The sequence below is a fragment of the Nocardioides sp. genome, from assembly GCF_047606145.1.
In the GTDB taxonomy this organism is placed as follows: Bacteria; Actinomycetota; Actinomycetes; order Propionibacteriales; family Nocardioidaceae; genus Nocardioides.
Genome location: NZ_JASGET010000118.1, coordinates 56,970 through 113,029, shown reverse-complemented (window position 1 = coordinate 113,029; position 56,060 = coordinate 56,970). Strand labels below are relative to the sequence as shown.

The window sequence follows — 56,060 nt, the reverse complement described above, 5'->3', positions numbered from 1 at the left end:
CGATGGTCAGGTCGGCGGTGGAGCGGCGCAGGAACTCGCGCGCGTCCGCCAGGTTCCGGGCGCGCTCGGCCAGCTGGTCGCGCTCCAGGATCTGCAGGATCGCCGCGCGGGCCTGCTCCGCGAAGCGGTCCAGGATGCGCAGCTGGGCCGCGTCCGGCCGCCGGCCGCTGACCGGTTGGTCGATGGAGAGCAGGCCGACGATGGTGCCCTGCTCGTCGTGGATGAGGGCGTTCAGCGAGTCGAACGGACCCCAGCCGTCGGGGCCGACGGGCTCCACCTCGGGGTTCCACCACAGCCCGACCTCCTCGGGCGGCTCCGAGGGCGAGGTGAGCACGAACGAGCCGTAGGCGGTCTGGCCCTCCACCAGGTCGGCCAGCAGGGCGCTCGACCAGCGGGTGCCGACGATCTGCTCGGCGGTCTGCATCTGCCCGGTGACGCTCATCATCGGCTCGGTGGCGACCGCCACCACCTCGTAGTCGTCGCCGCGGCGGATGTTGATCGCCACCGACCGGAAGCCGACCAGGCTGGTGATCCCCTCGGCGATGAACTGCAGATCCGGATCGCCGGCGCTGACCGGGCCGAGCGGATCGGCGGAAGGCGGGCCGTCGCTCACGACACCCCCGCTTCCGGCTGCCCGACCCGCGGCAGCCGTACGACGAACGTGGTGCCCCGGCCGAGTGCGGAGTCGACCTCGACCGTGCCGCCCCGGCTGGTGACGATGCGCTCGACGATGGTGAGTCCCAGCCCGGTGCCGGGCTGGGCGAGCGCCTCGGGATTGGTGGTGCGGAAGAACTCGGTGAAGAGTCGTCGCTGATCGGACTCGGAGATCCCGATGCCGTGGTCGATCACCCGGAGCTCGACCAGGTCGGTGCCGTCCGCCTCCGTCGCCGCCACCCGGACGAGGATCGGCGCCCGGTCGTCGCCGGCGTACTTGACCGCGTTGGTGAGCAGGTTGAGGACCACCCGCTCGAGCTCGCCCGGCGCGGCCGCCACCCACAGCGGCGGTACCGGCAGCTCGAGCACGATCGACGGAGCATCGGGGATCGCCGCCAGCTCGTAGGCGCTGCGGACCGCCGCGCCCACGTCCACCGGCCGTGATGCCGGCAGCTGGTCGGGATCCGAGACCGCGGAGAGCATCGCCAGGTCGTCGACGATCCGCTCGGTCCGGTCGCGGTTGCGCATCATCACCAGCAGGGTGTCGGCGTACTCCTGCGGCGTCCGGGTCGTGGGGAGCACCTCGGCGTTCCACCCCAGCGCGGTCAGCGGGTTCTTCAGCTCGTGGGCGACGGTGGCGATCAGGTTGCTCTTGTGGCCGTTCAGCTCGCGCAGCCGGCGGGCCGCCGCCTGCTGACGCTGATAGGTCCGGGAGCGGTGCAGCAGTCGGCCGAGGTCGCTGCCCAGCTCGAAGGCCGCGGTCAGCTCGATCTCACTCCACGGCACCCCGCTCGCCCCGGCCAGCACCAGCGCGCCGTGACAGTCGTCCCCGGCACCGAGCGGCGCACAGACCAGTGAGGTCAGCGCGTGCGACCGGCTGAGCTCGCGCAGCTCGGCGATCCGCCCCGTCCGATTCAGGCTGCCGACCCTGGTGGTGCCGGTCTCGCGGTGCAGGTCCACGTGGCCGACCCGTTGCTCGGCCCACAGCCGGGCGGCGTCGGCGGCGCTCGGCACCAGGATGTGGCCGATCTCGCCGAGGTCGGCTCGGTCATCGGCCAGGCACCTGCGGATCCTGGTGCTGCCGTCCAGCTCGACGGTGAAGAACCACAGGCCGACGACGTGGAACACCTCGAGCAGCTGGGGCCCGATCCGGGTGATCATCTCGTCCGGGCCGAGATGGCGAGAGGCGTCGCGGACGATGTCGCGGGCGTGCTCGGCGAGTCGCAGCTGGCGGGCCAGGCCGCGCCGGGCGAGGGCGCGGAGGATCGCCTGCTCCGCCTGGGCGGCGTACCTGGCGAGGGTGGCGCGTCGCTCGGCGTCCGGCCGCCGGCCGTCGCGCGGCACGTCGACGGTGAGCGTCGCCCGCAGCCGACCCTCGGCATCGCGCAACGGGGCCACCAGGAGGTCGAGCGGGTGCCAGGCGCCGGGATCGTCGGTGGGCTCCAGGTCCGGCACCCAGCCCCACGGCTGACTCTCGCCGAGACGCTCGGCCGGCACGAACTTGAAGAGGCCCCAGTCGTCCGCCCTGGCCAGGTCCTCCGCCAGCACGCTGATCGGTGTCGGATGACGGAAGAGCGTCTCCCGAGCCGCCGCGCTGCCCGAGACGGCCACCGCCTGCAGGCTGTCGTCGCGCACGATGCTGACGCTCGCCACGCCGAAGCCGGCCAGAGCGGTGAGGCTGTCGATGATCAGTTGTACGTCGGCCAGGTTCTGCTCACCGGAGAGCTCCTGCGTCGGGACGAGCGACCGCTCCGTGGAGAGCTCCACGCCGGCGAGCTCGGAGACGAACGGCGTACCGGTCCCCGGGTAGGCCGGCGGCGCCGATGCCCCGCTGAGGGGCCCGGCGACAGGACCTGAGGTGGGGTCGAGGCTGCTGTCCGGCATCGGAGATTCAACGAATCGCTAGTGGGTTGTCATGAGGATGACGCTTGATCGCACCTCATCATGACGCCGAACCGTTGACCTGGCGTTTCGGAAAGAACGGGTGCTGAGGTTTCGGCGAGCGCCGGACGACCGCCTAGACTGGCCGTGTGGTCAACCACTCCAGGTCGCGCCGGCACGGCGGCGACGGACGGCTCACCGCGGCGCTCGACCCACATGACCTGGGGCCTCAGGACCAGTGCGGCGTGTTCGGCGTCTGGGCTCCCGGCGAGGACGTCGCGAAGCTCACCTACTTCGGCCTCTATGCCCTGCAGCACCGCGGGCAGGAGTCGGCCGGGATCGCGGTCAGCAACGGCCGCCAGATCCTGGTCTACAAGGACATGGGCCTGGTCTCCCAGGTCTTCGACGAGACGATCCTGGACACCCTGCAGGGTCACCTGGCCATCGGCCACGCCCGCTACTCCACCACCGGGGCGAGCATCTGGGAGAACGCCCAGCCGATCTTCACCCCGACCCCCGACGGGTCGGTCGCGCTCGGCCACAACGGGAACCTGATCAACGTCTCCGACCTGCGCTCCTGGGCGGAGCGGCTGCCGGCGCACGCGGAGGGTCGGCACGCGCCGGTCTCCACCAACGACACCTCGCTGCTCACCGAGCTGCTGGCCCACCACCCGGACAGCTCGCTGGAGGACCGGGCGCTGGAGATCCTGCCGAAGATCCGTGGCGCCTTCTCGTTGGTGTGGATGAACGAGGACACCCTGTTCGCGGCGCGCGATCCGCAGGGGATCCGCCCGCTGGTGCTCGGCCGGCTCGAGCGCGGCTGGGTGATCGCGTCGGAGGACGCCGCCCTGGCCACCGTCGGCGCGAGTGTGGTGCGGGAGATCGAGCCCGGCGAGATGGTCGTCATCAACGAGTCCGGGCTGCGCACCGTCCGGTTCGCCGAGACGGAGCGGCGCGGCTGCGTGTTCGAGTACGTCTACCTGGCCCGCCCGGACGCCACCATCTCCGGTCGCAACGTGCACGAGGCCCGGGTGGAGATGGGCAGGGTGCTGGCCCGGGAGTTCCCGGTGACGGCGGACCTGGTGATCCCGGTCCCCGAGTCCGGCACGCCGGCCGCCACCGGATACGCCGAGGAGAGCGGCATCCCGTTCGGCCAGGGGTTCGTGAAGAACTCCTACGTGGGACGCACCTTCATCCAGCCCTCGCAGACACTGCGCCAGCTCGGCATCCGGCTCAAGCTCAACGCGTTGGAGCACATGATCCGGGGCAAGCGAGTGGTGGTCGTGGACGACTCGATCGTGCGCGGCAACACCCAGCGTGCCCAGATCCGGATGCTGCGCGAGGCCGGCGCCGCCGAGGTGCACGTGCGGATCTCCTCGCCGCCGGTGAAGTGGCCCTGCTTCTACGGCATCGACTTCGCCACCCGTGCCGAGCTGATCGCCAACGGCCTGGACGTCGAGGAGATCGCGGCCTCGATCGGTGCGGACTCGCTGGGCTACATCTCCCTGGACGGCATGATCGGCGCCACCGGCCAGCGGCGCGACATCCTGTGCACCGCCTGCTTCACCGGCGAGTACCCGGTCGAGCTCCCCGACGAGAGCCTGCTCGGCAAGCATCTGCTCGAGGTGAGCCTGCGGTCCCCGTCGGCGGGCAAGGCGCTGCCTGTCCTCAACAACCCCTGACCCACCCGAGCCGTCCCCCGAGCCGCCCGCAGCGAGGAGCCGTCGTGACCGATCCCCAGACCAACGCCTATGCCGCGGCCGGCGTCGACATCGAGGCGGGAGACCGCGCGGTCGAGCTGATGAAGGAGTGGATCGAGAAGTCCCGGCGCCCCGAGATGGTCGGCGGCATCGGCGGCTTCGCCGGACTCTTCGACGTCTCCGCGCTCAAGGCCTATGAGCGCCCGCTGCTGGCCACCTCGGCCGACGGAGTCGGCACCAAGGTGGCGATCGCGCAGGCTCTCGACAAGCACGACACCATCGGCTACGACCTGGTCGGGATGCTGGTCGACGACCTGGTGGTGTGCGGTGCGGAGCCGCTCTTCGTCACCGACTACATCGCCACCGGCCGGGTGATCCCGGAGCGGGTGGCCGCGATCGTGAAGGGCATCGCCGAGGCGTGCGTGGAGGCCGGCTGCAGTCTGATCGGCGGCGAGACCGCCGAGCACCCCGGCCTGCTCGGCCCGGACGAGTACGACGTGGCGGGCTCGACCACCGGCGTGGTGGAGGCGGCCGACCTGCTCGGCTCCGATCGGGTCCGACCGGGGGACGTCGTGATCGCGATGGCCTCCTCCGGGCTGCACTCCAACGGCTACTCCCTGGTCCGTCGGGTGTTGCTCGCCGACGCCGGGCTGAGCCTGGCCCAGCACGTCGACGACCTCGGTCGCACCCTGGGGGAGGAGCTGCTCACCCCCACCCGGGTCTACGCCAAGGCCTGCCTGGCCCTGGCCCGCACGGCCGGCACCCATGCGATGTCGCACGTCACCGGCGGTGGCCTGGCGGCGAACCTGGAGCGGGTGCTGCCCGAGACCGTCTCGGTCCGCATCGACCGCGCGACCTGGACGCCGGCCCCGATCTTCGACCTGGTGCGACGCACCGGCGACCTCGGCGAGGCGGACCTGGAGGCCACCCTCAACTGTGGCGTCGGGATGGTCGCGCTGGTCGACCCCGAGTGCGCCGACGCGGCCTGTCGGCTGCTGGACGGCTTCGGCGTCGCCGCGTGGGTTGCCGGCGAGGTCACGGCCGCGCCGGGGGGATCGGTGGAGCTGGTCGGCGTACATCCGGGGTGGTAGTCCCGCCCGCCTCCCGGGTCGCCGGCCGGGCGTACCCGGCCGCAACGTGACGTTCGCGACGCGCGAACGTATTTTCGACACCCGAGTGTGCGATATCGAGGGTCGAGCAGGTAGCGTTGGCCCCACGAGAAATCTTTGAGTCAGCCCGGGATTCTTCCCGGCCAAGTGTGCGAGGGGGCTGGACCCTATGGGGCGCGGCCGAGCTAAAGCCAAGCAGACCAAGGTCGCGCGCGACCTGAAGTACCGGACTCACGAGACCGACTTCGGGGCGTTGGCGCGAGAGCTGCACGGCGAGCAGGACAACTCCGACCAGAGCGACGACTACGACGAGTGGTCGGATTACGAGGCTCCCTCCCGCGATTGACCCGGCCGGAGGTTCCGGCCGCCGGCGGTCCGTGGCTCAGCAGCGCCGCGACACCGCGACACGACGACGGCGCCATGCGTGCCGTACCCGGACAGCTCGCCACCGGTGGCGGTGCCGTCGAACGCGATGTGCCACCACTCCTCCCCGACCGGGACGAGGGTGGGCCACGGCAGGTTCGACGGGTACGCCGAGCGGAGCGTGCCGACCTGGCCGAAGTCGAGGTCGAAGCAGGGATACTGCGCGCGCCTGTCTGGTGGGTTGTCCCGGCCGTCGCTGGCCAGGATCCGCCAGCCCTCGGCGAAGCGTTGCAGGGTGGTGCCCTCGGTGGCGCGGCGGTCGGTCGCGGCCGCGCGCAGTCGGAGCTCGTCGAGGCTGGGTCCGGTCGCCAGCGCGGGATGGAAGTCGAAGTACCTGCGTGCGCTGACGAACCCGACCAGCCACTCCTCGGTCTCCTCGTCGCGCACCAGGTGCGGATCCCACACCCCGACCGAGTCCAGGCCCTCGGTGGGCAGCGCCAGCGGCCGGGCGTCGAGCACGTGCCGGCCGGCGAGCAGGTCCGCGGAGGTGGTCGCCAGGGTGACCGAGACCCGATCCCGCCGGCGGTCGGTGAACCCGCCCCAGGTGCTGGCCGCGACCAGCCAGCCGGCGGCGGGGTCGTGCACCAGGTGCAGCGCATGGTCGCCGTACACCCGGCCGTCACGGCGGAAGGTGATCTCGCTGAGCTGGTCGAGGCGTCCGGCGACCGGGTCGAGTGCCCACACCGAGGCGTGGGCGGTGGCGAAGAAGCCCGGACCGGCGCTGGTGGCGCTGAGCAGGATCCGCCCGTCCGGCCGGTACGGCGACCCGTCCGGCTCGGTCACCGCGCGCAGGTCGCGTAGGCCGAGCGCGCCGAAGGCGCCGGCGCGCAGGTGATGGGCGGCGCCGGTGTGGCTGACCCGGAGGCCGGCCAGCCAGTCCGGGTCACGGGTCGGGACCCCCAGGTGGGACAGGTCGACCCGACCGCGGGCGATCCAGCCGCCGCCGTCGTCGCCGAACGCGGTCAGCTGGGTGCCGGTCAGGGTGACCGCGAGCCGCCGCACGCGGGCCCCGGCGCGGCCGAACCGGCGCGAGCGATGCACGCTGCGGCCGCGCGGTGAGACGACGCTCAGCCGCAGCGACCGTCCGTCGCAGTCGGCGGCGAGCTCCATCTCGCCCGAGCGCCAGCCGAGCCGGACCGGGCCGTCGCAGTCGGCCACCGCTGCCGCGCTCGGCGCCGGCTGCGGGCAGGGGGTCGACGAGTGCCGGCCGGGGTCGTCCAGCTCGACCTGGGGGAAGGCGACCAGGTCGACGGGCCGCAGCCGCGCCGACTCCTCGAACCGGCCGGTGGGGAACGGGAGCGGTGGCACGTGCCCAGTCTCACCGAGCCGCGTCGGCCGGCGGTGGGCGGCCCCCGTCCGGCTGGGTCAGATGTGTGCAATTCGCAAAGATGAGGGAGGTCTCCGCTCGACCCGCATCGCTTCCCGATGCAAGGGTGCCGGGAGTCGGGCCCGTCGGGAGGTCCGTCTGACCGCAGAGGAGCAACAGTGCAACGGAATCGTCTCACCAGCGCCGCCGTGGCCGGTGTCGGCCTGGCCGCCATCGTCGGATCGATGTTCACCAGCGGGGCGGCCGATGCCGCCGTACCGCGGGAGAAGGCGGTCTGCGCCACCCCCAAGGCGGGGCACGCCGCCTGTCACGCCGAGATCCTGGTCAACTCCCAGGGTCAGGCGGTCGACGCGACCGGTGCCAAGCCGCGGGCCTCGACGCCGCCGTCGACGGCGATGACCCCGAGCCAGATCCAGTCGGCCTACAACCTGGACGGGCTGAGCTCGGGGGGCAAGACGGTGGCGATCGTCGACGCGTACGGCTACCCCAACCTCGAGAGCGACCTGGCCACCTTCCGGTCCTACTACGGACTCTCGGACTGTACCGTCGCCGATGGCTGCCTGCGGATCATCAACCAGACCGGCGGGACGACGCTGCCCAAGACCGACGTGGGCTGGGCGGAGGAGCAGGCGCTGGACGTCGATGCCGTCTCGGCGGCCTGCCCGGACTGCAACATCGTGGTGGTGCAGGCGAACAGCGCCTCCTACGCCAACCTCGGCACCGCCGTCGACACGGCGGCCGAGCAGAGTGGCGTGGTGGCGATCTCCAACTCCTACGGCGGCTCGGACGCGGCCGACTCGACCTATGGCTCCTACTACCAGCACCCGGGCATCGCGGTCACCGCCTCGACCGGCGACGACGGATACGAGGGCGGCTCCTACCCGGCGTCGTCCTCCTACGTGACGGCGGTCGGCGGGACCTCGCTGACCGCCTCGAGCAACGACCGGGGCTGGAGCGAGACGGTCTGGGACGGTGCGGGGTCCGGCTGCTCGTCGTACAACACCGCGTTGAGCGCGGCGTCCTCCTTCGACACCGGGTGCAGCAAGCGTGCGATGGCCGACGTCGCCGCGGCGGCGGACCCGGAGGCGGGCGGGCTGGCCGTCTACTACCCGACCTCGGCGAGCGCCTCGACCTGGGGACAGATCGGTGGCACCTCGGAGTCCGCACCGCTGATCGCCGCGGTCTATGCGCTGGGCTCCCAGTCGCTGTCGGGCTACCCGAACGCGCTGCCGTACGAGAACAGCGACAGCCTCTACGACGTCACCAGCGGCAGCAACGGCTCCTGCACGACGTCGCAGTGGTGCACCGCGCGCTCCGGTTGGGACGGCCCGACGGGAGTCGGTACGCCGAACGGGGCCGACGCCTTCTGAGCCGGGCTGCACGCCGAGCCGGGTTGAGACCGGTGCTGCCCCACGGAGGTCAGCCCTGGCGGGCCTTGAGGCGCGGGTTCTGCTTGTTGATGACGTAGATCCGGCCGCGTCGGCGGACGATCTGCGAGCCCGGCTGGTTCTTGAGCGAACGCAGCGAGTTGCGGACCTTCATGGTTCACCTCCTCGTCGGTGCGGTTGTGATGGTCTGGCCCCGAGACCGGTCGTCAGCGTTGGACGCGACCGGTCTCGGGGTCCACCAGGCCGCGCCTGACGGCACGGACGAGTCGTCGAGGGACGTGATGCGTGCGGCCCGCGACGAAGACCGGCACGAGGTCGGGTGCCGTGGTCGCGGCGCTCCAGGCGGAGCGGCGGTGACGGGTGTTGCTGCGGGAGAGTCTGCGTTTCGGGACGGCCATGGGTCCTCCGTAAGTTGTGCCTCGAGGCCGAGGCGGTCGCGGGGTCAGGCGATGTCGCGGATCGGGCCGAGCCAGGGCTCGAACCCGTCCTCGGGCACCGCCCAGTTCGGGGTCTCGACGAGCGCCTCGACCGGGCCGAGCAGCATCGCCTCGAAGGCATCGTGCAGATGGTCCGGTGCGGTGCCGGCGCCGGTGAAGAGGATCCGAGTGCGTGGCGTGACCTCGCTCCAGGGCGCACCGGCCCCGATGCTGAGCTGGCCGCCGGCACCGTCCCAGACCTGGACCACGTCGGGACGCGTCGGCAGCCAGAACGCGCCGCGGGAGCGGTGGCGGCCGCCACCGAGCCTCTCGATGTCGTCGAGCAGCCGGTCGGGGTGGAACGGGCGCGGCGAGTCGAGGACCAGCTGCCACACGCCTCGCTCGCGCCGCTGGGGGAGCCCGTCCATCAGGACCGGAGCGATCCATCGGGCGGTGCGCTCGTGGTCGTGCAGCATGCTGGTCAGGAGGCTCGCGTCGACCTCCTCGCTGCGTGGGACCACGCAGGCGTCCGGGCGCGCGAGCGTGCGGACCAGCTCGGTGCCGACCGGGGACGGCTGGGTCTCGGTCTCGGAGGAGAGGACGACGACATCGGCGTACTCGACCATGGCGCAGGCGACCTCGCCATGGCCGCGGGCGTCGTCGGGGCCGCTGTGACGGCCGCGTTCGCGCAGCAGGTCGTCGCCGAGGAGGTCGTCGACGATGTTCGCGCCGTCGAGGGCGGTGACCACCGCGGCGATGCGCAGGTGACGCTGAAGCCGGCTGTCGCCGGCGACGACGTGGTCGACCTGTACGGCCTCGGCGCCGAGCGGCAGGCAGGCGATGACGGTGTTCCACCGGCCGTCGCGAGCGAGCCGCTCGATGGTGGGCACGATGTCCTCGCGCAGGGCGCAGCCGGTGCAGGCGTGCTCGAGCGGGATCACCTCCTTGTCGAGTACGCCGTCCGCATCGCTCACCACCCGGGTCAGGGTCTGCTCGTCGGGATCGATGACGTGACGCACCGACACCGCGCGGGGCAGGTCCCAGGCCAGCCCGACGAGAACCGAGGCCATGGCATCCGGGTCGACACCGGTGACCAGGACGATCGGGGTCCTCACGCGTTCGCTCCCCTCGTGTCCGAGCTTCGTCCGTAGCGCCGGTGGAAGGCCTCGACCCGACCCTCGACGTCGACCAGGCGCTTGCGCCCGGTCCAGAACGGGTGACTGTCGCTGGTCACCTCCACGTCGATGACCGGGTAGGTCACACCGTCAAGGTCGACGGTCCTCTCGCTGGTCGCCGTCGAGCGGGTCAGGAACAGCCGCCCGGTCGAACTGTCGCGGAAGACCACCGGTCCGTACCCCGGGTGGATGCCCTTCTTCATGCGCGCACTCCTCTGTCATAATGAGACTAGTTACCATTATCTACGAAGGAGACGATGATGTCACGTGTGTGTCAGGTGACGGGACGGGGGCCGGGCTTCGGCAACAACGTGTCGCACTCGCACCGGCGGACGAGGCGCCGGTTCGATGTCAACATCCAGCGCAAGCGGTACTGGGTGCCGAGCGAGGGACGCCATGTCACGCTGCGGGTGAGCGCACGAGGGATCAAGGTGATCGATGCCCGTGGCATCGATGCGGTGGTCGCGGAGCTGCGCGCCAATGGGGTGAGGCTCTGATGGCCGGGCGCGGCAGCGAGCTGCGACCGGTGGTCAAGCTGCGGTCCACGGCGGGGACGGGCTACACCTACGTCACCCGCAAGAACCGTCGCAACGATCCCGACCGGCTCATGCTGAGCAAGTACGACCCCGTCGTACGCCGGCACGTGCCGTTCCGCGAAGAGCGCTGAGGGGAGGGCCGATGGCGAAGAAGAGCAAGATCGCGGCCGAGAGGCGGCGCCGGGCCGTCGTGGAGCGGTACGCCGAGCGTCGGGCCGAGATCAAGGAGCGGATCCGCACCGCGGCGCCGGGGTCCGCCGAGCAGGAGGCAGCGGTACGTGCGCTCTCCCGGCTCCCGCGCGACTCGAGCCCGGTGCGATGGCGCAACCGTGACCAGGTCGACGGCCGCCCGCGCGGCTACCTGCGCAAGGTGGGCGTCTCCCGGATCAGGTTCCGCGAGATGGCGCACCGCGGTGAACTGCCGGGGATCTCGAAGAGCAGTTGGTGAGACGCGGCCGAGACGTGAGACGGGCGCTGAGGCGGCGCTGAGATGACGAGGGCCGGACCCGTGCGGGTCCGGCCCTCGCCGTCGGTCCGGATTGGTCCGGGTTGGTCCGGTCAGCCCTTGGCGACGCGCTCCTTGAAGCTCGTGCCGGGCTTGAACGCCGGGCCGCGCGAGGCGGCGATCGCGATCTCCGCACCGGTCTGCGGGTTGCGGCCCGTGCGGGCGGCGCGATCGCGTGCCTCGAAGGTGCCGAAGCCGGGCAGGGTGACCTTGTCGCCGCCGGCGACCGCGGTGGTGATCGCCTCCAGGGTGGCGCTCACGGCCTCCTGGGCCTGCGCGGCGGTGAGGCCGGTCTGCTGAGCCACGGCACTGGCGAGGTCGGTTCGGTTCATCTGGGTCTCCTCTGTTCGGGTTGGTCGGGCGTGGTTGGACGCCGGCGTACCAGTCATACCAGCCATGGCGGTCACGAACGTCATTCTCCCCCAGATGAGACCGGTTGCCGTTATCGGTGTATCGTCAACCCGACTGAGAGTCGTTATCATTATCGTGAGAGGTGGAAGAGCGTGACGCGTAGTCAAGGGAGCCGGGGGTGGGCCCGACGAGGTCGGGTGGCGGTGGGTGTCGCCGGTGTCGCGGCCGGGGCGCTGGTGCTGGCCGCCTGTGGGTCCAGCGACGACGGCTCGTCGGCAAGCGATGCGAGCAGCGGATCCTCCGGCTCGAGCGCCTCGAGCTCGTCGGTGACGGTGGTGGCCTCGACCGATGTGTGGGGTGACGTGGTGGAACAGGTCGCCGGCGATCTGGCCGGCGGTACGGTGAAGGTCACCTCGATCATCACCGACCCCGACGCCGACCCGCACTCCTACGAGGCCAACACGCAGAACCAGCTCGCGCTGTCGAAGGCCGATCTGGTGGTCGAGAACGGCGGCGGGTACGACGACTTCGTCGACACCATGCTCAAGACCGCCGACAACGACGATGCCACCGTGCTGGACGCGGTGGACATCTCGGGCCACAAGGCTCCCGCGGGCGGCGAGCTCAACGAGCACGTCTGGTACGACTTCCCGACCGTGGAGAAGGTCGCCGACCAGGTGGTCGACGCGCTGTCGAAGGCCGACCCGGCCGATGCCGACACCTTCCAGAGCAACGCGGACACCTTCACCGCGTCGTTGCACAAGCTCGAGCAGACCGAGGCCAAGATCAAGAAGGCCCACCACGGCGAGGGCGCCGCGATCACCGAGCCGGTGCCGCTCTACATGCTCGAGGCCTGCGGCCTGGTCGACAAGACTCCCGGAGACTTCAGCGAGGCCATCGAGGAGGGCACCGACGTCTCGGTCGGCGTGCTCAAGCAGACCCTCGACCTCTTCTCCGAGCACAAGGTGAAGCTGCTGGCCTACAACGAGCAGACCTCGGGCGCCGAGACCGAGCAGGTGCTCAAGGCCGCGAAGGCGGCGGACATTCCGGTGGTGCCGGTGACCGAGACGCTGCCGGACGGCGAGGACTACCTGACCTGGATGCAGGACAACGTGTCGGCGATCCAGTCGGCGCTGGGCTGACCGCGAGTCCAGTGGCAGCAGCACAGAGGCAGCACAGAGGCAGCACGGAAGAGGAGAGCGAGCAGGAATGACGAACGAGGGTGGGGCCGTGCCGGTGCTCCGGCTACGCGAGGCAGCCGTCGCCCACGGTGAGCGGACGCTCTGGTCCGGCCTCGACCTCGATGTCGGTCCCGGCGAGTTCCTCGCCGTGCTCGGCGCGAACGGCTCCGGCAAGACCACCCTGTTACGCGCGGTCCTGGGTCTCCAGCCGCTGCGCCGTGGCACGGTCACCATCGCCGGCCGTCCCGCGCGGCGAGGCAGCAGCCGGATCGGCTACGTCCAGCAGCAACGACGACTCGACCCGCTGATGCCGGTGCGGGCCAAGGACATCGTCCGGATGGGGCTCGACGGCCACCGGTGGGGGATCGGACTGCCCTGGCGGATCCCGTGGGCGCCGGTCGACGCGGCGCTTGCCGAGGTCGGCGCGACCGAGTACGCCGAGATGCCCCTCGGCATCCTCTCCGGCGGCGAGCAGCAACGCGTCCGGGTCGCGCAGGCTCTGGTGACCGACCCGGCGCTGCTGCTGTGCGACGAGCCGCTGCTCTCCCTCGACCTGCACAGCCAGCGCACCATCACCGGCCTGGTCGATCGTCGCCGCCGGGAGCACGGGACCGCTGTCGTCTTCGTGACCCACGAGATCAACCCGGTCCTTCCCTACGTCGACCGGGTCCTCTACCTGGCCGGCAGCCGGTTCCGGGTGGGCACCGTCGAGGAGGTGCTCACCTCCGAGACCCTCAGCGATCTCTACGACGCTCCGATCGAGGTGGTCCGCAGCGGGGGCAGGATCCTGGTGGCCGGCATCCCCGAGTCGCCGGAGAACACCCACCACGCCGGCGCTGCGGTCACCGAGGAACTGGCCTCATGATCCACGCGCTGATCTCCGGCCTCACCTCGAACGTCGGTCCCGACGTCTGGCACCAGATCTTCGACTTCGCCGACTACGGCGAGCTGCTCGGTCTGGTCCGCAACTCGCTCATCGCCGGCGCCGTGCTCGGCCTGGTCGGCGGCCTGGTCAGCACCTTCGTGATGATGCGCGACCTGCCCTTCGCCGTGCACGGGGTCAGCGAGCTCTCCTTCGCCGGCGCCGCGGCCGCCCTGCTCCTCGGGATCGGGGTGGTCGGCGGAGCGATGGTGGGCTCGATCCTGGCGGCGCTGATCATCGGCACGCTGGGCAGCCGGGCCCGGGACCGCAACTCCATCATCGGCGTACTGATGCCCTTCGGACTCGGTCTGGGCGTCCTCTTCCTGGCGCTCTACCAGGGCAGGTCGGCCAACAAGTTCGGCCTGCTCACCGGCCAGATCGTCGCCATCGACACCCCGCAGCTGCGGTGGCTGATCATCACCGCGGTCGTCGTGGTCGCCGGCCTGCTGGTGCTGTGGCGACCGCTGGCCTTCGCCAGCACCGACCCCGAGCTCGCGGCCGCGCGCGGCGTACCCGTCGGGCTGCTCTCGCCGATCTTCATGCTGCTGCTCGGCCTCGCGGTCGCGATCTCGATCCAGATCATCGGGGCACTGCTCGTCCTCAGCGTCATCTGTACCCCGGCGGCCGCCGCCATGCGGGTCACGGCCTCACCACGCAAGGTGCCGCTGCTGAGCATGGCGTTCGGCTTCGTCTCGGTGGTCGGGGGGATCCTGCTCGCCCTGGGCAGCAGCGTTCCGATCAGTCCGTACGTCACCACCATCTCCTTCCTCATCTACCTGGTCTGCCGGACCATCGGCGCCTGGCGGAGCAGCCACGGCTGGTCGCGCGCCCGCGTCCGGGCGATCCCGGCCGCGGTCGGCGTCGGGGAGGCGTGAGAGCGCCGGCGTTCTCAGGCCACGAGGCTAGGTTGACCGGGTGCTCGCCTTCTGGCCCTCCGACGCGGTGTTGGTGGCGACCCAGGCGAGCCTGGTGTGCGGTCCCCGACCGCGTCTGCCGGCCGCGCTGGCCCGGCTGCGTTCCTCGGCGTGGGCGTGGCTGCTGCTGCCGGTCTCGCTCGGCGGCACGATCGCGGTCCTGGCGGTGGCCCCGGGGTTGGGGCTGGGCTATGCCTGGCTCGCGGCCGTCGGCGTACCGCTGATGGCGGCCGTGGCCGCCGGTGCGGCGCTGCCGGACCGCCTGCCCGCCGGGCTGAGGATCACCGTGGCGATCCTCGGGACCGCGGTCCTCCTCGGGCTCGGTTGGGGACTGCGCGGCGAGCTCGTCGGTCAGGCGGCGGCGAGCGCGCTGACGGCGCTGAGTGCCTGCGCCGTCGCCTCCTACCTCGCAGCTCTCGCGCCCGCCCCGCTGCTGAAGGTCGGGCTGGTCGTGATGGCGGCGCTCGACGCCGTCCTGGTCTTCTCCCAGGCGCTGGCCGGCCCCAACGACACGCTCAACGCCGCCTCGCCGGGGGCGGGTCTGCCACACCTGCAGGTGGCCGTCTTCGGATCCGCACTGATCGGGTACGGCGACCTGTTCGTCGCCGCCGTCCTGGGCTGTCTGGTCGCGCCGAGGCGACGGTGGCCGGTCGCCCTGCTGGTGCTGGCCCTCTCGGCCGTCTTCGATCTGCTCTTCCTGGTCGTGGACGAGTTGCCCGCGACCGTGCCGGTCGCGGTCGCGCTACTCCTGGTCGAGGTGTGCCGCCGTCGGTGGGGTCAGCCCGGTCCGCGTGATCCGGGTGCTGTTGGCCACCACGGCCAGCGAGGAGGCGTTGTGCAGGATCGCGGCCAGCACGGGTGAGAGTCCCCCCGCGGCGCTGACCAGGAGTCCGGCGGCGTTGACCGCTATCGACATGGAGTAGTTCTGCCGGATCACCCCGACCGCGGTGCCGCCGAGGTCGCGGAGGTCGAGCAACCGGGTGAGGTCATCGCCGGCCAGCGCCGCGTCCGCGGTCTCGACGGCGACGTCGGTCCCGGAGATCCCCATGGCGATGCCGATGTCGGCGCTGGCCAGCGCCGGGGCGTCGTTGGTGCCGTCGCCGACGACGGCGACCGTGTGACCCTCGGCATGGAGCAGGTCGACGACGCTCTGCTTGTCCTCCGGCATCGCCTGGGCGCGCCACTCCGCGATCCCGAGCTCGGCGGCCACGGCGGCCGCGGTCTCGGGGTGGTCGCCGGTGAGCATCACGATCCGCCTCACCCCGCGGTCGCGGAGGCCGGCGAGCACCGTGCTGGCCTCCGGGCGCGGCGTGTCCCGAAGGCTGAGCAGACCCACCAGCCGCCCATCGACACCGAGGAGCAGCGGGGTCTCCGCGTCGCGCTGCAGCCTGCCCACCCAGGCGCGGGCCTCGTCCGGGACCTCGACCTCCTCGGACTCCAACAGCTCGGGACTGCCGAGCAGCAGCGTGCGGCCGTCGGCCTGGGTGCGCATGCCCAGCCCCAGCAGGACCTCACACTCCTCGTGCGGGGGGATCGCGATGTGGCGCTCCTCGGTGGAGCGGATCACCGCCTGCGCGAGCGGATGGCGTGAGTGGATCTCGGAGCTGGCGGCGTAGGCCAGCACCTGCTCCGGCTGCCAGCGCGGGTCGAAGGAGACGACGTTGGTCACGATCGGGCGGCCGGTCGTCAGGGTGCCGGTCTTGTCGAAGATCACCGCGTCGATCCGCCCGGCGGCTTCGAGGTGGGAGCCGCCCTTGATCAGGATGCCGCGGCGGGCGCCGTTGCCGATCGCCGCGCTGATGGCGGTGGGCGTCGAGAGCCCGACCGCGCACGGGCACGCGACCAGGAGCATCGTCATCGCCCGGCGTACGTCCCGGGTCAGGAGAAGGGTGCCACCGGCGAGCGCGAAGGAGAACGGCACGAACCGCCGGGAGAAGGTCTCGCCGACGGTCTGGATCGGTGCCCGGTCGGCCTGCGCCTCCTCGATCCGGGCGATGATCCGACCGATCGCCGTCTCGGCGCCGACGGCCTCGGCGCGCACCACCAGCCGGCCGCGGACGAGCACCGAGCCGGCGTGCACCCGCTGACCCGGCCCGATGGCCGTCGGCAGCGGCTCACCGGTGAGTGCCGAGGTGTCGAGAAGCCCGTCGCCGCTGACCACCACCCCGTCGACCGGGAGCGCGACGTGCTCGTGGATCACCACCCGGTCGCCGACCTGGAGGCCGGTGACGTCGACCAGGCGTTCGCTGCCGTCCTCGGCCAGCGTCCACGCCTCGGTGTGGGAACCGGTGAGAAGGTCCCGGATGGCGCGCCGCGTCCGCCGCAGGGTGAGGTCCTGGAGGTACTCCCCGATGTTCAGCAGCCACAGCACCGTCAGCGCCACCACGTTCTCCCGGAGCACCAGGCTGGCCACCGTGGCCGCCGACACCAGGGCGTCGGTCCCCGGTGCCCGCCGCCCGGTCAGTGCCCGGAGTGCGCCACGAAGGAAGGGATAGCCGGTGAAGATCGTGACCCCGGTGGCCACCGTCCGAGCGCCCGGCCCCAGGATCGCCGGCCGCCGGGCGACGCCGCGGCGCAGGCCGAGCAGGACCAGGGCCGCACCGCCGACGACCATCCGCGCCAGGTCGCCGGCCGCGACGTCGGCCGAACGGGGCAGTCGGTGCACCGCCGCGCTACTCCCGGTGACGGTGCCTGCGGCGATGGCGACCGCCACCGCCTCTCGGTTCGCTCCCGGGCGGAGCCAGATCACGACCGACCCGGTCCGCGGGAACGCCTGCGAGGTCAGCACTCCGTCCACCTCGTCGAGTGCGTCCTCGATCGCGACCGCTCGCGCCCAGGAGCCCCGTAGCTCGGGCAGGACGTAGCGGACCCGGCCGGCGGCATCCGAGACGGGTGTGCCGACGGTCGTGCTCCTGGTGTGGGTCCGCTTCTCAGTGCTCGTGGTCATGGCCAAGATCGGGTCCCGGCGGGGTGGCCTGCTCGCCGAGGCGGTCCTTGGCCTCAGCGAGGATGTCGGCCGTGACGAGCCGGACGCTCTCGGCGCCGGTCTCGACCGACCGGATGCCGCGCAGCCCCCAGGCGGCGCCGGCGACTGCCGCGCGTCGGGCGAGCTCGGGGCCGGCGATGCGTGTGGCCGCCTCGACCACGCCGACGCCGACGACGCCGGTCGCGACGGTGCCGAGCAGCCTTCTGGCCAGATGGGTGGTTGTCATGGGGGTCCTCTCGACGACGGGTCTTGTTGCAAACAATAACTATTGTCATTTAGCGTAGTGCGCATGGCCCCCTCGAGACGTGTCGCCGGTCGGCAACGGACCCCGAAGAAGCGGCGCTCGCCGCTGACCGAGGCGGGTATCACCTACGTCGACTACAAGGACGTCGGGCTGCTGCGCACCTTCGTCTCCGACCGCGGCAAGATCCGCTCGCGACGAGTCACCGGCCTCACCCCGCAGCAGCAGCGCCGGGTCGCCACCGCCATCAAGAACGCCCGCGAGATGGCCCTGCTGCCCTAGCCGCGGGTGGGCGTGGGTCCTCGCCCGGCAGCCGGTGAGAACAGGCCCTGCGGCCGCCCGGCCGCTCGTCGCTCACCGGAGACACCACCAACGCTCGGTTACCCTGAGGACGTGTCCCAAGAGGCGAAGGTCGCGTTCACCGAGCCGGGCCGCCGGAGCAGCCGGCCCCGGCGACTGGTCCGCGAGGCGCTCCAGGAGGGCGAGGCCTTCGTCAGCGCCCAGCAGGTGTTCGACGATATCCGTGCGGCGGGGGAGAAGGTCGGCCTCTCGACCGTCTACCGCAACCTCCAGGGGATGGCGGAAGCCGGTGAAGTCGACGTACTGCGGACGACCGAGGGCGAGGCGCTCTACCGCAAGTGCGGCGCGAGCCACCACCACCACCTGGTCTGCCGCGAGTGCGGCCGCACCGTCGAGATCGAGGGACCGGCCGTCGAGCGCTGGGCCAACGCCGCGGCACGCACCCACGGCTTCGTCGAGGTGACCCACACCGTCGAGCTCTTCGGCCGGTGTGCCGAGTGCGCGGCTCGAGACCGGGAGTGAGGATACGACCGTCGTGACGGTGACGGTCGTGGCCGAGGATCGAAATGGTCGGCTGCACTGAGTGTCGATCGGTACCCGCATGCGCACGGGCGTCATGCGGACCGTCCTCGCCAGCTTCTCGAGCCGTCAGAGGCGATCGCCGACGAGCCCGGCCTCGTAGGCGAAGACGACCAACTGCGCCCGGTCGCGGGCACCGGTCTTCATCATCGCTCGATTGACATGGGTCTTGGCGGTGGCGGGGCTGATGAAGAGTCGTTCACCGATCTCCTGGTTGGACAGGCCCTGCGCGACCAGCGCGGTGACCTCCGCCTCCCGCTCGGTGAGCGGGTCGACGCCGGGGAGCCGTCCGCGGGGCCGGGGCTCCGGCTGGGTGACCACCCGTGCGATGAGGGCTCTGGTTGCGGTCGGGGAGAGCAATCGCTCGCCATCGGCGATGGTGCGGATCGCGTCGATCAGAGACGCGGGCGGGACGTCCTTGCCGAGGAATCCCGAGGCGCCGGCGCGCAGTGCGGCGACGACCAGGTCGTCGGTCTCGAAGGTGGTCAAGATGAGCACTCGGACGTCGGCCAGCGTGTCGTCCGCGGTGATCAGGCCGGTGGCCTCGACCCCGTCCATGTCGGGCATGCGGATGTCCATGAGCACGACGTCGGGACGTGTCGCTCGGGCCAGGGCGACGGCCTCGCGGCCGGTGGCCGCCTCACCCACCACCTCGAGATCCGGAGTTGCCTCCAGGAGCAGCCGGAAGGTTCCTCGCAACAGCGCCTGGTCGTCGGCGAGCAGGATGCGGATGGTGCTCACCGAGCGGTCTCCTCTCGATCTTCGTCGAGAGAGATCGACGGCGGGGCGGATGCGGTGGCGACCGGCAGGCTTGCCCGCACCTCGAAGAGCTTCTGGTGGCCTGGATCGGCGTCGAGGGTCCCGCCTGCGGCGAGAGCCCGCTCACGCATGCCGATGAGTCCGTGACCGGTTCCCGGGACCAGCGGAGTGATCGGGTGTGCCGGGATCGGGTTGGTGAGGCGCAGGCGCAGTTCGTCCTCGACCCAGTGCATCTCCAGGACCACCGGTTCGCCGGGTGCGTGCTTGGCGGCGTTGGTGAGCGCCTCCTGGACTATCCGGTACGCCGCCAGGTCCGCATGTTGGCCCAGTCGCCGTGGCTCGCCCACGACGACGAGATCGACCGAGGTCCCGGTGTTGCGGAACTTCTGGAGGAGGTCGTCGAGTTGATCCAGGCCCGGGACGGGGAGGAGATCCTCGGGTCCGCCCGTCGTCGCATCGTCGTAGCGCAGCAGGCCGACGGTGGCACGGAGCTCATCGATCGCCTGTCGGGAGTGTCGGGTGATGTCTTGTAACGCCTTGCCGGCCGCTTCGGGATCACTGCGTAGCAGATAGTCGGCGACCGAGGCCTGGGCGTTGACCAGCGTGAGGTTGTGTGCGAGGGCGTCGTGCAGGTCGCGGGCGATGCGTAGCCGCTCGTCGAGGACGGCCTGCCGCTTCTCCTCGGCGATCCGCCGTCCCGCGCGCGCGACTCGGGTCCGACGAGCGTTGCCCACCGCGCCCACGGCGGTGGCGATGATGACGAGGTCGACGGCGACCATGTCGGTGGCGAGCAGGTCCCGGCCGTGGAAGACGAGACCGGAGATGAGGAGGGCTGCCGACGCCGCGCAGGCCGCGGGCCAAGCCGATGACGGCCGCGCGCGGCCGGCGAGCGTGAACGCGGCGATCATCGTCGCGATCGGCACGGGCTGGTAGGCACCCATCGGGTCGCCGGCCCGAGGCAGGTCCATCGCGCCCAGCAAGGCGATGTGACAGCACTCGATGGCGGCGACCGCGGTCAGCGTCGACCGGGGTAGACGGGTTCGCACGACCAGCGGGAGCCAGGCGAGCAGCGTCGCCACCAGGAGGGCGGTCTGGGGAACGGCGAACGTCCCCGTCCGCACCGACGCGGTCACGAGCATCACCAACAGCGTGCCCACCGTGACCAGCCAGTCGACCACCGTGGGACGTCCCGTGATCACCATCGTCGTCCCTCCGTGGTCGAGGTTGTCCCACCGCGTCGCAGTCCGGTGGGACCCATGGTCTCACTCCCATTCCGCGCGGCTGGGTCCGCCGGTCCACGGCGGCTGCGCCGAGAGGGGTGGGGGCCGTACCGCGATCGCGGTAGGTGGATGACCGCGTTGGGCTGACGTCTCGAGGTCGTGTTCACGAAACCGTGGGTGAGTCAGATTCTCCCGCTCGTCTCCCGGAAGGCAGTCACATGTCCGCTCTTGCCCGGTGGTGCTCCCGGCACCGTCTCGTCGTCATCGGAGGGTGGATCGGCGCCGTCGTCGTCCTGGTCGGCCTCGTCGTCGGGATGGGCTCCGACTTCAAGACCGTCGCCGATCTCCCCGACAGCGAGTCGACGCACGCATACACGCTCCTCGACTCGGCCGAGACCGGCGCCGAGGACACCGAGACCGGACGGATCGTCTGGCACGCCACCGGCGAGTCGGTCGACTCGCCCGCGGTTCGTGCCGAGGTTCGCGCGATGCTGAAGAAGATCGCGGTGCTGCCCGACGTGGTCTCCGTGCAGAGTCCGTACGGCGCCGCCGAGTCCGCCCAACTGAGCAGGGACCACGACACCGCCTACGCGAATGTCACGGTGACCGATGACGTCGACGTCGACACGGTGCGTGAGGTCGCCCAGTCGATCGAGAGTGCTCACCTCGACGTCGAGATCGGCGGTCAGGGCTTCACCACCGACCCAGCGGCCGGGGGCATCGCCGAGGCGATCGGCATCCTGGCCGCCCTGGCCATCCTGCTGCTGATGTTCCGCTCGCTGTGGGCCGCGGCTCTCCCGATCCTCACCGGTGTGGCCGGCGTCGTCACCTCGTTGCTCGTCGTCATGGTCGGCTCGCACGTGGTCGACCTGGCCAGCGACTCCATCACCATGGGGTCGCTGATCGGACTCGGGGTCGGCATCGACTATGCGCTGTTCATCGTCAATCGTCATCGCAAGGCGCTGCTGGCCGGCGACTCGGTCGAGGAGGCGATCCGCCGGGCCGAGGACACCTCGGGCCGGGCCGTCATCTTCGCCGGTCTCACCGTCATCGCCGCGTTGGTGGCGATGTATGTGGTCGGCATGAGCGTGTTGACCGGCATGGGCCAGGCAGCTGCCGTCACCGTGGCCTTCACGGTGCTTGCGGCGATCACGCTCCTGCCCGCACTCCTCTCGGTGCTGGGGCTGCGTGTGCTCTCCACGAAGCAGCGCCGGCTCCTGTTGCTCGAGCAGGCGCCCGAGGCAGGTAGGCCCGAGGCAGATACCCGTGCCCAAGACGCCGCGCCGTCGGCCGGTCGGCGTACTCCCGGTGCCGCATGGTCGGCACTGGTCACCCGAGCGCCGAAGCCGATGGTCCTGGTGGCCGTGGTCGTCCTGGCCGCGCTGGCGGTCCCCGTTCTCTCGATGCGCGTGGGCGAGGCCGACGCCAGCAGCGACAAGACCGGTTCGGCCTCCCGGGAGTACTACGAGATGATGAGTCCTGCCTTCGGCAGCGGCATCGATGCGACCCTCGTGCTGGTTGCCACGACCCCGGATACGGCGTCCACGCAGGCGTTCGCGCATCTCGCCGAACAGCTGACCTCGGTCGCCGATGTCGCGGCTGCGACCTCGCCCGCCAGGGTCCGCGACGGTCTCTCGATCGTCCAGGTCACCCCCTCGAGCAGCTCGGGGTCGCAGGCCACCGTGGACCTGGTCGAGCATCTGCGTGAGGACGTGATCCCGGAGGCCGAGTCCGACAACAGCCTGCAGGTGTACGTCGGTGGCACGACGGCCACGAACATCGACATCGCCGACCATCTGATGAGCAAGTTGCCGCTCTACCTCGTGGTCGTCGCCGGGCTCGGCTTCCTGCTGCTCGTGGTGGCCTTCCGCAGCCTTCTGCTCCCGCTGGTGGGGGCTCTCAGCAACCTCGCCACCATCGTGGTCGGCCTGGGGGTGCTGACCGCGATCTTCCAGTGGGGATGGGGCAGCGAGCTGTTGGGCGTCGGCGAGGGCGCACCGATCTCCTACATCGTGCCCGTGATGATCGTCGGCGTCATGTTCGGCCTCTCGATGGACTACCAGGTGTTCTTGGTCAGTCGGATGCATGAGGAGTGGACCCACGGCCGTGACCATGTCCGGTCGATCCGCGTCGGCATCTCCGAGACCGCCAGGGTCATCGCCACCGCCGCCACGATCATGCTGGCCGTCTTCGCCTCCTTCGGCTTCTCCGGCCAACGGATCGTCTCCTGCATCGGCATCGGGCTGGCACTCGCGGTGGTCGTCGATGCCTTCGTCGTCCGGATGGTCCTGGTGCCGGCACTCATGCGGATCATCGGCCCTCGGGTCTGGGCCTACCCGCGCTGGGCCGATCGCATCACCCCGCACGTCTCGGTCGAGGGCCCGGCAGACGGCTCACCCGCGGGTCGGGTGCTCTCGGGGATGTGCACGACCAGGTGCGGCACGGGATGCGAGACGGGCACGAGACGCTCCCTCGGATCGGTTGCGGACGGTGCGGTGTCCGGCAACGTGGTGGCCAGTGCCACCAGCAGCAGTCGGCTCACGCCCGTCGGAGGATTCTCCCGAGCAATCCCGTGCGTGGTGCGTCCGTGTGTCCGGAGCACCACTGGTCGGCCGGGACCATCGCCTTGACGTGGGCGAGGTGTTGTCCGCATCCGGCCCAGGTGGTCTTGTGGCAGGTCTTGCAGCGCACCGGACGACACATGGTGACTCTCTTTCCTGGCGGTGAGGCGTGCTCGTGAGTAGGCGGTGGTGATCAGCCGTGGGAGAAGGTGATGGTCGGCAGGATCCGGCGTAGCCAGCGTGGAGTGGCCCAGGCGGCGCGTCCGGTGAGGCGGAGCATCACCGGCAGGAGGACGAGGCGGATGAGGAAGGCGTCGAGGAGGACGGCCACCCCGAGGATCACGCCCATCTCCTTGGGCGGGAGGGGGCCGGAGAGGGAGAAGGTGAAGAAGATGGCGACCATGACGCCGCCGGCGGCGAAGATGACGCGGCCGGAGTGGGCGAGTGCGCCGACCATGGCCTCGCGGGGGTCGCCGGTCTTCTCGTAGTGCTCCTTGGCGGAGGCGAGCAGGAAGACGGTGTAGTCCATCGCGATGGCGAAGATCATGGCGAAGAAGAACACCGGTGCCCAGGCGTCGAGGAAGCCTTGGGACTCGAAGCCGAAGAGGCCGGAGAGGTGTCCTTCTTGGAAGATGAGCCGGGCCACGCCGAAGGCCGCGCCGGTGGAGAGCAGGCTGGTCACCGTGCCGAGGAAGGCGATGAGTGGTGCCTGCAGGGCGATGAGCAGTAGCAGGAAGCCGAGGCCGAGGACGACCCCGATCACCAGTGGGGTGGAGTCGTCGAGCTGGTGCTTGAGGTCGAGGTTCTCCACCGCGGCGCCGCCGACCAGTGCCGTGGAGGGCAGGTCGGTGCGCAGCCGGTCGACCGTGGCGGCGAGGGCCGGGTCGGAGGGATCGACGGTCGGGACGGCCTGGACGAGGCTGTAGCCCGAGTCGTCGGGCGCCGACTGGGCGGGCAGGACGCCGGCGATGCCCGCGTCCTTGGCGAGGACGGCGGTGACCTGCTTGGCCCGGTCGGTGGGGATGACGATCTGGAGCATGCCGGGCGCACCGTCGCCGAATGCCTTCTGGACCTGGTGATAGCCGACCCGGGCCGAGGCGTCGTCGGGGAGGACCTTGATGGAGGGCATGGCGGTCTTGAGTCCGAGGATCGGCGCAGCCAACGCGACCAGCGCCACCAGCGCGATGGTGCCGAAGACCAGCGGGTGCCGGCCCAGGAGCCGTCCCCAGGCCGCGAACCGGGGTGAGCGGTGCTCCCCGGAGTGGACCCAGCGCAGGGCGAGCTTGTCGATGCGTCTGTCGAGCCTGTGCAGCACCAGGGGCAGCAGGGTGAGCGTGGCGGCGAGGACGAAGACGACGGCCAGCATGATCCCGCCCGCCATCGACCGGAAGGAGGGGGAGGGGACCAGCAGAACCGCGGAGAGGGAGACCAGCACGGTCAGGCCGGAGAGCAGCACGGCCTTGCCGGCGGTGTCCATGGTCTCCGCGATCGCCGTCTCCCTCGTGGAGTCGTCGCCGAAGCGGGCGGCGCGGTAACGCACCACGAGGAAGAGCGCGTAGTCGATCCCCAGCGCGAGGGCGAACATCATCGCGAAGTTCATCGCCCAGATCGAGACCGGGACCAGCTCGTTGATCACCACCAGCGATCCCGCGGAGGCCAGCAGCCCGGCCATGGTCAGGATGAGCGGCAATCCGGCGGCGACCAGTGCGCCGAAGGCGAGCACCAAGATGGCCAAGGTCACCGGCCAGGAGAGCATCTCCGACTTCAGCATCGCGGAGAGGTTGGCCTCGTTGAAGTCCGACCACAGCAGCGAGGAACCGGTCGGACTCACCTGCACCGAGGAGGTCGAGAGATCCTGCAGGTCGTCCTTGAGGTCGGTGGCGGCCTTGACCATCTCGTTGGTGTCGGCCCCGGCGCCGCCGATCAGGATCGCGGTCTGCCCGTCCTTGCTCAGCGTGGTGCCTGCCTGCGGCTGGATCACGCTCGAGATCCGCGGGTCGCGGTTCAGGATCGCGGTGGCCTCGGTGAGCGCGCGGGCGCCCTCGCCGGTGGTGACGGGTCCGTCGGTGCTGTGCACGACGACCTGGATCGCCGAGCTCGCGGTACCGCCGAAGTGGTCCTGTACGAGATCGCGGACCGCGACCGACTCCGAGCCGTTTGCCTGCCACCCCGCCCCGGAGAGGGTCGCTTCCACCCGCGGCGCGAACACGCCCAGGCCGACGATGACGACCGCCCACACCAGCGCGACCAGGCGGGCATGACGGATCACCCACAGCCCGAGACGACCCAGAGGTCCGGCCGCCGCATCGACGGGGACCTTGGCCTGAGGTGGCCCGGGATGGGCGGGCGAGGTCGTGCCTGTCATGGACTCTCCTTCTCGCGCTTTATCCCCCCTGGGGGATATGCGAGACCGTAACAGAACCCCCATGGGGGATACAATCCAGGGTGCCGGAGACTGCGGCGATGGGACCTGCGAGAGGGTGGGACGAGCCATGGTGCAACTGGAGCCGAACGAGATCAGCGCCGCGACTCTGCGGATGAAGCGGGCGCACGGACACCTGGCCAGCGTGATCCGGATGATGGAGGAGGGCGCGGAGTGCGAGGACGTGCTCACCCAGCTCGCCGCCGTCACCAAGGCGCTGAGTCGTGCTGGCTACTCGGTGGTCGCGACTGGCCTACAACGGTGTCTGGAGTCCGAGGAGGGACTCGAGGGCGTCGACGCGAAGAAGATGGAGAAGCTGTTCATGGCGCTCGCGTAGCGATTCGGCGCGCACTCCTCACGGTCCGGACTCGCGCATGGCCTACTGCCCGTAGGTCGAGCGGAGGCCGGCGAAGAGGAGCTGGTTGATGCGCTTGCGGATGTGTCCGGTGAGCGCTTCGTCCGGCGGGTCTCCTGCGGCCAGAAGGGTGAAGCCGAGGCGACTGTCGCCGCGGCTGCCGGTGGTGAGATCGAGGACGACGCGGTCCTCGGGCCGCTTCGTCCAGAGCGAGGACCAGACCAGGTGGCGCGGCCGGTCGGACTCGATGACGGTCGGTGGCCGCTCGTCGTCGAGCAGGAGCAGCCATGCCCTGGTGCCGGTGGCCCTGGGCGAGGCGAGGTCGTCGAACACGATGTCGGCCGGTGCGGGCATCGGCCTGGTCCGGGCGCCGTACTCGATCACCCGATGAGGCTACGAGGTGCGTGGTGGCCTCCTCGTGACACCCATGGGCGCGGAGCCGCGTCCATCCAAGCCCGGCCGCGGTCAGGCCGGGTCAGTCGGCGGTGCGGTTGGCCCGACGGTCGGGCTCGTCGGCCTCGTGTTCGGTCGCCGCCCAGGAGGCAAGCAACCCGAGGTTGTCGGCGGACGGGGTGGCGGGCTCGGCGGTGTAGGCGGTGAGGATCAGGCCGGGGGCGGCGACCAGTTCCATGGAGTCGTACGCCAGCTCGAGAAGGCCGACGACCGGGTGGTTGAAGGTCTTGACGCCGCCGCGGTGGGCGCGGACGTCGTGGGCACCCCACCGGGTGCGAAACGCCTCGCTCCGCGTGGCGAGCTCACCGATGAGCGCGGTGAGGTCCGGATCGTGTGGGTTGCGGCCGGCTTCGGTGCGCAGCAGCGCCACCGCGACCGCGAGGGCTCCCTCGTAGTCGGGGTAGTAGCCGGCGGCGCGCGGGTCGAGGAAGTCGAAGCGGGCGATGTTGCCGCCGTGCGCCGGTTCGTCCAGGACCGGCGAATACAGGGCGCGGCCCAAGGCGTTGCTGGCGACGATGTCGAGGCGGCCGGTGCGGACGAAGGCGGCGGCGCCGCTCATCGAGTCGAGCACCCGCTGCACGCTGGGCGGCACCTGGTCCTTGGTGCGTCCGCGCGGTGCGCGGACCGGTGTGGCGGCACGGGCGAGGTTGAACAGGTGCTCGCGTTCGACGTCGGTGAGTCGGAGGGCGCGAGCGACGGCGTCCAGGACGTCGTGGGAGACGCCCGCGATGTGGCCCTTCTCCAGCCGGATGTACCAGTCGGTGCTGACCCCGGCCAGCACCGCGACCTCCTCTCGGCGCAGCCCCGGGACGCGACGGCGACCACCGGTCGGCAGTCCGACCTGCTCGGGGGTCAGTTTGGCGCGTCGGGTCGCGAGAAAGTCCCGGACGTCGGCTCGGTTGTCCACGCCCTCAACGTTACGAGCGCCCGTCGGGGGAGGGAGGTTGCGTCAGTACCCCCCGCTGAGTCGACCTCCCACGCCTGCGCGCGGCCGGATGTCCTGGACGGGTGAGCTCGTGCATCGCGACGATCCGTCAGGCTCGATTCGACGCATGACAGCGCGGGCGGGCCGTGGCAGTGTGGAGCGATGGATGGCCGGAGCCTCGTCCGGCCGCGATGTCCGGAGGCTGCTCGATGACGAACCCAGGACCCGCGTGGCCGCGCGAGGCGCTCGACGTGTTCTCCTCGGCGGAGGAGATCGAGGTCGGTACTCGTCGCCACGACGGCACCCTTCGAGGCCTCGTGCCGATCTGGGTCGTGGCACTCGGGGGCACCCTCTATGTCCGGTCGTACCGCGGCACCGGCGGAGCCTGGTATCGACATGCCACGGCTGACCCACTCGGTGTCGTTCGGGTCGGTGGCCGTCAGGTCGATGTCGTCTTCAGCCCGTCCGGCTCGCGGCAGCGAGACGCGATCGACGCCGCCTATCGAGCCAAGTACGCCCGCTACCGCGACACCTATCTGCCGGCGATGCTCGCCGAACAGGCCGTCGCCACCACGCTGCGTCTCGACCCGGCCTCCGGGACCGGCATCTGAACGACGTCAGCCGACGACTTCGGAGAAGGAAGAGCGCCTCAGGCGGGGAACGCTTCTGTACGCCGGTGACGTCCGACTCGACACCCGCCGACGACCGACGTCGGCATCGTTGAAGGGGTGGGCGGCGACGTCACCGCGATCCGCGCCGAGATGGCCGGTGCCGGGTCGTCGCTTCCTGCCGGACCTGATCGGTTGATCCTCGCCCGGCAGCACCGACCCCGGTAGGGTCTTCGACCTCATCCTGCGGCTGGAACAGGTGGCCGAGGGATACGCAGCGATGGACGAGCGTCGCGCGATCAAGACGCTACTGCGTCCCTGAACGGCCGGCTCGCGCCCGGTGAGCGCACTCATCGAAGCCAACAGAGTTGCGCGACGCAGTGTGAGAATCTTGGGTCGAGTCATAGCGTGAGTAGTGGTTCTTCGCCGCCACGGTCAAGGGTGCGCGAGCGCGTCTGTGGCATGTCCAGGGATCCTGACAGGTGGAGCTCGGGAACCGGAGCAGCGCTCGGCGGGTCTTGCACGAGCCGTGCCTCGAGGACGGCGACAACTATTGGGTCGAGGTGGTCGGGTGATGGGCAGCAGAGAAGAGGTTGACGGGGTTGCCGGTGCCCTGCATGGGAGCGAGACGCCGAGCCGGGTGAGTCAGCGTCAGGTCGACGGTGTCGTGGCAACGCACCCATCGAGCGGGACCTCAGCTGAGACGCAGGTCTTCGTCCGGGTATCACCGGCCTCGCCGGCTCCGTGTTCGGGGGAGAAGGAGTCGCGCGCCGAGAACGGCGCGGCGGGTCCCATCGTCGTCTGTGGCGGGGAGTAACCGTGTCGGGTCGCTCCTCGATGCCGGAAGGCACGGCTTCGTGGTGGTCGGGAACCGTCGATGTCGTCTATGACTGCTACGGCCTGGGGACGTCACGGGGCGTTCCCGAGACGCCGGAGCAACTCGCGGCGGGACTGCTGGTGGGCCGTGGTGGGGTGTTGGTGACCACCTCCCGGCACGCCATCGAGGTCCGGCTGCGGGTCATACCGGAGCGCGGCCCAGATCCGGACGGATCGCGGGCCTCGAGGGCACAGGCGATTGTGGATGTGCCCGCCTCCGGGTGGGCTCTGTACACCGCTGACGGTCCGGTGCCTGAAGCGCCCAAACCATTGCTCGGGCCGGGACGGTGGCTGCTCACCCTCGATCGCGAGACCGTCGACGACGTCGGCTGCATCGATGGCCACACCCTCCATGTCCACCCTCTGGACGAGACCGCGCGCGGCTTCATGCCCCCATTCGTTCCTCGGGCCCCACGCAGGCATATCCGGTGGCGGCCGGGACCAGGCACCTATCACGTCCTCATCACCCGAGCCGGCGACCACGATGCGGCCCCTGACGACACCGATGTCGAGATCGTCGTCCAGGAGCGGCAAGGCGAATGGTGGCTGGACCGGGACGGGGAACGGCTCATGCCGCTCGGCGAAAAGTGGGAGACCCGCCGCGGCTGGGCCCTCGGGCCGGGCGAGACCGTCAGCGTCACCGATGCACGAGGGACTCCGATGCCGGAGGTTCCGACACCGTTCGCGGTCGGTCCAGCCAAGGTCCGCCTGGCCGAGCAGAACCGCGAGGTCGGCGACATCGTCGACGCGGGAGACGGTGGGCGGTGGGTGCTCCCAAGCGAAGACAGCTATCGCCTCGAGGTCGTCCCGGGCGACGGCTGACCGGCGCACGCTCGTAATCAGGAGTTGCTCTGCACCGTGATGGCTCGGCAAGACCAGCGCTGGCGACGTTCGCCGTCACGACTGCTACCGGCCGGAGCACCAGAACGCCCCTGAGACTCGGTCTCGGGGGCGTTCGTGCAGGTCAGGAACCTGCAGTGCTTGTGGGCAGGGGCGGGGTCGAACCGCCGACCTTCCACTTTTCAGGCGGACGCTCGTACCAACTGAGCTACCTGCCCAAGCGAGGCCAGAGACTACCGGAGGTCGCTGGCCTGTCACCAATCGAGGCCGTCGCCATCGAGCACCTGCCGGGCCACGGCGGCCGGCCCGCGCGGTACGGCGAGCGCCACTCATACGCCGCACGGGCGACTTTGGTGCGCCTCGGCGCCGCACCCTATGCTGAGCGATCGGGCCCCCTTCGTCTAGCGGCCCAGGACCCCGCCCTTTCACGGCGGTAGCGCCGGTTCGAATCCGGTAGGGGGTACGAGACGCACGGGGTTCAAACCCTCTGCCGGAGAAGATCCGGCGGGGGTGCGAACCCCGTGCTTCTTTTTCGCCCAGGTCAGGGCGTTGGCGTGGACCTCCGGGTCGAGGAGCGTCTCGAACGGCGCGGTGAGCGCGGGCCTGATCGCGTTGCCCTCGTCGACGTAGATCTTCTCGAAGAAGGCTTGGTTGCACATCCGGCGAGTCACGTCGTCGCAGCGTGCGTAGAGGCCGGAGATGTCATCGAGTACCTCCAGCGACTTGTCCAATGTGTCGGTGATGGCGGCGTACTCGTTGTGGTCCTGTTCGAGGCGGCTGCTGATCTGGTCCAGCTCGGCGACGATCCGTGACTGCTCCTTCTTCAAGAGGTTCAGCGGAATCGCGTCGGCATAGTGGGCCTGGAGGAGTCTGAGCTGCTCGGCCTCCAACTGGTCACGGTAGGCAGTGAGATGTTCGAGCTCCTCAGTCTCGGCCGCCATCATGCGGTCGAACTCGGAGCGGAGCATCCCCGAAAGAGCGTCCCGGTGAGTCGGTGTGAGTCCGACGCCGGTGTAGTAGTCCTCGATGAGCTTCTCAACCATCTCGATCAGCACGGCCGGTCGGGTGCAGTCGGTTCGCTTGGAGTGTCGCCCAGCGCAGACGAAGTAGGGATAGACGTTGCCGTGCCTGTTCTTAGCGTTGGTGACGATGAGGCGGGAACCGCACTGGCCGCAGTAGACGCTGCCCTTGAGGTAGTGGTTGTGGACTTGTGTCGCGTCGGCGGCGGTCTTATGAGCCGCCATGACCGACTGGACCTGATACCAGACCTCGGGCGGAACGAGGGCATTGTGCTGGCCCCGGTACAGAACGCCTTTGTAGACGATGTTGCCCTTGTAGTACGGATTGGTGAGCATTCGGTGGACCGACGAGACGACCAGCGCGCCGGCGGGTCGACGCGGTGTCGGGACAGATGCGAGGCCGCGGTCCTTGAGTTCGTCGGTGATCTGACTGACGGTCCAGTCGCCGGAGGCGTATGCCTTGAAGGCCCACTCGACGAGCGGAGCACGCTCGGCGTCGACAGTCACACCCCGCACCTCCCGCCCCACGTCGTCGCGGAAGATCGTGTTCAGGTAGCCGATCGGTGCCTTCCCAACGGTCCCGCCCTTGGCGGCCTTCTGGCTCATGCCCTTGACCACCTCGGTGGCCAGATTGCGGGAGTAGAACTCCGCGATCGAGGACATGATCCCGTGCAGCAGCATTCCCGAGGGAGTCTCGTCGATGTTCTCCGTCGCCGAAACGAGCATGACGCCGGCATCGCGCAGCGCGAGGTGGATGGTCACGTCGTCGGCACGGTTGCGGGCAAGTCGGTCGACCTTGTGGACGATGCAGTAGGCGACCCTGTGGGTCTGGACGTACTCGATCATCCGCATCAGGTCGGGTCGGTCCGCCGTGCGAGCTGACTCGCCCGCGTCAATGAACTCCTCGATGATCGTGGCGCCGATCGTCTCGGCCTTGCGATGGTTAGCCTCTCGCTGGGCGGGGATGGAGAAGCCTTCGTCGGTTCCGCCTTTCTCGGCCTGCTCCTTCGTGGAGACGCGGAGATAGGTGACGGCAAGCGCTGATCCGCCGGCAGGGCCGGTGAAGGCACTAGTGCCGCCGAACGGCTGGGTGGTGCTCTGGTACATGGGCATGTCCTCACTGGTGTGACGATGCCTCGGTTGGTCGTTGACCAACGGGGGTGTCGTTCGTGAGGAGAGCCACTGAGGGCTGTAGGGCACCGACTGTGTATCTGTCGGGTTCACTCGGCCTGGTCGAGAGACAAGGCGCTTAGGCCACGACGCCCCACGCGGGGCGGGATTGGTTCCTAACGACATCATCCTACCTTCGCCGGCCGACAGGGAGCGTCAGGACGCCGCCCGTGCAGGCCGGAAGGTCGACGGCGACACGTTCGCTCGTACGTTCACGCGAGTCCGCCCTGCGTCTTCCAGAGCGAGCCGGACCATCAGTTCAGCGATCCGCCGCAGGTCCGGCTCGTCTCGGTGGACTGCGTTGATCGTGAGCTTGCGACTCGGGCGATCTCCTGATCGCTTGGGTCCGTCGGTCATCGGGGGTCTCCTCTCTTTGTGGTCGCCAGGAAGGTGCGCTAGGCGCTCCGCGTCATAGGCCAGGTCCGTAGTCCGGCCCATCGTGCGAGTGGCCCGGAGGTCGGTTGCTGTCGGTCTCGGGGACGGACGGGGGAACCACGCGCTTGGTCGCCGAGACGTGATCCCGGAGTGTCTGTACCGTGACCGGGGCCGGTACGTGCGACGAGACGAACGTGGGTGCAGCGGGTCTCTCGCGGTTCTCGTCCTGCATCGCAGCCAACGCGGTCTCGACGGGTGGCGAGCTGCTTCTCTGCCTGGTCGAGGGCCTGGCTGTGCTTGAAGGGCTGGCCGATGCGTTGGGCCGCCTCTGTCTTGGACCGCTCGGCCTTGTCCAGGTCTTCATGGACGTGGGTGAGCAGCGTCGGGATGGCCGAGACGCGGTTCTCGATGCGCTGAACGAGGCCCACTCCACCAGCGAGGAACTCGCGCTGGGTGAGGGTGAAGGAGGAGCGAGGGACACCGACGAGGCTGGTGGTGACGTTGAGGATGCCCATGCCGGGGCTGGTCTTGACTTCGATGTCGAAGCCGCTGATGTTGCCGATGACGCCGTACTCCTGGCCGCGGTAGGTGGGCATCCACTGAAGCCGGTTGGCCTGTATCCAGCGTTCAAGCGCCCCGGCGGCGTCGGCGCGGGAGGTGTAATGGCGGCCGTCGAGTGTGATGCGGAAGCGGTCCCCGCTGGTGTCGGTGACCAACGGCACGGCTGCTTCGAGGGCGGAGATGTGCTCGGTGAACCGGGCAATCTCCTCGTCGGCACGGCGCTCGGTGTGGGCGAGCATGTTCTGGTTGCGTTCGTGGGCTCGTTGCAGCCGACGGAGCTCGGCGACCTTGCTGGTCAGGGTGGAGTGCTCCAGCAGCAGCGGGTTGCCAGAGCTGAGGGCCTTGGCTTCGGCGGCCGAGAGGGCACCGGGGTCGATCTCGTCGATCTCGCGGGAGTCGAGCCGGCCGCGCATGACCTGGGCGATGAAGGTGGCCTTGCGTTCGATGGTCTGCCACATGAAGGCATCGAAGGACCGTTCGGTGACGAACCGGACGATCGCGATCTCCTCGTTCTGGTTGCCTTGCCGCAGGATGCGGCCGTCCCTTTGGGCGAGGTCGGCTGGTCGCCAAGGGCAGTCCATGTGCCACAGCGCGACCGCGCGGGCTTGGACGTTGGTCCCCACGCCCATCTTCTCGGTCGAGCCGATGAGAACTGAGATGTGCCCGGCTCTGGCTTGGGCGAACAGGCGGGCCTTCTCTGCGTCGTTGCTGGCCTCGTGCATGAAACGGATGCGATCACCGGGAACACCGCGCTCGTTGAGTTGCAGCGCGAGTTCGTCGTAGGCGTTCCACCTGTCGGGGTTGGGCGTGCCGATGTCGCAGAACACCAACTGGAGCGCGCCCTTGATCGGTGAGGGCTGGCCGGTGAGCGGGTCGAGGTATTCGTTGTCCCGGGTTCGTTCCCACACGGCGGTGATGGCGTCGGCAGCGACGTCGACCTTGGTGGGACCGGAGGGCCGGTCGGGCAGCACCATGCGGATGTCGAGGGCGGCTTTGCGGCCGTCGGTGGAGATGGTGAGCATGTTGTCTTCCTCGGGCCGGACCGCCTTGTTCGCCACGGCCTCGGCCCGTTCGCCGAGCTGTTCCACGAACCGTTCGAGTTCGACGGTCGGCTCGACCGGGACTGTCGCAGCAGCTCGCTGGCCGTCGTCGCGCTCAGCGAGGGCCGGGATGGGAAGGTCGAGGTCGGCGGCGGTCTTCACGTCGGCGAACACCGACCACATCCGCAGCATCTCGGGGACGTTCTGGAACTTCGCGAACCTCGTCTTGAGCCGGAACGCGCCGGTGGGAGACATCTCCATCTGGGTGACCGTCTGCCCGAAGGTCGCCGCCCAGGCATCGAAGGAGCCGATGCCGGCGGCGTCGAGGAGGTCGGGGCGCAGGTAGCGCTGCATCACGAACGCCTCGGTCACGCTGTTGGCGATCGGGGTCGCGGTCGCGCCGGTGACCACCCGGGAGCGGCCGGAGGCGCGCAGGTGCTCCAGCTTCATGTGCAGGTCGGCGGCGCGGGCCGAGCCGTCGATGGCGGCGTCGCGGATGTTGGAGTCAGTGGCGAGGTTCTTGTAGAGGTGCAGCTCGTCGACGCAGAGGTAGTCGATGCCGGTGTCCTCGAAGCACACGCCCTCGTCACGGCTGGTGTCGATGCGTTCCTCGAGTTTGCTCTCCGTCTGGAGCAGCTTGCGCTGGATGCGCTTGACCGTCATCGCCTGCCCGGCCTCGGCGTTGTCCAACACTGCCCGGAGCTGGTCGACCTGGGCACGCACGTAGTCGTCCTGGGTCGCCTGACGCAGAGGGATCTTGGCGAACGCCGTCTGGGTCAAGATGATCCCGTCCCAATCGTTCGCTGCCGCTTTGGCGACGAACTCGCGGCGCTTCTCCGCTGACACATCCGAAGACGACGCGGCCAGCACGCGGGCTTGCGGGTAGATCTGTAACCACTCCCTGGAGAACTGCTCCAGCATGTGATTCGGGACCACGATGACCGGCTTGTTCACCAGCCCCATGCGCCGCATCTCCGAGACCCCGATGATCATCTCGGCGGTCTTGCCAGCACCGACCTCGTGAAACAAGCCAGCCGAGGGCTCCGCAATCATCCGAGCTACCGCTGCCCGCTGGTGCTGACGCGGCGTGAACCCCTCGGCCACGCCGGGCAGGGTCAGGTAGTTCCCTGCATCGGTGTAGTCGCGCAGCACGATGGAGTTGAAGCGCCGGTTGTATTCCTCGACCAGTCCGCGTGCGCGTTCGGGTTCCTCCCACACCCACTCGGCGAACCGCTCCGAGAGAGCGTCGGCCTTCTCCTGAGCGGCGGTCGTCTCGACCGGGTTGAGAACGCGGCGCTTGCGGCCGTCGGCGTCCTCGAATTCGTCATGAACCAGTACAGCCCGCTGTTCCATGACCGCTTGGGCGATGTCAGGCGCGGGACGCCGGACGGTGCCCCATTCGCTCGTCGACAGCAGGCCACCGCGTCCGCCCCGGACCTCCCACATGCCCGGCAGCGGGTTCTCGACCTTCACGTCCTCGACGCGGAGCAGCTCGTTGAGGAACGCCTGGTGGACCTCGGCGCTGATCCACACCGCGCCGAGTTTCGCCGTGATCTCGTCGGCACCCAGGGTCGGTGGCATCACCGCCTCAAGCGCCCGCACGTTGACCTCGAACTCCGGCTCTTCCTTTGTCACGAGACGGGCTTGGTCGAGCTTGGTCCGCACGTCACCCGACAGGTACTCCGGTGCGTGGACGAGCGTCTTGGTGTCGGGGTCGGTGAAGACCAGCCCGGCCAGTGCCTCACGGGCGTCGTCCCCACCGAGTCCGAGAAGGTCGGAGATCATCGGCAGGTCGACGCCACCGGTCTTGTCGAGGCTGACCGCTATGGCATCGGCTGGGGTGTCGACCCCTTGGACCTCGGGACGCGGTGCGACGACGCGGCGACTCATGATCGCGGCGGGGGTGGCGACCTGCTCCACGTCGTCGAACTGCTCCAGTGCGAGCACCAGCGCACCGAACGGGTCGGTCCGCAGCAGCCGGATCGCCGGGGGCACGATGCGGGCGTAGGTGTCCTCGCCGTTCTCGTCCATCCGCCCAGTCGGCCGCAGGGTGAACCGGTTGATGGGTCCCCACCGGCCCACGTACTTGCGGTAGTCGCGACTCAGCGTTGCTCGCGCGGCGGTGATCTCCTCGGTGTCCTCAGCGGACGCGCCTTCCAGCGTCAGCAGGTGGGAGGCTTGGTCACGCAGCTCCAGCAGGGCACGCAGCTCGCTGGCGGCGTTCTTGGGCACCTTGACCGGCTCCAACAACCCATCAGCGACGGTGGCGAAGGTGCCGTCGGGTTGACCGACGAGGCTGCCCGCCCACAGGTCTTCGGCCGCGACCCCGCCGGTCACCGGATGCCCCCGCCCCCTCGCCCCGGCTGCGGGGTCGGGTGCGGTCATGGTCAGGTCGTTGCGGCGGGCCGTGAACATGATCTCGTCGAGGGCCTGGGTGAGGTCGTCCTCCAGGCCGTCGAGGTTCCCGGTGACACGCAGCATCGGGACGCCGTAGGTGCCGGTCCCTGTGCTCACTTCGCCGAGCATGTGGTCGGGATGGGCGTCGAAGTAGGTGTTGATCTTGATCTCGTCGTTCCCGATCTGAACCTGGACTACCTTCTCCCACTCCGGTGACCGCACGGGTTCGCCGGGCAGACGGCGGCGGAACAGCAGCAGGTCGGTCAGCACCGTTGTCCCAGCGGCACGCTGGAATGCGCCGTTCGGCAGCCTGACCGCGCCAAGTAGGTCGGCCATCTCAGCCATCGCCCGGCGGGCTCCGGGGTTCTGGGAGTCCATCGTGTAGTGGCTCGTCAGCACCGCGACCAAGCCACCGGGTCGGGTCAGGGCGAGGGACTTGATGATGAAGTGGTTGTGCATGGAGTGCCGTCCGGCACCGTGGCCCGGGTTGTGAATCGGGTCGTGGAGCTTCACGTCCGAGAACGGGACGTTGCCGATCGCGGCATCGAACGTGCCGGTGCGGATGCGGGTGTCGGCGAACGACTCGGTGCGCACCTGGGCGTGCGGGTACAGCGCCCGGCTGATCGCCGCGGTCAGCGGGTCGAGCTCGACCCCGGTCATCCGGGCTCCGGTCGGTGCCATGCCGATGAAGGTGCCTGCGCCGCTGCCGGGCTCCAGCACGGTGCCGGCGGTGAAGCCGAGCGAGCCGAGTGCCCGCCACATCTGGCGTACCACCAGCGGGTCGGTGTAGTGCGCGTTCAGGGTGGTGCGCTCAGCCGCCGACCACTCCTCGTCGGTGAGCAGGCCACGCAACTCGTGGTGTTCGGCGGTCCAGTTCTCCTTGCTGGTGTCGAACACGTCGGCCACGGCACCCCAACTCGACCAGCGGGCAAGAGTCTGCTGTTCCTCGGCTGTTGCTGGGCGCTGCTCGTCGGTCAGGGTCCGTAGGACGCGGATGGCCTCGATGTTCGCGGCGTAGCGGGCCTTCGCGCCCGACGGGGCGAGGTCGTCCTGACTGGCCGGGACGAAACTCGGTGCAGGTGCCGGGTCTAGCGGACGTCGCGGAGGAACCGGAGCGTGGCTGCCTCGGCCATCGTCGCCTGGTTCTCGGCGAGGAAGCTCCGGGGAATCGGTGCCGCCGCCAAAGAGGTCAAGAACTCCGGTGTCACCGCCCAGGTCTTCGCCTTGTCCTCCAGCTCCGCTGCCGAGGGCATCAGGTCCGGGCAGTCTTGAATCCGCTCCGCCCAGGAGATCAGGGCCTCGTCGGAGGGACGGGTCTGCTCCCATTCCTCCCGGGCCTCGGCCAAGGTCAACTCCGGTGCCGGTGTCCACACCAGTTGCGCCATCACGACCTCCTCCGCTGTCCGGGTCGCCGCCTGGAGCCGGGCGACCTTCTGTTTGTAAGTCTCCCTCTCCGGGTCCGGCCCAGCCAACAGGCGCGCCAGATCGCTCACCTGCGCCTGCACCTGCTCGCCCAGGTTTGTGAAGAACGCCTCCGGGTCCTTCAACGCCCGCACCCGGCTCGGTGCCCAGCGTTGCCAGTGCGTCATCGCCAGTCGCGCGTACCGGTTCATCGCCATCCACCTCCTGTGCCGGCCCGTATTGGGCCGGCTCCTCGCCCCACAGGTCGAGGGTCAGCTGGCCCTCGACCTCGTGCCGTGAGCGTCCACGAGCCATCACTCACTCCCTACCTGCCGCCGTCCCGAGACCCGCTGCTCCCAGCGGTCTGTGCCTGCTGCTGGACGAAGGCGTCGACCCGCTGCTCGACGCGACGCCGTGCGGTGAGGTCCTCATTGACGAACTGAACGAAGTCCTCGTCCCTGTTCTCGATCACCCGCTCGAGCGAGGCTGGGGGCAGCGGCTCACCGGGCCAGATCGTCTGCCGGGTCGGGCGGTCATGGTCGAGCCGCGTTCCCGCGGTGGAGACCCATTCGCGCAGCCGGTTGCGGGCCTCGGCGAAGTCGTGATGCCACGCCAGCGGCGCCGAACCCGACGCGTCGGGGTCGTAGCAGGCCAGCCAGTGCAGGTGGAGCGCAGAGAGTTCCCAGATCAGCTCGTCATGGCGGTGCCAGAACGGCGGCAGCACCGCCGGTGGCAGGCCGTAGGTACGACGCAGCCAGTTGACCCATTTGTCGAGGTCCAGCCACTCGGCTCTCGCCTCGTCGGCGGTAAGGAGGTTCCAGTTGACCGGCCGTACCTGCTGCTCCTCAGAGCTGCCGTAGTAGTCCGGCTCGTCCAGGTGCGGGTCGGGGAAGTGATCGGTGGTACCCATCGAGGTCGTCGTCGGGGTGTCGTCTGGTCTCACAGGCCGATGGCCTGGCTTGCGGGCTGCGCGCTCGACCGCGGCCCGTTGATCTCGGCTTGACGCGCGGGGCCTTGGTGCGTCGGGGACCGGTCAACGGCGTAGCGGGTGCGGGCGAGGTCGTGGCCGATCCGACGCGCCACGAACTCCTCCCGCGGGACGTATTCGCCATCGCGCTCGACCTCGTACTCGTGGGTGTAGCCCGAGGCGACGAAGCTGTCGCCCTTGTGGAATCGGCTGTTGGCTCGCTCGGCGCTGGCGCCGTAGATCACGAGATCGTGGTAGCTGGGCTCCAGCGGAGTGAAGGTCCCGTCGGTCTCCTTGCGCGCGTGCTCGACCCCGACGCGCATGTAGCAGCGCGCCACGTTGTCGCGTGTGCGGGTGAGCTGGGGATCGGAAGCAACGAACCCGGTCATGCTCATTTGGGTGGGGATTGACATTGGGTGCTCCTGCTAGACGTGCAACGCCCCGAGTGGGCGCCGGCTCTCGCCGGTCAGGTGCGCGCAAGCCCCCAAGGCAGCATCGTTCAGAGACCGAGGCGGGGGTCGGGCGGTAGCGCTTGGGCGGTCCGGGTCGCAGGAGGAGACTGCGGGCGCCTCACACCCCGGCGCTCGACGGAGTACCTCGTCCGGCCCGAGTCGTGACCGATCTGCTCGGCGACGAACTCCTCGACCATGCCGTGTCCGTCGTACTCGTACTCATCGACGTAGCCAGAGGCCACGATCGCGTCGCCAGCCCGGATGACTTCGTAGGCGCGGGCCGCGCGGTCGCCGTACATCACCAGATCGTGCTGGGTCGTTTTCGGCGATCCGCCCCACGAGTCGGGCGGTGCTTCGTGTCGCACCTCGATACGGGCGAAGAAGCGGGCAGGGCCCTTGCCGATGACGGTGAGGCGTGGATCGTCAATCACCACACCGTGGAGGCTCGCTGCGGTCGGGATCACCATGCTGTCGGTCCTGTCATGTCTGCGCCTTCGCTCTCAGCGGCAGCGGAGTTGCTCTTCGACGAGTCGGCGCTCATCGCGGATGGCGGCGGCGTCAGGGCGATCGGTCCATCGACGCAGGTCGGTGACCAAGGGAGGCGCACTGCGCAGGAGCACCAGGGCGGTGCCGAACGGGAGGGTCCTGATGACTTCCGGTGGCATCACGGGGACCCGGCGGGTGGAGCGTTGCAGGGAGCGGGAGCCGTAGTCGCCCACCGAGATGGTGTCGGTGTGCTCGTCTCGTTCCCCGATGAGGGCGGAGAGGTCTTGCAGGTCGCGTGCGGCGGCGGTGCCGCCGAGGATGACCTTGACGATGCTCGCGTCCCAGATTGCTCCGGCCGCGTGGTCGCCCCACTTGTCGCGGGCCTGGGACAGGGACTGGAGGACTGGCATGGTGGTGATCCCGGTGCCGCCGCCCTCGGCCATCAAGGTGGGCAGGGATGGCAGCGGTGAGAGGTTGCCGATCTCGTCGAGTGCCAGCAGTAGCGGGGGGTCGAGGCGGGCTCCGGGTGAACCGGCGGCCAGGTGCCGTGCGGTTTCCACCAGGTCTTCGATGAACGCGGCCACCAGCGACCACGACGCGCCAGCCCCGGCTCCGGTCGCGAGGAGGTAGAGCGTCCCGTTGGAGGTCAGGAACTTCGTTGGGTCGAAGTCCTCACCCGGTGCGGGTGTCACCGCATCGAGAACACGCGGGTCAGCCAGACACGACAGAGCGAGCGAGACACCCATCCAGATCGAATCGCGCGTGCGGGGGTCTGCATGGATCATCGACTCCAGCGAGTCCGCCCATCCGGGTGCCGCGTCCGGGTGGCTTGACAGCACCGCGACGGCGTCGGCCGCCGCCGATGGTGAGAGGATCCACCCGAACAGCTCCCGAGGGCTGCGCTGGTCCAACGCGGCAGCGTGGAGCAGAGCTTGGAGCGCGGTTCGGGTCTTGCCCTCCCAGAACCCACCGGACTCCACCCCGCCCGTCGACAGCCCGGTCGCCGAGGCCAGTCCAGTGGCCCGGATCATCGCCGTCAACGGGTCTTGGCATCCCCGTACCGGGGACCAGCGCAGCCCGGCGGGGAGGCCGTCGGCGAGCCGCTGCGGGTCGAACACTGCAACCGGACCCCGGTCACTGCGGGCGGTGATGGTGGCGGCGATGTTGTCCGGTCGAGTTGCGGTCGTCACCACCGCGCCGGGTGCGTCGAGGATCGCGTTGATGACAACATGCAGGCCCTTCCCAGAGCGCGGTGGCCCCAGCAGCAGGATCGAGTCCTCCACCGATGCCCAGACGCCCCTGCCGCGAGCGCGTCCCAGCAGGTAGCCGACGTCGGGAGCTGTCGGCTTCGCCAGGGAGGGGCGCAGCGTGTGGGCGCGTTTGAGCAGAGCCTTCTCTGAGGCCGTAGCCGCTACATCGCGGCCCGTGGCGACGCCCGCGAGACGGTGCGGGTCACGCGATGACTTGTGACGCGCCCCCGAGACCAATCGCCAGCAGCCGAAGGCGATAGCCCCCACACACGCCAGCAGCGCGGCAACGGTCGGCCAGTAGATCCACGGCGATAGTCCGGGGGCGCCGAACGCCTCGCCCGGTGCGCCTGCGTGGGTCAGGACGCCAAGCCCTGCGGCGATCCCGCCGGTTGGCATGGGGTTGCCGGTGACTACAGCGGCGACCGTGCCGCCCAGCCACAGGACGGCGGCGACGGCTGCTGCTGCGCCGACCAGGATCAGCCCGAGGTTGACCAGCTCGTCGTCGACGCCGCGTCCGCGCGGGTTCACGCTCTGCTCCCGCTGACAGCGACGAACCCGGACGAGCGGCCGACCAGCACGACCGTTCCCGGCCTGGACGCCAACAGTGCGGCGGGCAGGCGTAGCCGCGCACAGCCGTCGGGGCCAGCAGTCTGATGGGCGACCACCACCGCGACCGCGACCTGCTCCTCGGGGTCGAAGCCGCTGCCCCCGACCTCAAGGCGGCCACCAACCTCCGCCACCGTCGACATCATGGGCGCCTCGGTCACCGGGGTCGCTGACTCCGCGTGTAGGGGTCGAGGCGTCACGATCTCGGTGAACACGGTGCCGTCGGTCTCGCGGACCTCGACGCGGACCGCCTGGGCCAAGTCGCTGGTGACCCGCTCGACCAAGCCGCCAACCGCCGTACGCCCCGCGCTCAAGTTGCTGGGAAGCGGGTAGGGCTTGCCGTCGAGGTTCGCCGTTAACCGGGCATCGTCCGGGCCGGCGTCGGTGCCGTTGATGGTGATGGTCAGATGTGGGAGGACGACCGGGACCCGATCAGCGACTCGGTCATGAGCCTCCCGGTGGTGGCGTCGGGTCATCACAGCGCCACCGCCTCAACGCTGGGTTTGCTGACGGCGTGCGTGGCTTCAGCGGTCGGTCCTGCCTTGACACCCAGAGGCTTCCGTCCGCTTGCGTGCTCGCGTGCAAGCGCTTCGCGGTCTAACCCCGGTGGGTTGCCGTCGCCGACCATCGGGGTGTCGAGCTGGTCGAGAATCTTGACAGCCGTGCCGCGAACCCGCTCGGCCGTGGATTGCACGACCTCGGCAGGGGTCTTGCCTGGCACGCTGGAGGCCCACGAAGCCACGTACGGGATCGTGTAGTCGTCGGTACCCAAACCGTGTGCGGCGCCGACCATCAACGCGACCGACTCGGCTTCGACCTCCGCGACGCCTCGGTGCATTACCGCGTCCTCGTTGTCCGGGCCGTGGAGCATGACATGGCCGAGCTCGTGCGCGAGTGTCTTGACCTGCGCCGCGGCGTCCATGTCGATGCGCACCGAGACCTCGTGGGTCAGGTAGTTGGTCAGCCCGTTGGCTCCGCCGATCTCGCTCGCACTGGCGACGACCCGCAGATCGAACCCGCGCGCCTGGACCTGGGCAGCGAGGCCGTCCCACAGCCCTTCTGGCGCCTGACCGTGGAGCAGGACCGGGCGCGGGGTCTCCGGGATCGGGTCGCCGTCGGTCTGAGACACGTCGAAGACGTAGGCAGGTCGGAGACCGACGAGCTTGGATCGCACGACCTCGCCCCAAGACGGCTTCTCACCGCGCCCGAGCCGCCTCCACGAATCGTCGATCTCGGGGGTCGGGGAGGCGAACCGGGCCGTGACCGGGGCGAGAATCTGGTAGCCAGACTGCCCTCGCATCACATTGCGGCCCATGCTGAGCCATTGCTTGAACCCCGCGACGTAGGTCGGCATCGGGTCGGGCACGAGGCCCTTCTGGAACGCGGCGTAGTGCTGGACGTAGATCAGCAGCGTGTTGTTGAAGGACCGGGATCGGAACCGCGCCGCGAACTCGAGTGCTCGCTTCCAGTCCTCGCCCGATACCAGGCCGTTGACTGCTTCGGTCAGCCGCTGATGCAGGGCCTCCAGCTTCGCGTCCTGCTCTTCGCGGCTCAGCCGCGCCCTCGTCGCCATCAGGTCCTCCTGCTCTCGGTGCGTTCCAACGCAAGGTGCGCGGCAAGATCCGCCGCTGCGAGGCGTGGCTGTGGCTACTAGGTGAAGCAGGCGCCGCTGATGCAGTCGATCGAGAGGGCTGCTTCGTCGAAGAGGACGCCTTGCCCGGCGTCGACCTGACGCTCAGCTTCGGAACGAAGGTCGACCTCGCGGAGCGGAACACGGTCAGCGTGCAGGAACATTTGGCCGGCGAACGCCGCACCGCCGCGAGCGTTGAAGGCTCCTCCGTTGCGGATGTGTTCGTCCAGCAGGCACGCGCGTTCCCACAGCTCCGGGTGTTCCGACTTCAGCGCTGCCCACCGGGCGTTCCGTGAGTTCGGGCAGAACCAGCAGGCACTCCTGGGCGGTGTCGGGTGCCCGTTCTGCGCGAACCACCCGATGGTGTCGCTGCGGCGGAACGAGAGCCCGAAGTCCTTGATGAGCGGCCAAACGTTGACCTGCCACGGATCGAAGCCGCCGCAGTCACACCGATCACATGCTGGCCTGTGACCGCTCACGTCGTCGGTGTTGTCCTTGCCGCGTGGAGACCGAAGCCGGGAGTGACCGCAGCGACACTCCGTGCTCTCCTTACAGCGCGCTATCTCATCCACGGAGAACCCGAGCCATTGCTCGACCCGTGTCCGCTTCCACGCTCCTCGGCCGCCGCCCCGCTCGTTGGCCAGCCGTTTGACCTCCCGTGTCACCACCCGACGCTTGTAGTCGTAGGAGCAGCGATAGCCGAGCACCTTCCCGGCGCTTCCGTCCGGGTTGAGCACATGAGCGGGTGGCGTCGGATTGCTGGACGTGCGCACCGGCGACAGCAACGCCTCCTCCAACGAGCCCGCCGAGACGCGGATGAACGGAATGCCTGCACGGTCGAGATGGGACTGGACGTACTCGGCGTACTCGTAGGTCTCTGGCAGCTCGCCGTGGGTGTCCGCGAAGATGACCGCGTTCAGTCTCGGAAGTTGGCCGGCTGCCGACATGAGTGCCAGCGCCGCTGACTGTGTGCCGCCCCCGTAGGACAGCACCCGCAGGTCAGGAAGCCGTTTCATCGCATCCTGGCCGTGGTGTCGAAGAGTTCTAGCTCGGCAGGATGGAGCTGGTGCTGGCAGACGAACGAGCGATCTTTGATGCGCCACAAGCCCTGCCCGGTTCCCAACGTCGGAAGCAGTTGCCGCTCGGTGCCGGTCAGCCCGAGCGCATCGGCAGTTGCGCCCAACTGGTCGGATTCCTGGCGGTAGATGATGCGCGTCTCCGCGTTGGCCAGCAGCGAGGAGGCGAGTGCTCTCATTGCCGATCCTTGGTCGCCCACGGTTTCGAGGTCGCTGAGCTTGTGGAAGATCAGCATGTTTGCGATGCCGTAGTGCCTGGCCAACCTCCAGTGTGCGTCCATGCGTCGCAGCAGCGCGGGGTGGGACATGAGGCGCCAGGCTTCGTCGTAGATCACCCAGCGTTGTCCGCCGTCGGGGTCAGCCAGTGCGGACTCCATCCAGGCCGAAGCACAGGTCATCAGCACCGAGATCAAGGTCGCGTTCTCGGTGACCCGCGAGAGGTCGAGCGAGACCATTGGCAGCGTTGGGTCGAACCGCACGGTCGACGGCCCGTCGAACAGGCCGGCCAGGTCGCCACCAACGAGACGCCGCAGCGCGTGCCCGACGAGACGGCCATCCTCGGCCAGTCGACCCTCGCTATCGTCACGCTTGTCGGGACTCAGGAGCCGGTCGACCACCATCGGCAGTAGCGGAACCTCGGCGGCACGCACAGTGCTGGCCAGAGCGACGTCGATGGCCGTGTGCTCCAACGGCGTGAGCCGCCGGTCGAGGACGGTCTCGGTCAAGGCCCCGATGAGGTCGCGTCGACGAGCCGTGACTTGCGCAGCCCACTCAACATCGTCGAGCCCGGCAGGCCGGTAGCCCTCATCGAGCGGGTTGAGTCGTGCGGGCATTCCGTGCCCCAGCTCTATGGCCATGCCACCCACGGCCCGCGCGACCGCCGTGTGCTCACCTTTCGGGTCGCCAGGCACGTAGACCCGCCGTCCGAACGGGAGGGAACGGGTGTAGAGGCTCTTGGCGAGCGCTGACTTGCCAGAACCCACGATCCCGGCCACGACGACGTTGGGCGCGGTGATGAGTCCGTTGCGGTAGAGCACCCACGGGTCGTAGACGAACGAGGCTCCGCTGTAGAGGTCTTGTCCGACGAACACCCCGTCAGAGCCGAGTCCGCCCTCAGCGACGAACGGATACGCACCGCCCCAGGTGGCCGAGGTGTCCTGATGGCGAGGCAGCCGCAAGCGGCCGGATGTCCGAAGGGCCGCCGGGCCGGGCTCCCCGGAACGTGGCAGGACCGTCATCGACCGACGTTCCGCCGCCAACTTCTCGGTCTTCTGCGTCGCGCTCGCCTTGCGAGCGTCGCGGTCCTCCGTCAGTAGCGACTTGGCTGACGCCTGCCGAGCTCGCCGGTCACGACGCCGCTCCCGACGTGGGGCAACCAAGACGGCGCTGTGCAACCGCTCGTCATTCCACTTGGTCACAGCGACAGTCCGTGGTCGACCGCGGCGCTCTGGCGCGCTCCGTGATCGGGGAACTCTCGGTGGTAGCGAAGGACTGCCTCGGCCTCGTGCGCACTGTTGATCGACTCCGAGACCTGGTGCAAGACCTCGCCGGCACGGTGGAGTTCCCACGACACCCGGTAGGCCGTCGACCTGGCCTGTGTCGATTCGGCAGGTACCCAGCCGCCACTCTTGGCCGGACCGTCGTGGAACGCTGCGATCTGATGGAGGGACTGACTCAGCGAGGCAACGGCCGACGTCAGCGATCCGAGCATGGAGTAGATCTGGCGCGGGTCGTCGATGGAACGTGTCGCGTGCGCCAGAGCCCTGAGTGCAGTCTGGACCTCGTCGGCGTCAACCGCCGGGTTCTCGAACGTGGGCATCTCGGTCTCCTTCTCGATGTGGTCGAGAAGGAGGTGCGCTTCGACCCCCTGCGAAGCGAAACGTCAGTAGATGCCGAGGTTGGCCAGTCTGTAGCCAGGGAGTTCCGCGAGGAGGCGCAGCGCGAGCGGACGGTCCTGCTGGCGTGCTGTCGCGAGCTGCTTTTCGTCACTGTCTAACTCGCGGAGGAACCCGAAGTGGGCGTTGATGGTCGCGTTGAGATCGTCCAGCGACGGTGTGGGCACAGCCAAGGCGCCGATGTCGTCAAGGTCGACTTCGGCGACTCCTCGCGTCCGTAGCCACTGGTCGGGATCAAACGACCGAGGCTCGTGGCCCGGCCGCCACGCGCAGGTCGCAGACGAGACGCCGTGCGCGTCGACCCATATCTTCAGCACCGCGAGTCGCCGGATGAGATCGGTGTCCAGGACACCCACGTCGCGCTGGTGTGTGGCCAGCCATGCGAGGTCGTAGAGATCGCGTGCGGTCGTGGTGCGGTTCAGCCGCGAGACTTTCTCTGCGATGTTCTCCTCCAACCGGATGACTTGGAGTTCAGGCTGGCCGGGCTCGCCGTAGGTGTTGTGAACAGGCATGGGAACCCAGCCACGTCGAACCGGTGTGAGCCACGGCGGGGGCGAGACGTCGATCTTGCTCGCCAACCCCGATTCCTCGTCATTCAGGTCGCTGTCGATGGTCAACCACCATTTGCCCCGGCGCTCTGCGATCCCATAGGTGAACGGCCCGACGCGCAGCCCTTCGATCTCGCCGATGAGCTCGAGGACCACGGTGTCGGGGTCGGAGGCGGGGTCGGCCACGCTGAAGTCGAGATCAAGTGAGAAGCGTCCTTGGTTGCCCGCATAGAGCTTCCGCAGCGACGTGCCTCCCTTGAACACGAGTGCTTCCAGCACGCCGTGCTGGTGTAGTTCGCGTAGGAGCAGGTCTTGGGCGATGTCGATCTCGGCGGCTCGTCGACCATCGACGCCAGCACCTGGTGGCGTGTGCCGACCGAGCCAGCCCAGGGTCAGGGTGATCGGGCCGCTGGTCATACGTTCGCTCCGGCGACGGATGCCAGACTCCGGGGGTCGAACGGGAGGAGGGTGTCTGCGATCTGCCAGTGGCTGTCATGGCGGATCACCTTCTGGCGCGGGCCGAACCAGGTCTTGGTGCTTGGACCGGCGATCTTCTCAGCGATGTCGGGGCGCAGTCCTTGGATCAGGTAGCCCAGCCGTGCTGTCACCGTTGCCGGGCGCTCATTGAGCTCTGTCAAGACATCGTCTGGCGTGGCTTCGGCAACGAGGTCGGGGAGCCACTCCAACGCACTCGTCCAGGACCGAACGTCGGTCGGGCTGCTGGCCATGTGGGCCAGCACGCTGGCAGGTCGAAGCACAGGCACCCCCTTGAGCGTGACGTATCCGAGCGTTGGGTCGAAGACGGACACGTCCAGCCCGTCGGGCAGCTTGCGCGCTTCACGGGCCGACTCAGCGGCGACTTCCAGCCGGACAGGAGCGCGATCCGCGATGCCGTGTGCCCACGCGGCCGCCTGGAAGGTCAGTCCGCAAGCCACGTCTGTACGTGCGAACACTGACCGCAACAGACGGGTGTGCCCGCCGCGACTAACGGCTCCAGCAGTGGCACCGGGGGCGAACTCCCAGACCCCTCTCTGACCAGTCGGAAGGAGCCAGCCACGTTCGCGTAGGCGAGTTGCCACCGTGCGAGTGGCTGTGCCAACGCCGGACGCCTTGACGATCTCGTCTAGCTTCGCGGTGGTGACAAGATCGGCGGCCTCCAGTTCGAGCTCGGCGACCACGGGTGCCAAGGATGGCGGGATGGAGCGTGTCATAGCGCACCTCCTTGCCTCTGATTTGGACGCAAACACGTTCTGCGTGACACCAGTATGTCCTTGTCGCAGAGGAGTGTCAATCGTGACAACTTTGCCTCTGATTCGGATGCAAATGCCACTGCCGCGACACTCACACGCTTCTACACAACGGAAGTGCGGCCGTGGCGAAGGCCTGGGCCTGTTGGCCCCAGAGGCGGCGGGTCTCGCAGGAGGCTTGGATAGCCGCCTGCTCGATCGCGGCGACTTCCTGCTCCAGCTCCTCAGGGGTGGTGGCGCTGACGGTGATGAAGCCGGTGGCCCGCAGAACGCCGTGGCCGGCGGTGAGGTCGGCCTCCTGGCGCAGTACATCGTGGTACTCGGCGTCCTGCTGAGCGTCCTCGATCTGACCCATTCGCTGTCGCTGGGCTGCGTCGGAGACGTGTTCGGTCTTGCGTTTGCGGATGTCGCGGGCGGCGTGGTCTGCCCGCATCGGGGTATAGAGCAGCGTAAAGGTGCGGCGTATGCCGGAGGAGAGAAGGATCGAGGACAGGAAGCCGGGATAGACGAGTGAGCGCGGCCATTCGCTGATCCACAGCACGCAGTGGTGGGCCGAGTCGCTGCGTAGGTGGCTCCATGACTCGGTGACAGCGACGGGTCCGGCGGTGGCGAGGTCGCGGCCGAGGTCACCGTGACGCTCCAGGGTGGCGGCGACTTGAGGGTCGTAGGCCGAGCGGAGGATCACGGCCAAGTCGCCGGGCTCCAGCCAAGCCGACGGTGCGAGGTCGGCGGCGCGCAGTGCGGCGGTGATGGTGGTCATCTCCTGACGCAGTACGGCTGCGGCTCCGCGCATCCCGCCGCCGGCTGCGCGGATGGCGCGTGCGGCGTTCTTCATGTCGAGGGCGACTGAGACGGTGCTTGCATGACGTTCACCCGCTGGCCCGGCACGGTCGATGAGCTCGCCGTAGGTGGTGGAGGCCCAGGAGCCGTCGTGCTGGCCGTGGCGTTGCCACCACTCGGCCAGCCCCTTGCCGGAGTCGGGCAGGGTGCGCTCCATCATCTGCATCGAGGCGATCCGCCCCGAGCGGCAGGCGGTCGCCAGCACTCGCGACCAGCTCGTGACTCGTCGCTCTTGTTCGATCGGGTCGAGCAGTACGAACGCCGGGTGCGTGACCGACACCAGGGCTGTGAGCGTTGCGGTGTGGGGGTCGTGGACCATGACGGCTCCGGTCTCGGCGTCGACCCACTGACGCAGTCGGGCCGCGTCACCAGGCAGGGCAAGTACCCCGGCTGGCCGGGGTTTGAGGATGCGGCGGCGGTAGATGAGTTGGCCGCCGGAGGATCGCCGTGTCCAACGGATCAGGATTGGAAGCCATTCGACGAGCTTGCGTCCACCAACTCCGACCCACGCCAACGCTGCACACCCGATCAGGATCGGTGAGACGTAGGCGAGGATGGCGCCACCACCGAGGTACAGCGAGAAAACAAGCACGACCGCGCCGATGCCGACCGCGACGAGTTGCGAGCCGGACATCCCAAGAAGCACGCCACGCTTGGAGAGCCGGGAGAACTTCACCGGCGTCAACTCGGCTTCACGTCCGACGCGCTGGGAGGTGGGCGCGCTCACTTCTTCTCACCTCGCGACTTCACCGAGGGGGTGGGGTCGGCAACGTGCGGCACCAGCGGTGCCGGTGGCGGCGGACTCCCTGCTGCTTGGTTAGCCCCATCGGCATGGCCTTCAGCGCTTGCCCCCACCCGCGAGCCGATTCGAGGGCCAGCGGTCGCTGCCTCCTTCGCTACGACCGCACCGGCAAGGACGCCGCCGCCCGCGCCGGCAGCGGCCCCTCCTGCTGCCGAGGAGGTTCCGCCGGGAGCCGCACCCCCTGTGCCGGGTCCTGACGACCCAGGTGACGGTGAAGCGGGCGAAGGGGACGGAGTCGGCGAAGAGCCGGACCCGCCGTTGCCGCTTGTTCCGTCGAGTACCTTCTTCGGCTCCTCGCCGCCTCGTCGGGTCGTCGGGATCGGAAGCGGACGGTTGAGTGCGGCCTTGGCCTCCTGCTCCATGCTCATCGAGTGATACATGTCGAAGCCCATGAACGAGATCGCCTTGTAGGCCATGTAGGGGGCGAAGGCCGCGATGAGCATGAGCACGACCCCGGCGATGGGCTCGCTGACCGACTGCAGGTCGGCGTCGATGGGCGCTGAGACTTGGGAAGTGGCAAGGAGGAAGATCACCACCACGACGACCTTGGACACGATCAGCGCGACGACGAAGGAGATCCATTTGCTGATCCAGCCGCGTGTGTGGTCCCACGTCGCGCCCGCAAGTGCCACGGGTGCGAAGACGATGGCGATGAGAATCAGGGCCTTGCGGACGAGGAGGCTGATCCACACCATGACCGCGCCGCCGATGGCCAGTCCCGCGATGAAGATGGTGATGACGGCGCCGACGCCAGGTGCTGCGATGTTGAGGGTGGCGAGGCCGCTGGCCAGCAGGGCGATGCGTCCGCCCATGTCTGCCATGTTGGTGCCGGCGGCTTGGACGATACCGATGCAGATCTGGTCGGTGAGCTCCAAGGCGGCAGCCAGCAGGGTGAGTGCCACGAAGGAGCCGAGGATCGACTTTGCGAGGCCGAGTAGCGCGCGCGACAGCGCGCCAGGTTCGCGGCGGATCATTCCGCCGATGACTTGGAGCAGGAAGAAGCCGACCATCACGAACGCGGCTACTCCGAACAGGATGTTGTAGACCCGCACGAACTGGGGGCTGGTGATGTCGACCATCGTGGTGGAGTCGAAGACCTTCCACATCGCCTCGAACATCCAGCCGGCTGCACCGCCCATCGCGTGTGCCAGCCAGTCGAAGGGCGCCGTCACCAGACTTGCTGCAGCATCTCCGGCAGCGTGGCACACACTGGAGATGACAGGCACGTTGCATACGTCCATCGTCGTGTCCTCGTTCTGGCAGCCCGGGCTCAGACCGACTGGCCGACGTTCCAGAAGAAGTTCACGAGCGCCACGGCAGCACCGGTGATGATCGCGGCACCCAGCGCGATCAGGACGCCGGTCTTGCCACGCCCGGCCAGGTGCGGGTTGCTGCTGTTGGCGCCGAGCGCCCACACGATCGCCGAGACGATGAGCGCGAGCACAGAGAGGATGAGGCCGACGGTCATGGAGGCGCCGACGATGGTGCGGAGCTGGCTGATGCCGGGGAGGCCGTTGGAGTTCGGGGAGATGTTGATGTCGGCCGGAAGCACGGCGGCGACGCCACTCGAGAGAGTGGAGAGGGGGTGAGCGAGCGTGAGCATTGGTGGTCTCCTGATTCAGCGCGGATGAGCGGTTGCGCTGGTCAGGTGCTCGCCTTTCCCCGACCGTCTCAGTCGCCGATGCCCAGACCCGATGACGGAGTTGGGGTGCGTCTGGCCTCGGGGCTTGGTCGCGCTCGCCGTGCCCGAGCCGTCGGCTTGGCCGCCGGGACAACTCGGTCGGGGTCGACGGCCGTGTGGGAGAGGTCGTAGCCGGCCCACGGTGACCGTCCGGGCACATGCCGGTGCCCCATCGTGGGACGCTCAGTGATGATCGGAGCCCCTGGAAAACGCATGTGCTCGGGGTAGTGCTCCTCGATCCAATCCCGGGCTTGCTTGGTTGGCCTCATGCTGGAGTCGACGACCTTGATGTGGACTGGGACAATCGGCAGGTCCCGCCAGTCGGGAATCGCGTGGTCGTGCCACGCTTCGACTGCCTCGTTCTCGCCTGTGACGACGGTGTGCCACTCGCACGGTTCGCAGACTGACTGATAGAGGTGGTCGCCCATGCACTCGCAGTTGCCGTGCCGGTGGGAGTCGGCGAGGCAGCGCAGGTCGGCGTTGAACATGTCGAAACCGTGGTCACCGACCTGGACCCCTCCTGGCACCGCCACCGCGCGGTGCCACATGTGGCTGCGGCTGTAGGCACCGAGCACCCCGCTGTTGAGGAACTGCCAATGCGCGAACGCGGCGTCGAGTTCGCCTGGCGCGTAGTAGCCGATCGTGAAATGCAGCGGTGCGCCGGTCCAAGGCGGGGCGGCCTCGATCTCGGCCTCGCGGATCATTCCCTCGATGTCGAAGGCAAACTGAAAATCGACTTCGGTTGCGGCTTGGCCGCGTCGACTCATAGCGACGCGCCCAGGTGCAGGAGCCAGTTGGCCCAGGCAAGCGCACCGCCGATCAAGACCGCACCGCCAAGAGCGACGAACAGGCCGGTCTTCGCTTTCGCAGCGGCTTGCCAGCTCCCAGCCGAGGACGCGATGGCCCAGGTCGCGGCGCACACGACGATCATCAGCACCGAGATCAGCAGGCCGTAGGTCAGCAGCGCGCCGACGATGGAGCGAAGTTGGCTCGACCCACTGACGGCGCCGAAGTCAGGCCCCACCGACATGGCGAGAACAGGAGCGGTGAGCAAGCTGGTCATGTGGTCCAGGTGCTCACTACTCGCCGAGGCGGCGCACGGTCATGGTCTGGCCGGCGAACTCCGAGACGGTGCCATAGCGGACGTTCTCGCCGGTGCGTGGGGCTTGGAGAATCTTGCCGTCGCCGACGTAGATCGCGACGTGGTGCGGCTCGGAGGCGCCAGATTCGGTGAAGAAGATCAGGTCACCGGGCTGCTTGTCGTCCCACGCGACTGGCTGCCCGTAGGTCATTTGGGCGCCGGAGTAGTGCGGGAGTCGCAACTTGCCGCCAGAGGCTTGGTAGGCGGCGTAGAGCACGAGGCCGGAGCAGTCGAAGCCCGGCCCACGGCCGTCGGAGCCGACGCCGGAGGGGCCGGTGTAGGTGCCGCCGCCCCAGACGTAGGGCTTCCCGATCTGCGTCTGCGCCGCCGCGATCAGTGCCCCCGCGAAGCCAGGAGGCAACTGGACACCCGAGCCCGGGTTCTGGTCGCCGCAGGAGCCCGATGAGCTGCTGGTGGCGAGTGCGTTGAGGATGGCCTCGGCGACCGGCTCGTAGGCCGCGTACCTGTCGGGGTAGGCCGAGACCTCGACTGCTTGGGCTGCGGCGCCCTTGGGCAGCAGCTTCCAGTCGGTGATGTCGAGCAGGCCACGAGGCGAGCCGTGGTTCGGTCCGGTGGCCCCGCCGTAGAAGGCTTCGGCGTCGTACTCGGCATCCATGAGGTTCGCCACCGAGCCCCAGCCGGTGCTGGGTCGCATCTGGAACAGTCCGAGTGAGTCGTGGTCAGAGCCGTCGCCGTCGTTGGGGTAGTTCGCCGAGTCGGAGTAGGCGGCTGTGTTCGACAGCAGGTGAAGGCTCGACTCGGTGAGCGCGGCCATCAGCGCGATGACGATCCCGTCGCGGCCGACGCCGTTCGTGCCCGCGCCGACGCTGACCACCGTGGCCGCGCGAGTGAGCTGCGCCTGGTCGAGCGTGACGCTCTTCCCAGTGGTGGTCGTCGCGGTCACGCTGGTGGGTGTCGCGTCGACGACCGGACTCGACGGCAGGCACTCAGCTTGGGCAGCCGGATTCATCAGCACCCCAAGAGACAGCAGGACGCACGCTGGACCAGCGAAGATCGCGGTCAGTGCGGAGCCGACCGCAGCCTTGAGCATCGCTCAGTCCAGCGGATCGTCGAGGACCGAGAGCCGCAGCAGGTGGCACTCGGGGTAGGACGGGCCGCAGACGATGAAGATCGTGAATGCGACATCGTGCTCGGTGGCGACGGGCGAGCCCTCCCAGATGCCAGAGCGGTGGCGTACCCCGTGGATCGTGAAGGCCGTGGTTCCGGGCAAGAGCGCGCTCCCGGCCTGAGCCTCGGCATCGGCCCACTTCGACGGCGTGGTGACCGAGTCGATCGTGAGCCACTGCTTGGTCTCGTACTGCGCGAGGTCGAGCCACGCGTCCTCGGTCGGCAGGTAGCCCTCCAGGTCGGACAGCAGGCCGACGGTCGACTCTCCGGTCGGGTCGCCGACTTTCACGAGCTGCTCGATGTGGTCGTCGCGTCCGATCATCGTCGTGGTGTCCCACGCGAAGATCGCTTGTGCGACCTCGCGGGCGAACTGCTCCGGGTCGTCAGTGGGTTGGAGGGCATCGAGCTTCGTCGGTACGGGCGACGGCTTCGAGGCGATCGGCTTCGTTGTGCCGGGGGTCTGCGTCGTGGCGGCGATGTTGGCCTCGTGCGAGCGATGGACGAGCACCGCGTACGTGATGCAGGCGATCAGCAGCACGGCAGTTGCGACTCCCGTGACGACGAGGCGGCGTCGGCGGAGATCGTCAGTAGTCGGAAAGAGCATGGAGACTCCTCGGCGCGGAGAACGTGGACAGCAGGCAGGTGCTCAGAAGGTTCCGATCAGGCCGAGGCCGGCATCTGGCGCAGCTCACGAACAGAGGCTGCGAAGTCCGCGGTCTCGGCCAGCACCCGCTCGAACATCTCCCAATCGCCGTCCTTGAGCTGGGCTGCGACCTCGGATGCGTCGTAGTGGCGCGACCAGCCGTCGAGGTCGCTCCAGGTCAAGACGAAGGCGCGCAGCGACCGTGAGGTCGTGGGGCTCTTCTGCTTGGCACGAGGCCGGCCACCGCCCCGAGCGCGGTCTTGCCGGGCGCGCTCGTCTGCTTCCTCCAAGAGTTGTTCGAGTTCCTCGGCGGTTGGCGACGATCCAGCCGAAAGGTCAGCGCCAGCCAATTCGATGGCTGCCTTGACGCGGTGGAAGGCAGGCGACACGTCCGCGCCGTTCTCGATCTTCTTCAACTCGGTGGCTGCCAGCTCGCGGATAAGCAGCGGCAGTTCACGGTCTTCACTGGTGCGCTTGACGGCGTTGGTCTGCTCCAGCCGCTGGAACGACAGCTTCCCGGTCAGAATCTTTGATGCTTGTTCGCGGGTCTTTCCTCTGGGTCCCGCCGGTGGTGAGGAGTCCTCACCACCGTTGACTTCCCCCGCGACTCCCGGTGGTGAGGAGTCCTCGCCACCGCTCACTTCTCCCGAGGTGCCTGTTCCGCCGAAGCGCGACTCCTCCTGGCGACGTGCGGCGTCCTCGGTCAGCACACGGGACAGTTCCTCGAAGAGGGCCGCTTCCTCCAACGGTGTCAGCGGCTTGTGCTGTTCGTTCTCGTCCTGCTGCGCGAGGATGCGCGACAACTCGTCGGAGAGGCCGGAACGTACCCATACCTTCAAGGTGCGCCAGCCAAGCCGTCTGACCGCTTCCAGCCTCCGACGACCGCAGACAAGCACACCGTCCGGGGTGATTGTGATGGGCTGCAACAGCCCATGCTCCTCGATGGAGCGCATCAGCGCGTCGATGTTGCCAAGGTCTCGGCGGTGCCGGAAGCCGATCACGATCGAATCGAGGCTGCGTGCGAGCTCGATGTGTCCGCTCTGCTCAGACATGCGCGCCCCCGGCCACTACGGCGTCGGCGACAGAGAGGACGCTTCGGGTGATCTCAGGCATGTCGAGGACGTCCGCGAGGTCGTAGCCGGTGAGCAGCAACAGCAGGACGCCCCGCCCGGCGTTCGTCTTCGTGCGATCAGGGTTTTGGTTGCCAAGGACTGTACGAAGCATCGCCAGCCATACGCGCTGGTTGATGTCGAGCATCGCCAAGGCGTAGTGGTCCCGTCGCAGGGCCTCGAACGCCCCCTGCCGGTCCTCGGAGCGAGCGAGGCGGGTGCAGATGTACTCCACGCCGTTGCGCGCGACCTCCTGCGGCCAGCCGAGCTCGACGAATACCTCCACTGTGTCGTCGAGCGCGAAGAAGGCGTTCGTGGGCTCGTCGTCCTCATTGGGTCCGTCTTCGAGCGCGGAGCCGAGGCCGGCCTGGAGCGCGGGGTGGTAGTCGATGAGAGCGACGTCTCGTTCGCTGAAGCGCTCGGCGTCGTGGTGGACCGAGACGTGCGGGCGGCGTGCTTGATGGGTAGAGCAAAGGAGACCGTTGGCTCGTTCTTCCGCGACCAAGGTGACGTAGACCGCGCGAGTGACCACGGCCCACGGATCACGAGCGTTGCGGGCCGACTGTGTGCGCATGACCTCGAACGCTGCGACCGCAGCGTCTTCGGGCTCCAGGTGGTGCTTGCGCGCCAGTGCGCCGTACTTGTCCATCGCGTAGCGCATCAACTCGGCCGCCTCGGGGTCTTGACGCCAGCTCTGAGGGCCGGCCTGGTCGAGTCGGCGCAGGATCGCGCGCAGTCCTTCGGGTTCGGCGAACGGGGGCCGAGTCACCCCGTCGCGCTTCACAGTCGTATCCCTTGGTCGCTGATCGTGGTGGTGGCAGGCTCGGGGCGGCCGATCGCGTTGCGCGTGATGCGGCGACGGACCTGCCACGCGGCTTGGGCGGGAGTTCGCCGCGCTCGGCGAGCGAGCTCGGCTTCGAGGTCGATGCCGCGCCGCAACATCGGTGAGCCGAGAGCGGTGGGAAGCTCGGATGGGCGAATCCACGCGA

The 56,060-nt window shown here is 69.1% G+C and carries 54 protein-coding genes, 2 tRNA genes and 2 pseudogenes (1 of these 58 only partly in view); 19 read left to right on the top strand and 39 right to left on the bottom strand.

Features of this window, described 5'->3' with window-relative positions:
- Together QM638_RS15605 and QM638_RS15600 are read right to left on the bottom strand one after the other, a co-directional pair.
- Window positions 1-613, bottom strand: the 5' end (the start) of a protein-coding gene (locus QM638_RS15605; protein ID WP_415143269.1) for a sensor histidine kinase. 1,166 nt of this gene lie to the left of the window's left edge; 613 of the gene's 1,779 nt are visible here — the first part of the coding sequence; its start codon is at window positions 611-613; the stop codon falls past the left edge of the window.
- Window positions 610-2,538, bottom strand: coding sequence for a sensor histidine kinase (locus QM638_RS15600; protein ID WP_415143267.1), 1,929 nt, complete (start codon window positions 2,536-2,538; stop codon window positions 610-612). Before QM638_RS15600 ends, QM638_RS15605 begins: the two co-directional genes overlap by 4 nt.
- Before the next feature lie 146 nt (window positions 2,539-2,684).
- On the opposite strand from QM638_RS15600, the gene purF reads away from it, so the two are divergent.
- From purF to QM638_RS15585, 3 genes are all read left to right on the top strand, one after another.
- Entirely contained in the window at window positions 2,685-4,217 is a 1,533-nt protein-coding gene (gene purF, locus QM638_RS15595) for an amidophosphoribosyltransferase (RefSeq protein WP_415143266.1), read from the top strand.
- A gap of 44 nt (window positions 4,218-4,261) precedes the next feature.
- Complete coding sequence (purM, locus tag QM638_RS15590; RefSeq protein WP_415143265.1) at window positions 4,262-5,326, top strand: phosphoribosylformylglycinamidine cyclo-ligase; 1,065 nt, start codon at window positions 4,262-4,264, stop codon at window positions 5,324-5,326.
- Between the two features lie 187 nt (window positions 5,327-5,513).
- Window positions 5,514-5,690, top strand: coding sequence for a DUF3073 domain-containing protein (locus QM638_RS15585; RefSeq protein ID WP_415143263.1), 177 nt, complete (start codon window positions 5,514-5,516; stop codon window positions 5,688-5,690).
- Here QM638_RS15585 and QM638_RS15580 read toward each other — a convergent pair.
- A complete protein-coding gene (locus QM638_RS15580) occupies window positions 5,666-7,075 on the bottom strand; it encodes a hypothetical protein (RefSeq protein ID WP_415143261.1) in 1,410 nt (469 codons plus the stop codon). The genes QM638_RS15585 and QM638_RS15580 overlap by 25 nt on opposite strands.
- A 177-nt stretch (window positions 7,076-7,252) precedes the next feature.
- Between QM638_RS15580 and QM638_RS15575 the strand changes: the two genes are divergently transcribed.
- Window positions 7,253-8,464: a S53 family peptidase gene (locus QM638_RS15575; RefSeq protein WP_415143259.1), complete on the top strand. Its 1,212-nt coding sequence runs from the start codon at window positions 7,253-7,255 to the stop codon at window positions 8,462-8,464.
- A gap of 49 nt (window positions 8,465-8,513) precedes the next feature.
- Here the strand turns inward: QM638_RS15575 and ykgO are convergent, their stop codons facing one another.
- The 4 genes from ykgO to QM638_RS15555 are packed head-to-tail and all read right to left on the bottom strand — an operon-like array spanning window position 8,514 to window position 10,276.
- Window positions 8,514-8,636, bottom strand: coding sequence for a type B 50S ribosomal protein L36 (ykgO, locus tag QM638_RS15570; RefSeq protein ID WP_415143257.1), 123 nt, complete (start codon window positions 8,634-8,636; stop codon window positions 8,514-8,516).
- 52 nt (window positions 8,637-8,688) lie between these two features.
- Window positions 8,689-8,880: a 50S ribosomal protein L32 gene (gene rpmF, locus QM638_RS15565; RefSeq protein WP_415143256.1), complete on the bottom strand. Its 192-nt coding sequence runs from the start codon at window positions 8,878-8,880 to the stop codon at window positions 8,689-8,691.
- A 44-nt stretch (window positions 8,881-8,924) separates the two neighbouring features.
- Complete coding sequence (locus QM638_RS15560) at window positions 8,925-10,013, bottom strand: CobW family GTP-binding protein (RefSeq protein WP_415143254.1); 1,089 nt, start codon at window positions 10,011-10,013, stop codon at window positions 8,925-8,927.
- A complete protein-coding gene (locus QM638_RS15555; protein WP_415143252.1) occupies window positions 10,010-10,276 on the bottom strand; it encodes a type B 50S ribosomal protein L31 in 267 nt (88 codons plus the stop codon). Before QM638_RS15555 ends, QM638_RS15560 begins: the two co-directional genes overlap by 4 nt.
- 57 nt (window positions 10,277-10,333) lie before the next feature.
- Here QM638_RS15555 and rpmB point away from each other — a divergent pair, with 57 nt between their 5' ends.
- Genes rpmB through rpsN form a run of 3 tightly spaced genes read left to right on the top strand, consistent with a single transcriptional unit; the run spans window position 10,334 to window position 11,057 of the window.
- A complete protein-coding gene (gene rpmB / locus QM638_RS15550; protein WP_415143250.1) occupies window positions 10,334-10,570 on the top strand; it encodes a 50S ribosomal protein L28 in 237 nt (78 codons plus the stop codon).
- Entirely contained in the window at window positions 10,570-10,740 is a 171-nt protein-coding gene (rpmG, locus tag QM638_RS15545; protein ID WP_415143248.1) for a 50S ribosomal protein L33, read from the top strand. Before rpmB ends, rpmG begins: the two co-directional genes overlap by 1 nt.
- A gap of 11 nt (window positions 10,741-10,751) precedes the next feature.
- The gene (rpsN, locus tag QM638_RS15540) at window positions 10,752-11,057 is read left to right on the top strand and encodes a 30S ribosomal protein S14 (RefSeq protein WP_415143246.1); all 306 of its coding nucleotides are present in this window, start codon (window positions 10,752-10,754) and stop codon (window positions 11,055-11,057) included.
- A 110-nt stretch (window positions 11,058-11,167) separates the two neighbouring features.
- Here the strand turns inward: rpsN and QM638_RS15535 are convergent, their stop codons facing one another.
- On the bottom strand, window positions 11,168-11,446 hold the full coding sequence (locus tag QM638_RS15535; RefSeq protein ID WP_415143244.1) for an HU family DNA-binding protein: 279 nt from the start codon (window positions 11,444-11,446) through the stop codon (window positions 11,168-11,170).
- A gap of 216 nt (window positions 11,447-11,662) precedes the next feature.
- On the opposite strand from QM638_RS15535, the gene QM638_RS15530 reads away from it, so the two are divergent.
- From QM638_RS15530 to QM638_RS15515, 4 genes are all read left to right on the top strand, one after another.
- Window positions 11,663-12,607 (top strand): metal ABC transporter solute-binding protein, Zn/Mn family, encoded by a 945-nt coding sequence (locus QM638_RS15530; RefSeq protein WP_415143242.1) that lies wholly within the window; start codon window positions 11,663-11,665, stop codon window positions 12,605-12,607.
- A 67-nt stretch (window positions 12,608-12,674) separates the two neighbouring features.
- Entirely contained in the window at window positions 12,675-13,511 is an 837-nt protein-coding gene (locus tag QM638_RS15525; RefSeq protein WP_415143240.1) for a metal ABC transporter ATP-binding protein, read from the top strand.
- Window positions 13,508-14,443 (top strand): metal ABC transporter permease, encoded by a 936-nt coding sequence (locus QM638_RS15520; RefSeq protein WP_415143238.1) that lies wholly within the window; start codon window positions 13,508-13,510, stop codon window positions 14,441-14,443. The genes QM638_RS15525 and QM638_RS15520 overlap by 4 nt, the downstream gene beginning before the upstream one ends.
- Window positions 14,444-14,483: 40 nt before the next feature.
- Window positions 14,484-15,344, top strand: a complete 861-nt coding sequence (locus QM638_RS15515; protein WP_415143236.1) for a hypothetical protein — start codon at window positions 14,484-14,486, stop codon at window positions 15,342-15,344.
- On the opposite strand, the gene QM638_RS15510 is transcribed toward QM638_RS15515, so the two are convergent.
- Both QM638_RS15510 and QM638_RS15505 read right to left on the bottom strand, forming a co-directional pair.
- The gene (locus QM638_RS15510) at window positions 15,225-17,429 is read right to left on the bottom strand and encodes a heavy metal translocating P-type ATPase (RefSeq protein WP_415143234.1); all 2,205 of its coding nucleotides are present in this window, start codon (window positions 17,427-17,429) and stop codon (window positions 15,225-15,227) included. The two genes, QM638_RS15515 and QM638_RS15510, sit on opposite strands and share 120 nt — an antisense overlap.
- Entirely contained in the window at window positions 17,413-17,694 is a 282-nt protein-coding gene (locus QM638_RS15505; RefSeq protein ID WP_415143232.1) for a DUF1490 family protein, read from the bottom strand. Before QM638_RS15505 ends, QM638_RS15510 begins: the two co-directional genes overlap by 17 nt.
- Before the next feature lie 63 nt (window positions 17,695-17,757).
- On the opposite strand from QM638_RS15505, the gene rpsR reads away from it, so the two are divergent.
- Complete coding sequence (gene rpsR, locus QM638_RS15500; protein ID WP_415143230.1) at window positions 17,758-17,991, top strand: 30S ribosomal protein S18; 234 nt, start codon at window positions 17,758-17,760, stop codon at window positions 17,989-17,991.
- Window positions 17,992-18,102: 111 nt separating this feature from the next.
- Window positions 18,103-18,531 carry a Fur family transcriptional regulator gene (locus QM638_RS15495; protein WP_415143228.1) on the top strand — a complete coding sequence of 143 codons (429 nt, stop codon included), beginning with the start codon at window positions 18,103-18,105 and terminating at the stop codon, window positions 18,529-18,531.
- Between the two features lie 126 nt (window positions 18,532-18,657).
- On the opposite strand, the gene QM638_RS15490 is transcribed toward QM638_RS15495, so the two are convergent.
- Window positions 18,658-19,329, bottom strand: coding sequence for a response regulator (locus QM638_RS15490; protein WP_415143226.1), 672 nt, complete (start codon window positions 19,327-19,329; stop codon window positions 18,658-18,660).
- Window positions 19,326-20,549, bottom strand: coding sequence for a sensor histidine kinase (locus QM638_RS15485; protein ID WP_415143224.1), 1,224 nt, complete (start codon window positions 20,547-20,549; stop codon window positions 19,326-19,328). The genes QM638_RS15490 and QM638_RS15485 overlap by 4 nt, the downstream gene beginning before the upstream one ends.
- A 236-nt stretch (window positions 20,550-20,785) precedes the next feature.
- Here QM638_RS15485 and QM638_RS15480 point away from each other — a divergent pair.
- Window positions 20,786-22,897, top strand: a pseudogene (locus QM638_RS15480) (MMPL family transporter); the annotation flags it as partial.
- 424 nt (window positions 22,898-23,321) lie between these two features.
- Here the strand turns inward: QM638_RS15480 and QM638_RS15475 are convergent.
- Window positions 23,322-25,493 carry an MMPL family transporter gene (locus QM638_RS15475; protein WP_415143222.1) on the bottom strand — a complete coding sequence of 724 codons (2,172 nt, stop codon included), beginning with the start codon at window positions 25,491-25,493 and terminating at the stop codon, window positions 23,322-23,324.
- A 127-nt stretch (window positions 25,494-25,620) separates the two neighbouring features.
- On the opposite strand from QM638_RS15475, the gene QM638_RS15470 reads away from it, so the two are divergent.
- Window positions 25,621-25,887, top strand: a complete 267-nt coding sequence (locus QM638_RS15470; protein ID WP_415143221.1) for a metal-sensitive transcriptional regulator — start codon at window positions 25,621-25,623, stop codon at window positions 25,885-25,887.
- Window positions 25,888-25,929: 42 nt separating this feature from the next.
- On the opposite strand, the gene QM638_RS15465 is transcribed toward QM638_RS15470, so the two are convergent.
- The gene (locus QM638_RS15465; protein ID WP_415143219.1) at window positions 25,930-26,289 is read right to left on the bottom strand and encodes a hypothetical protein; all 360 of its coding nucleotides are present in this window, start codon (window positions 26,287-26,289) and stop codon (window positions 25,930-25,932) included.
- 91 nt (window positions 26,290-26,380) lie between these two features.
- Window positions 26,381-27,265, bottom strand: a complete 885-nt coding sequence (locus tag QM638_RS15460) for a helix-turn-helix transcriptional regulator (RefSeq protein ID WP_415143217.1) — start codon at window positions 27,263-27,265, stop codon at window positions 26,381-26,383.
- 227 nt (window positions 27,266-27,492) lie between these two features.
- Here QM638_RS15460 and QM638_RS15455 point away from each other — a divergent pair, with 227 nt between their 5' ends.
- Together QM638_RS15455 and QM638_RS15450 are read left to right on the top strand one after the other, a co-directional pair.
- Window positions 27,493-27,894 carry a DUF2255 family protein gene (locus QM638_RS15455; RefSeq protein WP_415143215.1) on the top strand — a complete coding sequence of 134 codons (402 nt, stop codon included), beginning with the start codon at window positions 27,493-27,495 and terminating at the stop codon, window positions 27,892-27,894.
- An 834-nt stretch (window positions 27,895-28,728) separates the two neighbouring features.
- Window positions 28,729-29,589, top strand: a complete 861-nt coding sequence (locus tag QM638_RS15450) for a hypothetical protein (protein ID WP_415143213.1) — start codon at window positions 28,729-28,731, stop codon at window positions 29,587-29,589.
- A 162-nt stretch (window positions 29,590-29,751) separates the two neighbouring features.
- Here QM638_RS15450 and QM638_RS15445 read toward each other — a convergent pair.
- A tRNA-Phe gene (locus tag QM638_RS15445) sits at window positions 29,752-29,825 on the bottom strand.
- A gap of 172 nt (window positions 29,826-29,997) precedes the next feature.
- On the opposite strand from QM638_RS15445, the gene QM638_RS15440 reads away from it, so the two are divergent.
- A tRNA-Glu gene (locus QM638_RS15440) sits at window positions 29,998-30,070 on the top strand.
- 91 nt (window positions 30,071-30,161) lie between these two features.
- Window positions 30,162-30,419 (top strand): hypothetical protein, encoded by a 258-nt coding sequence (locus tag QM638_RS15435; RefSeq protein WP_415143211.1) that lies wholly within the window; start codon window positions 30,162-30,164, stop codon window positions 30,417-30,419.
- 264 nt (window positions 30,420-30,683) lie between these two features.
- Here QM638_RS15435 and QM638_RS15430 read toward each other — a convergent pair.
- The 23 genes and pseudogenes from QM638_RS15430 to QM638_RS15320 all read right to left on the bottom strand — a co-directional run.
- Window positions 30,684-31,733: pseudogene (locus QM638_RS15430) on the bottom strand (recombinase family protein); the annotation flags it as partial.
- 458 nt (window positions 31,734-32,191) lie between these two features.
- Window positions 32,192-37,075, bottom strand: coding sequence for a helicase-related protein (locus tag QM638_RS15425; protein ID WP_415143210.1), 4,884 nt, complete (start codon window positions 37,073-37,075; stop codon window positions 32,192-32,194).
- Window positions 37,076-37,257: 182 nt separating this feature from the next.
- Entirely contained in the window at window positions 37,258-37,782 is a 525-nt protein-coding gene (locus QM638_RS15420) for a hypothetical protein (RefSeq protein WP_415143208.1), read from the bottom strand.
- A gap of 113 nt (window positions 37,783-37,895) precedes the next feature.
- The gene (locus QM638_RS15415) at window positions 37,896-38,480 is read right to left on the bottom strand and encodes a hypothetical protein (protein WP_415143206.1); all 585 of its coding nucleotides are present in this window, start codon (window positions 38,478-38,480) and stop codon (window positions 37,896-37,898) included.
- A gap of 29 nt (window positions 38,481-38,509) precedes the next feature.
- On the bottom strand, window positions 38,510-38,950 hold the full coding sequence (locus QM638_RS15410) for a single-stranded DNA-binding protein (RefSeq protein ID WP_415143204.1): 441 nt from the start codon (window positions 38,948-38,950) through the stop codon (window positions 38,510-38,512).
- A gap of 86 nt (window positions 38,951-39,036) precedes the next feature.
- The gene (locus tag QM638_RS15405) at window positions 39,037-39,456 is read right to left on the bottom strand and encodes a single-stranded DNA-binding protein (protein ID WP_415143202.1); all 420 of its coding nucleotides are present in this window, start codon (window positions 39,454-39,456) and stop codon (window positions 39,037-39,039) included.
- A gap of 33 nt (window positions 39,457-39,489) precedes the next feature.
- Window positions 39,490-41,253 (bottom strand): type IV secretory system conjugative DNA transfer family protein, encoded by a 1,764-nt coding sequence (locus tag QM638_RS15400; RefSeq protein ID WP_415143200.1) that lies wholly within the window; start codon window positions 41,251-41,253, stop codon window positions 39,490-39,492.
- Window positions 41,250-41,807 carry a hypothetical protein gene (locus tag QM638_RS15395; protein WP_415143198.1) on the bottom strand — a complete coding sequence of 186 codons (558 nt, stop codon included), beginning with the start codon at window positions 41,805-41,807 and terminating at the stop codon, window positions 41,250-41,252. Before QM638_RS15395 ends, QM638_RS15400 begins: the two co-directional genes overlap by 4 nt.
- Entirely contained in the window at window positions 41,807-42,904 is a 1,098-nt protein-coding gene (locus QM638_RS15390) for a serine/arginine repetitive matrix protein 2 (protein ID WP_415143196.1), read from the bottom strand. The genes QM638_RS15395 and QM638_RS15390 overlap by 1 nt, the downstream gene beginning before the upstream one ends.
- A gap of 77 nt (window positions 42,905-42,981) precedes the next feature.
- Entirely contained in the window at window positions 42,982-43,977 is a 996-nt protein-coding gene (locus QM638_RS15385) for a hypothetical protein (protein ID WP_415143195.1), read from the bottom strand.
- On the bottom strand, window positions 43,974-45,275 hold the full coding sequence (locus QM638_RS15380) for a VirB4 family type IV secretion system protein (RefSeq protein ID WP_415143359.1): 1,302 nt from the start codon (window positions 45,273-45,275) through the stop codon (window positions 43,974-43,976). Before QM638_RS15380 ends, QM638_RS15385 begins: the two co-directional genes overlap by 4 nt.
- A 176-nt stretch (window positions 45,276-45,451) precedes the next feature.
- Window positions 45,452-45,856, bottom strand: a complete 405-nt coding sequence (locus QM638_RS15375) for a hypothetical protein (RefSeq protein ID WP_415143193.1) — start codon at window positions 45,854-45,856, stop codon at window positions 45,452-45,454.
- Between the two features lie 63 nt (window positions 45,857-45,919).
- Complete coding sequence (locus QM638_RS15370) at window positions 45,920-46,897, bottom strand: nucleotidyl transferase AbiEii/AbiGii toxin family protein (RefSeq protein ID WP_415143191.1); 978 nt, start codon at window positions 46,895-46,897, stop codon at window positions 45,920-45,922.
- The gene (locus QM638_RS15365) at window positions 46,894-47,691 is read right to left on the bottom strand and encodes a type IV toxin-antitoxin system AbiEi family antitoxin (protein ID WP_415143189.1); all 798 of its coding nucleotides are present in this window, start codon (window positions 47,689-47,691) and stop codon (window positions 46,894-46,896) included. Before QM638_RS15365 ends, QM638_RS15370 begins: the two co-directional genes overlap by 4 nt.
- A gap of 130 nt (window positions 47,692-47,821) precedes the next feature.
- Window positions 47,822-49,294, bottom strand: a complete 1,473-nt coding sequence (locus QM638_RS15360; RefSeq protein ID WP_415143187.1) for an SCO6880 family protein — start codon at window positions 49,292-49,294, stop codon at window positions 47,822-47,824.
- Window positions 49,291-50,610: a conjugal transfer protein TrbL gene (locus tag QM638_RS15355; RefSeq protein WP_415143185.1), complete on the bottom strand. Its 1,320-nt coding sequence runs from the start codon at window positions 50,608-50,610 to the stop codon at window positions 49,291-49,293. The genes QM638_RS15360 and QM638_RS15355 overlap by 4 nt, the downstream gene beginning before the upstream one ends.
- Window positions 50,611-50,639: 29 nt before the next feature.
- Window positions 50,640-50,972, bottom strand: a complete 333-nt coding sequence (locus QM638_RS15350) for a DUF6112 family protein (protein ID WP_415143183.1) — start codon at window positions 50,970-50,972, stop codon at window positions 50,640-50,642.
- Window positions 50,973-51,040: 68 nt separating this feature from the next.
- Window positions 51,041-51,817, bottom strand: a complete 777-nt coding sequence (locus QM638_RS15345) for a DUF6349 family protein (RefSeq protein ID WP_415143181.1) — start codon at window positions 51,815-51,817, stop codon at window positions 51,041-51,043.
- Window positions 51,814-52,113 carry a DUF6112 family protein gene (locus QM638_RS15340; protein WP_415143179.1) on the bottom strand — a complete coding sequence of 100 codons (300 nt, stop codon included), beginning with the start codon at window positions 52,111-52,113 and terminating at the stop codon, window positions 51,814-51,816. The genes QM638_RS15345 and QM638_RS15340 overlap by 4 nt, the downstream gene beginning before the upstream one ends.
- A 16-nt stretch (window positions 52,114-52,129) precedes the next feature.
- Window positions 52,130-53,095, bottom strand: coding sequence for a C40 family peptidase (locus QM638_RS15335; protein WP_415143177.1), 966 nt, complete (start codon window positions 53,093-53,095; stop codon window positions 52,130-52,132).
- Between the two features lie 150 nt (window positions 53,096-53,245).
- Window positions 53,246-53,857, bottom strand: a complete 612-nt coding sequence (locus tag QM638_RS15330) for a hypothetical protein (protein ID WP_415143175.1) — start codon at window positions 53,855-53,857, stop codon at window positions 53,246-53,248.
- A gap of 122 nt (window positions 53,858-53,979) precedes the next feature.
- Complete coding sequence (locus QM638_RS15325; protein WP_415143173.1) at window positions 53,980-55,014, bottom strand: ParB N-terminal domain-containing protein; 1,035 nt, start codon at window positions 55,012-55,014, stop codon at window positions 53,980-53,982.
- Window positions 55,007-55,855: a serine/arginine repetitive matrix protein 2 gene (locus tag QM638_RS15320; protein ID WP_415143171.1), complete on the bottom strand. Its 849-nt coding sequence runs from the start codon at window positions 55,853-55,855 to the stop codon at window positions 55,007-55,009. The genes QM638_RS15325 and QM638_RS15320 overlap by 8 nt, the downstream gene beginning before the upstream one ends.
- Window positions 55,856-56,060: the final 205 nt, after the last annotated feature.

What these genes read in the sequence shown, in the direction of transcription:
- QM638_RS15600 (WP_415143267.1), bottom strand. Translation starts at nt 2,538, where the DNA reads ATGCCGGACAGCAGCCTCGACCCCACCTCAGGTCCTGTCGCCGGGCCC.
- QM638_RS15585 (WP_415143263.1), top strand. Translation starts at nt 5,514, where the DNA reads ATGGGGCGCGGCCGAGCTAAAGCCAAGCAGACCAAGGTCGCGCGCGAC.
- ykgO (WP_415143257.1), bottom strand. Translation starts at nt 8,636, where the DNA reads ATGAAGGTCCGCAACTCGCTGCGTTCGCTCAAGAACCAGCCGGGCTCG.
- rpmF (WP_415143256.1), bottom strand. Translation starts at nt 8,880, where the DNA reads ATGGCCGTCCCGAAACGCAGACTCTCCCGCAGCAACACCCGTCACCGC.
- QM638_RS15555 (WP_415143252.1), bottom strand. Translation starts at nt 10,276, where the DNA reads ATGAAGAAGGGCATCCACCCGGGGTACGGACCGGTGGTCTTCCGCGAC.
- rpmB (WP_415143250.1), top strand. Translation starts at nt 10,334, where the DNA reads ATGTCACGTGTGTGTCAGGTGACGGGACGGGGGCCGGGCTTCGGCAAC.
- rpmG (WP_415143248.1), top strand. Translation starts at nt 10,570, where the DNA reads ATGGCCGGGCGCGGCAGCGAGCTGCGACCGGTGGTCAAGCTGCGGTCC.
- rpsN (WP_415143246.1), top strand. Translation starts at nt 10,752, where the DNA reads ATGGCGAAGAAGAGCAAGATCGCGGCCGAGAGGCGGCGCCGGGCCGTC.
- QM638_RS15535 (WP_415143244.1), bottom strand. Translation starts at nt 11,446, where the DNA reads ATGAACCGAACCGACCTCGCCAGTGCCGTGGCTCAGCAGACCGGCCTC.
- QM638_RS15525 (WP_415143240.1), top strand. Translation starts at nt 12,675, where the DNA reads ATGACGAACGAGGGTGGGGCCGTGCCGGTGCTCCGGCTACGCGAGGCA.
- QM638_RS15520 (WP_415143238.1), top strand. Translation starts at nt 13,508, where the DNA reads ATGATCCACGCGCTGATCTCCGGCCTCACCTCGAACGTCGGTCCCGAC.
- QM638_RS15510 (WP_415143234.1), bottom strand. Translation starts at nt 17,429, where the DNA reads ATGACCACGAGCACTGAGAAGCGGACCCACACCAGGAGCACGACCGTC.
- QM638_RS15505 (WP_415143232.1), bottom strand. Translation starts at nt 17,694, where the DNA reads ATGACAACCACCCATCTGGCCAGAAGGCTGCTCGGCACCGTCGCGACC.
- rpsR (WP_415143230.1), top strand. Translation starts at nt 17,758, where the DNA reads ATGGCCCCCTCGAGACGTGTCGCCGGTCGGCAACGGACCCCGAAGAAG.
- QM638_RS15485 (WP_415143224.1), bottom strand. Translation starts at nt 20,549, where the DNA reads ATGGTGATCACGGGACGTCCCACGGTGGTCGACTGGCTGGTCACGGTG.
- QM638_RS15475 (WP_415143222.1), bottom strand. Translation starts at nt 25,493, where the DNA reads ATGACAGGCACGACCTCGCCCGCCCATCCCGGGCCACCTCAGGCCAAG.
- QM638_RS15470 (WP_415143221.1), top strand. Translation starts at nt 25,621, where the DNA reads ATGGTGCAACTGGAGCCGAACGAGATCAGCGCCGCGACTCTGCGGATG.
- QM638_RS15455 (WP_415143215.1), top strand. Translation starts at nt 27,493, where the DNA reads ATGACGAACCCAGGACCCGCGTGGCCGCGCGAGGCGCTCGACGTGTTC.
- QM638_RS15450 (WP_415143213.1), top strand. Translation starts at nt 28,729, where the DNA reads ATGCCGGAAGGCACGGCTTCGTGGTGGTCGGGAACCGTCGATGTCGTC.
- QM638_RS15420 (WP_415143208.1), bottom strand. Translation starts at nt 37,782, where the DNA reads ATGAACCGGTACGCGCGACTGGCGATGACGCACTGGCAACGCTGGGCA.
- QM638_RS15415 (WP_415143206.1), bottom strand. Translation starts at nt 38,480, where the DNA reads ATGGGTACCACCGATCACTTCCCCGACCCGCACCTGGACGAGCCGGAC.
- QM638_RS15410 (WP_415143204.1), bottom strand. Translation starts at nt 38,950, where the DNA reads ATGTCAATCCCCACCCAAATGAGCATGACCGGGTTCGTTGCTTCCGAT.
- QM638_RS15405 (WP_415143202.1), bottom strand. Translation starts at nt 39,456, where the DNA reads ATGGTGATCCCGACCGCAGCGAGCCTCCACGGTGTGGTGATTGACGAT.
- QM638_RS15395 (WP_415143198.1), bottom strand. Translation starts at nt 41,807, where the DNA reads ATGACCCGACGCCACCACCGGGAGGCTCATGACCGAGTCGCTGATCGG.
- QM638_RS15390 (WP_415143196.1), bottom strand. Translation starts at nt 42,904, where the DNA reads ATGGCGACGAGGGCGCGGCTGAGCCGCGAAGAGCAGGACGCGAAGCTG.
- QM638_RS15385 (WP_415143195.1), bottom strand. Translation starts at nt 43,977, where the DNA reads ATGAAACGGCTTCCTGACCTGCGGGTGCTGTCCTACGGGGGCGGCACA.
- QM638_RS15380 (WP_415143359.1), bottom strand. Translation starts at nt 45,275, where the DNA reads ATGACGGTCCTGCCACGTTCCGGGGAGCCCGGCCCGGCGGCCCTTCGG.
- QM638_RS15375 (WP_415143193.1), bottom strand. Translation starts at nt 45,856, where the DNA reads ATGCCCACGTTCGAGAACCCGGCGGTTGACGCCGACGAGGTCCAGACT.
- QM638_RS15370 (WP_415143191.1), bottom strand. Translation starts at nt 46,897, where the DNA reads ATGACCAGCGGCCCGATCACCCTGACCCTGGGCTGGCTCGGTCGGCAC.
- QM638_RS15365 (WP_415143189.1), bottom strand. Translation starts at nt 47,691, where the DNA reads ATGACACGCTCCATCCCGCCATCCTTGGCACCCGTGGTCGCCGAGCTC.
- QM638_RS15355 (WP_415143185.1), bottom strand. Translation starts at nt 50,610, where the DNA reads ATGGACGTATGCAACGTGCCTGTCATCTCCAGTGTGTGCCACGCTGCC.
- QM638_RS15350 (WP_415143183.1), bottom strand. Translation starts at nt 50,972, where the DNA reads ATGCTCACGCTCGCTCACCCCCTCTCCACTCTCTCGAGTGGCGTCGCC.
- QM638_RS15345 (WP_415143181.1), bottom strand. Translation starts at nt 51,817, where the DNA reads ATGAGTCGACGCGGCCAAGCCGCAACCGAAGTCGATTTTCAGTTTGCC.
- QM638_RS15340 (WP_415143179.1), bottom strand. Translation starts at nt 52,113, where the DNA reads ATGACCAGCTTGCTCACCGCTCCTGTTCTCGCCATGTCGGTGGGGCCT.
- QM638_RS15325 (WP_415143173.1), bottom strand. Translation starts at nt 55,014, where the DNA reads ATGTCTGAGCAGAGCGGACACATCGAGCTCGCACGCAGCCTCGATTCG.